Origin of the sequence: Streptomyces sp. NPDC047014 (assembly GCF_040644195.1) — a bacterium.
In the GTDB taxonomy this organism is placed as follows: Bacteria; Actinomycetota; Actinomycetes; order Streptomycetales; family Streptomycetaceae; genus Streptomyces.
This window is the reverse complement of the sequence record NZ_JBEYVX010000041.1, coordinates 1-56,033: the sequence shown is the minus strand read 5'-3', so window position 1 is coordinate 56,033 and position 56,033 is coordinate 1. Positions and strand designations below refer to the sequence as shown.

The following is a 56,033-nucleotide window of genomic DNA, read 5'->3' as shown; positions in this document are numbered from 1 at the left end:
GCTTCGGCGCCGACCGGCTCGCCGCCGCCGGCGCCTCCGTCCTGCGCGCCGACGTCGCGGGCACCGCCTGGCACACCGACCCCGCCACCGGGACCCTCGTGGTCTCCGCCGACTCCACCGTCTCCGCCGCCGCCCTCGCGCGGATCAAGCGCGAGGCCGGCGCCGACGCCGCCGCCCTGCGCATCGAACGCATCCCCGGCAAGCTCACCAAACTCGCCTCCGGCGGCGACGCCATCTACGCTTCCGGCTGGCGCTGTTCGCTCGGCTTCAACGTGCGCAGCGGCAGCACCTACTACGCTCTGACCGCCGGCCACTGCACCGACGGCGCGGGCACCTGGTGGACCAACTCCGCCCGCACCACCGTCCTCGGCTCCACCGTCGGGTCGAGCTTCCCCAACAACGACTACGGCCTCATCAAGTACGCCAGCAACACCCCGGTGCCCCCGGGCACCGTCGGCAGCCAGGACATCACCAGCGCCGTCAACGCCACCGTCAACATGTCCGTGACCCGCCGCGGCTCCACCACCGGCATCCACAGCGGCCGCGTCACCGGCCTCAACGCCACCGTCAACTACGGCGGCGGCGACGTCGTCTACGGCATGATTCGCACCAACGTCTGCGCCGAGCCCGGCGACAGCGGCGGCCCGCTCTACTCCGGCACCCGCGCCGTCGGCCTCACCTCCGGAGGCAGCGGCAACTGCTCCTCCGGCGGCACGACCTTCTTCCAGCCCGTGGTCGAAGCGCTCAACGCCTACGGGGTCAGCGTCTACTGACCGGCCGATGCCCCGTGCGCCCCTGCCGGCACCCTGGACGTCCTCCCGCCTTCTGGGAGGATGTCCAGGGCGGCCGTGTCAGCGGGGGGAAGCGGGTTCTGCATGAAACGCATCGGCGTGACCGGTCACCGGACCCTCCCCGACGCGGTGCTCGGCCCCGTGGAGAGCGGCCTGCGCGCCGTACTCGGCGGTCACGACGGGCCGTTGGAAGCCCTCTCCAGCCTCGCCGAGGGCGCCGACCAGCTCTTCGCGGCCATCGCGCTCGAATGCGGCGCCGACCTCACCGTGGTCATCCCCAGCGGCGACTACGAGGACGGCTTCGAGGGCCCCGAGGCCCTGGACCGCTACCAGCGGCTGCGGCTGCGGGCCACCCAGGAGGTCCGCATGGACTTCCCCCGCTCCACCGACGCCGCCTACTACGCCGCCGGCACCTACATCGCCGACTCCTGCGACCGGCTCGTCGCCGTCTGGGACGGCCGGCCCGCCCGCGGCCACGGCGGCACCGCCGAGATCGTGGCCTACGCGCGGGCGCTCGGCAAACCCGTCACCGTCCTGTGGCGCGAGGGCGTGGCCCGCGACTGAGCCGCGACTGAGCCACACCCTCCGCACCGGGGAAGAGCCGCCTCAACTGCTGTGCCGCGCCAGCCAGTCCGTGTGCTGCGGAGAGACGTACCGCTCCGTCTCGTACACCGACGAGGGCCACTGCGACTCCGTGATGGTCGTCTGCATCACCACCATCATCGCCGCCAGGTCCTGCTCGATCAGGCTGTGCGCCTCGATCAGCGGATGGTGCCGGCGCACCTCGTTCCACGCGATACCGGCCGCCGCCGCCGCGCTCAGCACCCCGGTCGTCCCCGGCCCCGGCCCCGAATCCAGCGCCCCGAGCAGCGAGAACAGCAGGGCCAGGCAGGTCAGCAGGACGATCGTCCACGACCACAGGTGCGTGGCCCGCCGCGAGACCTCCGTCCGCCGCCGGTACCAGTTGCGCTGCTCGATCAGCCGGTCCCGGACGTACGTCTCCCTGCGCACGTGGTAGTCCTTGCCGCGCAGCCGCCGCATCGCCCCGGTGATCTCCGCGCCCTCCGGTACCGTCCCGGTGCCCCGCGGATCCTCCCAGCCCATCTTCCGCAGCTCGCCCAGCCCGGCCTCCAGCCGCGTCCGGTACGCCTCCTCCACCGCGCCCGCCTCGCTGCCGAACGGCGCGCCGTGGACGGCGTACCGCCAGGCCAGGGACTTGATGAACTCGGCGGCGCTGCGGTTCAGCTGCCACTGCGGCCGGGCCCGGCGCCGGGTCGCCCGTACGCCGACCGCCAGCACCCCCGCGTACGCGAGCACGCTCAGCAGCCCGAAGAACCGCAGCGGGCCCAGCTTCGGCCCCGGCGGCAGCGCCGCCGCGCCCGCCGCCACGACCAGCAGCAGCAACTGCGCCCGGGTCGCCTGGGTGGACTCCCGCTGCCGCGAGACCGCCGCCCGGTCCGTGTGGTGGAAGAGGGCCGGCAGGTCCTCGTTTCGAAAGGTCATGCTGTCGGTCACAGCGCCCCCCTGAGGTCGGGTGGCGGGCGGCGGGGGCCCGCGGCCCCCGCCGTCCCCCGTCGGATCACACGGCCAGTGGCTCCAGGTCCCGGTGGACCCGCCGCTCGTCCCGGGCGTAGCGGGTCAGACTGTGGTCCTCGCCGAGCAGCCGGGACAGCTCGGACACCGCCTCCGCGCGCAGCCGGGCGGCCTCCTCCTTGCGGCCCATCGAGTCCAGGCTGATCGCCATGTTGGAACTGCTCGCCAGCGTCTCGGGATGGTGCGCCCCGAGCGCCTCGCGCAGCCGCAGCACCGACAGCCGCTCCAGCTCCAGCGCCCCCTCGGGATCGCCCAGGTCGGCCCGCGCGTTGGCCAGGTTGAGGTGCGCGAACACCGTGTGCGGATGGTTGTCGCCCAGCACGTCCCGCATCAGCCGTATCGTCTGCCGCAGCATCGCCTCGGCCGTCTCCGCCGAGCCCGTGCCCCAGTGGAAGACCGCCAGGTTGTTCACCGCCGCCAGGGTGTACGGATGCCGCTCGCCCGGCACCTTCATGTACTCGTCCACCACCTCCTGCGCCAGATCCCGCGCCCCGCCCGGATCACCGGTCGCGAACAGGTCCGAGGCCAGGTTCAGCTCGCAGGACAGCAGGTCCGGGTTGACCGAGGTGTACTTGGCCCGGTAGCGGGCCCGGGTGGCCGTCGTCAGCCGCAGCGCGTCCTCCAGCTGGCCCGCCCGGCGCAGCGACACCGCCAGGTTCTTCGCCGCCGCCAGGGTGCCCGGGAAGGCCCGCCCCAGCGTCCGCTTGTAGACCTCGTACGTCCGGCTCAGCAGCTGCACCGAGTCCTCGTAGCGGCCCACCTCGCGCAGGTCCCGGGCCAGGTTCTGCGCCGAGGACAGCGTGTACGGGTGCTCCGGGCCCAGCACCTCCGTGCGCAGGTCGTGCACCTCCTGGTCGATCTCGCGGGCTCTGGTGTACTGCCCCACCAGCCGCAGGTTCAGCGCCAGGTTGTTCGCCGCTGCCAGCGTGCGCGGGTGCGCCTCGTGGAAGATCTGGCTGAACCCCTCGTGCGCCTCCGTCGCCAGCTCCATCGCCTGCCCGTAGTCACCCAGCGCGCCCAGGGTGTTGGCCAGACCGCTCATGGTCATGTAGGTGTGCGGGTGCGAGGGGCCCAGCACCGCCTTCTGCCGCTCCAGCGTGACCTCGTCCAGCTCCTTCGCCTCCACGAACCGCCCCTGCGAACGCAGGATGTTCGACAGGTGGAAACGCAGGTACAGGTACTGGAGGTCGTTGTTGCCCAGCATCTCCTTCCAGGCGTCGCGCAGCTCCTCGCCCAGCTGGTAGGCGGCCTTGAAGTCACCGCGCTTCCACAGGTAGCGCACCCGGTCGATCAGCAGCCGGCGGGTCTCCGGCTCCTTGCAGAACCGCGCCTCCGAAGGGGCCAGGTGCGACCAGATGGTGTTGAACCGCGGCCAGGTCTCCGGATTGTCGATCGGCTCGTCGTCATCCGGCCGGGCCCCGGCCAGGATCCGGTGGACGGCGTGCCGCGCCTCCCGCTGCTCCTCCTCGCTCAGCTGCGCCCGGATCACCGCCTGCACCAGCCGGTGCACCTGGATGCTGTTGCTGACTTGGTCCACCTTGGCCAGCGCGAAGCGGCCGATCTCCCGGATCACCCGGCCCAGCACCAGCTTCTCCTGGAGGGAGGAGTCGTACGGCTTGAGGGCGTCGATCATCTCCTTGCTGTACAGCAGGTTCGCGGAGATCGGCTCGGGCGCCAGGAACGCGCACAGCTGGAGCAGCCGGACCGCCGCGGGGGAGCGGGACTGCAGGCGCTCGATGGAGATGTTCCACGTCGCCGCCACCGGCTCCGGGTAGCCCGGCGGCTGGTTCAGCGCCAGCACCCGCGCCGCCTGCTGCGCCAGCTGCTCGATGTACGCGGACACCGGCGTCGCCGTCTCCGCGATCCAGGCACCCGCCTGCTCCACGGCCAGCGGCAGGTCGCCCACCGCCACCGCCACCTGCTCGGCGTCCTCCTTGCTGAGCCCCGGGGCCCGGCGCTGGAGGTGCTCGATGGACTCCTCGCGCAGGAACACGTCCACCGGCAGCGCGTCACCGTACTGCGACCAGGACTGGTTGCGGGAGGTCACCAGCACATGGCCCGGACCGCCCGGCGGGAAGAACCGCTTGAGGGTCTCCGGATCGTCGGCGTTGTCGAAGACCAGCAGCCAGCGCGAGGAGGGCACCCCGCGCCGCAGCAGGTCGATCGCCTCCTGGGAGGCGGCCGCCATGTCCTCGCCGGTCTGCGCCCCCAGCCGTACGGCCAGCTCCGCGAGGGCCGCGACCACGTCGTCGGTCTGCTCCGAGGAGATCCACCACACCAGGTCGTAGTCGGCCATGAACCGGTGCACGTACTCCAGGGCCACCTGGGTCTTGCCGACACCGCCGAGGCCGAACAGCGTCTGCGGCTGCGGCAGCACGACGGCCATGCCGCCGCCGAGCTGGTCGCGCATCCGCTCCAGCACGATGCTGCGCCCGGTGAACCCCGGGTTCCGCGGCGGCGCGTTCCAGATCTTCGGCACCGTCCCCGGGAAGCGCGGCCCGGGCTGCGAGGCGCTGGCCACGCTGTCGGGCAGCGCCATCGGCCGCTCCACCGCGCGCAGCAGCGCGGCGGTGGCGTGCACCTCGTCCAGCCGGAACAGGTCCACCGGATTACGGTCGATGTAGGGGGTGGACAGCCGTACGTCGCCCACCCGCAGCGGCACCAGATGGCGCCGGCCCCCGGTCGGGTCCTCCGCGGCGGCCCGCTCCCACACGTCCACGGCCCGCGCGGACTTGAGGTACGCGGTGGACAGGAGCACCACCGTCCGGGCGGCGGTGTCCACGCTGATGCCCGCCCCGCCCAGGGTGTCGCCGCCCGCGTTCGTGCCGGTGGCCGCGGGATGCTCGGCGGAGACGTCCTTGGGGACCACCCGGAAACCGGCCCGGGTGAGCACGGACTCTATCCAGTCCGCCCACATCCGGTTCTCGGCGACATACGACAGGAAGAGGTCGGCGGGCAGCGCCGGACGGCGCCGGGTGAAGGCGTCCCGGATGCGCAGCCGGACCTCCTCGCCGATGGCCGGCATGGAGGTGATCGCGCCCTCGGTGACCACGGCGGTGAGCCGTTCGAACGCGGAGAGCAGCGAGTTGGTCAGCCCGGCCTCGTCCCCGAAGGTGGCCAGCGTCTCCTCGTAGGCGTAGTAGGGCCGGTACGGGATCTCCACCGCGCCCCAGTACGAGGTCAGCTCGTCCCCGACCAGCCCGCCGGGGAAGCGGTCGAACTTGAGGCGGGCCAGCGCTCGGCCCGCGTCGGCCTTCTCCTTCTCTCCCTCGTCGATGCGCATCGGGACCGGGAAGATCTTGATGCCGCGGTCGTTGAAGCGCTCGTCGATCTGCCGGGCCACCGAGGCGGCCCCGTCGATGGACTGGTCGGACAGGGTGAAGCAGTCGACGAGGACGTCCGGGAGGTGCACCGTGCAGATGTCCGCGATGTCGGACAGGCCGGTGCGGCTGTCGATCAGGACGTAGTCGTAGTTCCGCTTCATGTCGGCGCGTAAGGCGTCGAAGAACAGGCCGCCGCCCAGCCGGTCGTAGAAGTTGTCCCAGTCGAAGGTGGAGACCGTCGCCGAGTACTCGCGGTTCTGCCGGCCGGCGGAGACGAAGTCCAGGGTGCCGCCGTCCGGGAACTCCCAGCCCAGGGTCTCCGGGGTGAGGGAGACGGCGTGCGGCTCGATCCGCGCGTAGTCCTTGTGCCAGTCGTCGGCCCGCTGCACCGGACTGGTGGCGGCCCAGGCGTACTCGCTGATGAGGTCGATGACCCCGGTGGTGGCCCCCAGCGTGGACGGGTCCAGGAAGGGGTGGAAGAAGCGGTGCAGGCCGGGGGCCTCCAGGTCCCAGTCCACGGCGAGCACCCGCTTGCCGTTGGCCGCCAGGATCCAGGCGGTGTTGGCGAGCGCCATCGTGCGGCCCGTGCCGCCCTTGTACGAGTAGAAGGTGACGATGCGTCCGTCACGGGTGTCGCGGCTGTCACGACTCGCTGTCATTCGGCGTCCCCCCGGTCGGTGTCGTTGCTGTCGTTGCCGTCGTTGTGGCCGCCGTACGTATCGGGCGGGAAGGGGGCCGGAGGCGGTACGGGAGGCCCGTCCATCCCCATCGGCCCGAGCAGTCTCGGGCGCTCGGACTGGGTGCCCGCCGGCAGGTAGACCTGGGCGTGTCTGAGGTACTGCTGGGCGGCCGCCTCGACCACCTGCGGCAGGATCTGGCCCAGGGTCTCCATGTTCGCCACGCCGTTGGCGGCGGCCCGGCACGCCGCCCGGCCCTGGCTCATCTTGACCGGCAGGGTCTCCTCCAGCCGCCGCGCCAGCTCGTTCTCCTTGGCCCGGCTCTGGTGGTCGTACCGGTTCCACGGCACGACCACGTTGATCCACGGGCGGGACTCCTGGTCGAAGGCGGCCAGGCGCTGGCGGCGGTCCGGGTCCTCCACCGCCCAGCGGTCGACGATCAGGATCTCCGGGCGGGTCGGCGGCTGCTTGCTGTCGAAATGGCCGGCCTCGTCGTCGAAGGAGCCCATGCTCGTCTGGTAGTTGAGGTTCTTGACCAGCTCCTCCGCGACATAGGCCACCGGCCGCTGGGACACCGGATGGTACGGATTCCACTCCAGGGCGCTGTCCCCGTAGTACTCGGGGCTGCGCCCGTCGGGCAGGTCGTGGCGGGAGGCGGCGGCCACCGTCACGTGCAGACTGCGGGCGGGGCCGCCGGTGTGGTTCCCGGCGGGCCCGAAGGCGCTCGGCACCACGCGGTAGTCCACCGGGCGGACCGGGGTCAGCCGGACGGTCTCGGCCACCCGCACGATGCGCTTGGCCAGCTCGTACACCGCCCGCTCGTACTGCTCGGCGTACCCCCGGAGTTTGATGAGGCCGTACAGCCCGTCGGTGACGTAGCGCTCGCCGAAGGTGTTGTGGTTGAACTGCAACCGCTCCGCGGGACCGGGGAGTTGCGACGGCGGCACCGGCACCCATAAAGCGGGCACGATCGCCTCGGCGGGCCGGTTGCTCACCGCGCCCTGGTGGATCGCGCGCTGGGCGAAGGCGAACCACTCCTTCCCGCACATCTCACTGGCGAAATACCGCGGCGAGAACAGCGGGACGAAGACCCGGCAGGTGGCGAGCGCCGCACCGAGCCGTTCCGACCAGCCCTCGCCGCTGCGTATCTCCCGGTCCATGAAACCCGCTTCGGCCCCCGCGGGCAGATCCGTCAGCGCCATGACATGGCTGCACAGATCGCGGTACAGGCGCTCGACCCACATGTCGGGGTCGGGCCCCCCGGCCCCGAATCTCGGTGTATGCGCGTAGCTGAGAAAGAAATACGGCTGCACTGATGCGGGCACACGCCCCCCGTCCCGAAGATGCGAAGCGAAGAAACATCATTCCGGAGCTGCTTCGCCACATCCCCTCATCGTTCAGTCAATCAGCATCGGTTTTCGGTCATCCAGTCAAGGGCGTGATCGACCGCGTCAGGGAGGGAGAACAGCATGGCCGAAGCCCCCCCGACCCGCCCCCTGCGCACCCGGGAATCCGGGAACGCTCTGCCGATCTCCGGGAAATCGCCGTCATCCAGCGCGACATCCTCGTACGCCGTCCACTCCCCCTCCCGCCCGGGCCCCGAGCGGCCCTCCGGAAGATTCACCTTCACCACACACTCGTACATGCGCAAGGGGGGCTTCGGAATTCGATACTCCGCGAGATGGAAAGCGGTGCAGACCGAAAACCCCACATTGATCATCAGCACCTGCCCGCCCTCCCAGCACAGCTTTCCCAGCGGTGTCTCCTCACCCAGATGGCTTTCGAGCCGGTGACCGGCACAAAGGCGTTCCGCGTCCGCCCCGAGCGCCGCGAAGGAGGTCTGCGGATGGGCACTGCGCGCCGCCCCCGGAGCCGTCCGCACCGCCTCCGCCAGCGCGCCCATGCCCTGGCTCGGCGTACGCGCCGGGTCGAAGGCGGGCATCGCCTCGCGGAAGGCCCGCACCCCCGCCTCGTCCAGCCCCTCGATCCGGCTCAGGTGCGCCGAGGAGGTACGGGAGTTCTCCGGGGTGAACGCCGGCACCACCAGCGTGCCGCGCGGCCCCAGCACCCCGGTCAGCGCGTCGCGCAGCAGCTCCGCGCGCAGCCCCGTACCGCTCAGCGAGGCGTGCGCCAGCAGCCGCGCCCCGGGGCGCACCCCGAGCACCCGCAGCTGCACCGCCAGGCGGGCCGCGCCGGCGGACCGGCCACCCCGGCCCGGACCCGGCGGGGGCGCGGCGCCGCTCACGCGTCGACCGCCTTGAGCTCGTAGCGCAGCTCCGCCACCAGGCGCTTGCCCGTCACCGTCAGCTCGGCCGCCGTCGCCAGCCGGTCCAGGGCCTCGTGGATCCGGTCCGCCGCGCCCGGCTCGGAGCCCGCCGTCGCCCGCCGGTACGCCTCCACCGCCACCCGCTCGTGCACATCCGCCAGCAGCCGCGACACCGGCACCGGGCGCTCCCGCCACGGCGAGGCGTGGCTCCACTCCCCGTCCAGCGCGTACAGGTCGGCCACCTCCGTCAGCGCGCGCAGCCGGGCCCGCCGCCGGCCCGTCAGCAGCGCGAGCGCGGTCTCCCGCACCCCGGCCGCATACGGCACGCCCAGCGCCCCCGGCCCGTGCCGCCCGGCCTCGCCCCAGCCGACGGCCTGCGGGCCGCCCGCCAGCGGGGTCAGCGTGGTCAGCCCCTCGGCCGCCGCCCGCGCGAAGCCGGGCACCGCCCGGTGCAGCAGCGCCCAGGCCCGGTCCAGCCGGCCGCGCCACTCCTCGGCCTCGCCCGCGCCGAGCCGGAGCCGGGGCGGGCGCGCGAAGCAGTTGCGGTACGGGTCCAGGTCCTCCAGGGCCACCGGGGCCGCCTCCGGGCCGGGGGACCAGGTGCGTACGGGCTGCCAGCGGGCGTCCCCGGCCGCCGGGCCGAAGCGGTGCTCGGCGCGGCCGTCCCGTACCGCGTACCCCTCGCCCGTGACCCGCAGCGAGGCCGTGCCCCGGGTGCCGGGCTCCCCGAGGCGCAGCAGCCCCAGCGTCGGCAGGTACACCTCGCCGTCCCGGTAGGCCACCTCGGCCGGCAGGTCCAGCCCGCCGCGCAGCACCGCCGCGGCGGCCAGCGCGGTCAGCCTGCGCGCCGCCGCCGGGGCGTCCTGGCGGCCCTCCCGCGCGGCGTCCAGGGCCGCCAGGACCCAGGTCCGGGTGAAGGGGTGGTCCAGTACGGCGTCCAGCGCGTCCAGGCCCGCCTCCCCGGCCTCCTCCACCGCGGCCACCAGGTCCCAGGCCCGTGCCCAGCCGGGGTCCCCGGCCAGGTCGGTGTGGAGCCGGGCCAGCAGGAAACGGGTCAGCTCCTCCTGGGAGCGGGCGAGTTCGGCCGGGTCGGACAGCTCGGGGGCCGTCTCGCGGTGCGCCGTGCGGCCCTCCACCCCGTCGACGAGTTCGCGCAGGTCGGTGCAGTAGACGGAGGGGTGGTCGAAGTCGGCGGTGCCGCCCGCGCCGGTGTCCCGGTAGCGGTGGGTGTAGAGCCCGCCGCCGCACGAACGTACGACGGGGCAGGCGCGGCACGAGCCGCTGACCCCGGCCAGACCGAGCTGGCGGACGCGGACCCCGGGATGGGCGGCGACCTCGTCGAGGGCGTGGTCGAAGACGTTGAAACCGGTGGCCGCGGCCCCCTCGAAGGCGCTCTTGAGCGAGTCCACCTGCTCCAGCGTCCCGTCCGTCTCCACGACGACGAGGTCCGTGGGGGCCAGGCCCAGGGACTCGGTGAGGCTGGGGCCGCCGGCCAGGGTGGACCGCAGGGAGTCGAAGAGCCGTACGGGCACCGGGCGGCCCAGGCGCTCCCAGTGGTCGAAGACCCGCAGGAGCCAGCGCGCGTACGCGTCGGGGGCGCCGTCGGGGCGGGGCGGGGGAGTCTCCCACGTGGCGTGCGGGAGGAGGAAATCCACTCGCGGCGGCTCCAGCGCGACGAGCGCGTCCAGGACGGCCACGGGGTCGTTCGCCACGTCCACGGTGCAGAGCAGACCCTGGTAGAGGTGGCGGTAGGGCGCGGAGCGCAGGCGCTCGACGGCGGCCAGGACGAGGGGGTGGCTGGTACGGCCGTCCGCGAAGCGGCGGTGGCGGTCGTTGGCGGCGCGGTCCCCGTCGAGGGAGACGCCGACGCGCACGCCGAACTCGGCGAAGAGGTCGAGGAACCGGCTGCCGAGCTGGAGGCCGTTCGTGTGGATCCGCAGATCGAGGTCGGCCACGCCGGACAGCGCCCGGTGGAACTCCTCGCACACGAGACGGAGCCGTGCCGTGCCCGCCAACAGGGGTTCCCCTCCATGGAGAATCACCGTGACGGAGGGGAGTGCATGGTCACGGGCATGTTCGGCGAGTCGCGACGCGGTTCGTGAAATAACCTCGGGGGAGATCACTTTCGGCCGGGCCCGCCAGCTCTGATCTGCGTGTTCGTAGACGTAGCAGTGATCACAAGCAAGATCGCATCTGCTGTGAACTTTCAGGACGATCTCGCGAAATGCGATCAGGCCGGTCATTCCGCCAGTCTAGGGCTCCTGCTCCGGTGTCAGAGAGCGGAGTTGAAGATGGGCGCCTGGACGGGCCGGACGGATTCGGCCGGCATCATCCGGCCGAGCGTCGTGGCCGCGGCGGCGGTCTGGACGTCGATCTTGGTGAGCGGGATCCGGCGGGCCTTGGCCGTGCTGGTCGGGGGGGTTGCGGAAGTGTTCACGACACCGTCCTCGGGGAAGCCATGTGGAAATGGGCGGGGGAATGACAACGGCGACACGCTGCTGTCAAGCAGGGACTTTACTCGGCCGCACCCGCTTGGCAACCGTAGACATGACGCCTGGTCAACCGTTCTAAGGAATGGACGACGGCTTTATGGGTAACGGCGATTCCTCCGTTTGCCGCATATCAAGATCCTTTTCACCGGCACAGCCTGCCGCACGCCGCTGACCTCGGACGATGCGGGCGGGGGCGGCTCGGCCGGGGTGGCTGTGGCGGGGGCGGCCGGGAGTCCCGCGGGACGGGGCCTGTGGTGGCCGTGGGGCGGCGGGGGCGCGGGTGCCCGGTCCCAACTCCGGCGCTGCGCAGACAAGGTGCCGGACATCCCGGCCAACGGCGGCCGTGCCAAGGTCCCTTGGCGCCGTACCGGAATGGTCCGGTTGGGGACGGGGCCGATGCCGACGCCCTGGCCGAGGTCCTTCTCGGCCCCGGCGGGCGGCCCCGGCGTGGTGGGGGGCGCCGCTGAGCGGTGGTCGAGCGGGGTCAGGCCGGTTGCCGGGCGGTGAGGTCGGGGGTGGGGAGGTTGCGGAGGAGCCAGGTCAGGACGTCCGGGAGGGCGCGCAGGGCCGCGAAGTGGGCCGCGGCCGGGTCGATGGTGGCGGTGGCGCCCGGGATACGCCGGGCCAGCCAGCGGGAGTGGCCCACCGGGGAGAACACGTCGAGCTCCCCGTGCCAGATCAGCACCGGGCAGCGGATGTCCGCCGGGTCGAAGCCCCAGGGGCGGCTGAAGGCGAGGACGTCGTCGATCCAGCCGTACGCCGAATGGCGCAGCCCCTCGCGGTAGTTGCGCAGCAGCATCGACCGCAGGCCGGCATCGGAGACGATCATGCGGTCGTTGGCGGTCAGTTCCTGGCGCAGTTCGTCCAGCAGCCGGCCGGGGTCGCGGCGGATGCCGTCGGCGCGCGGGATCAGCCGCGCCGCCAGCTCCTCGGGGTCGGTGGAGGCGGTGGTGTACTCCTTCACGTTCGAGGCGGCCATCCCCGCGAACCAGTCCAGGTCCTCCGCGTCCCGCGGCGCCAGCCCGACCATCGCCGCCGTCCGGGTCACCCGGTCCGGGAGCAGGGCGGCGCAGGCCAGCGCGCCGGCGGCGCCGCCCGAGCGGCCGGCCACGGCGAAGGTGCGCAGCCCGAAGGCGTCGGCGACGGCGGCCACGTCATGGGCCACGTCGGCGACGGTGCGGCCCGGGTGACGGTCGGAGCCGCCGTAGCCGGGTCTGTCGTAGGCGATGAGCTGTACGCGCCGCTGGTAGAGGACCATGCCCCGGGGGGCCGGGCCCAGGCGGCTGCCGGGCATGCCGTGCAGGAGGAAGACGGGCTTGCCGTCCGGGTCCCCCCAGCGCTCCACGGTCAGAGCGCGCCCGTCGGCGGTGCGCACCTGATGGCGCACGCGCTCCCTCCCTCACATTCGGTGCGGGTCGTCACGGCGATTGTGCTCGCTGGGGGAGGAGTGCGGTAGGGCGCACTCCGGGGGAATCGGCCGGCGGGGGGCGTGCGCGGCTGTTCGCCACCGGGTCACCGCTTGGGCCAGTACCAGAGCGGCTCGTCGAGCGGCCCCTCGCGGCCGGCGACCTCCGTACGCCCGAACTCCTTCACCAGCTCCACCGTCCGCAGGTCCACCCGGTGCCGCCGCGTCCCCTCCGCCAGGGCCTCGGCCAGCGGCGCCGCGTGGGTGACGACCACGGTCTGGGTGTCCCGGGCGGCCGTCAGGACCAGGTCCGCCAGCGGCTCCAGCAGGTCCGGGTGGAGGCTGGTCTCCGGCTCGTTGAGGACCATCAGCGCCGGCGGGCGCGGGGTGAGGAGGGCCGCCACCCACAGCAGGTAGCGCAGGGTCCCGTCGGACAGCTCGGCCGCGTCCAGCGGGCGCAGCAGGCCGTGCTGGTGGAGCTCCAGGCCGAAGCGGCCGTCCCGGTCGGTGACGGACACCCGGGTGCCGGGGAAGGCGGCGTCCACGGCGGCGTCGAGCGCGGCGGCGTCACCGGTCTCGCGGATCGTCTGGAGCGCGGCGGGCAGATCGGAGCCGTCGGCGGCCAGCACGGGGGTACGGGTCCCCACGCGCGGGATCCGGGCCGGCGCGGCGGCGTCCGTGCGGAGGTGGTCGTAGAACCGCCAGGACCGGATCCGCTCGCGCAGGGCCAGCAGGTCGGGGGCGAGCTGGGGGTCGGCGAGCTCGCTGAGCATGGAGTCGTACGGGCGCAGGGCGTTCTGCGTACGGTGCCAGCCGCCGTCCGCGGTGCGGGTCCGGACGGCCGGGCCCGAGCGGTCGGAGAGGACGGCGGCGGGGCGGAGCACGGGGCCGGCCCAGGTGCACTCGCGCTTGATCTCGGGGTCGAGGGAGAACAGGGACCGGGCGACGGGGACGGGGTGGCCGAAGTCGACGGCGTAGCCGAACTCGTCGCCCGAGAAGCCGAGGCGGAGGCTGACGGGTTCGGTGCGGACGGTGCCCTGGAGGGGCTGGTGCCCTTCGCGCACGGCGCGGGAGAGGGTGTCCGGGCCGGCCCACAGCGTGGACGGCAGCCCACCCTCCCGCGCGAGCGCGGCCACGGCGCCGCCGCGGGCGGAGTCGGCGAGGAGGCGGAGGGAGCGGTAGAGGCTGGACTTGCCGGTGCCGTTCGCGCCGGTGACGACGGTGAGCCGGCCGAGGGGCAGGACGAGGCGACGAAGGGAGCGGTAGTTCTCCACGGCGAGGGTGCTGATCACCCCCTGATCATGTGCCCTGCGGTATCCCGCTGCGCGGGGCGGTGCGGTGCGGTGTCCCGGGGTGCGGGGTGTCTTGGTGCGGCTGGCCCGCGCAGGGGTGGGGCGGTGCCCCTCCGGAAGGTCTCCTCGGCTCGCGCGTGCGGGCATGGTCGTCCTGCGCGGGGTGGTTGCGCGCTCGTCCTGCGGGGACCCTCCTGCGTGTCCCCACCCCACTGCCCCGGCTCCGACCGCGCGGCCTTGTCCCCGCACGGGAACGCCTCATCACCGGGACCCGATCCGTACGGGACCCATGCCCGTACGAGTAGGGCCGAGCCGGATCCAGTACGCCGTCATTGGGGCGGTGTGGCGGATGCCGTACGGGTGGGGCCGGGCCGGGCAGTGTCGCTCTCGGCATCGGCCCGTACGGGGTGTGGCACGCGGAACCGTGCCCGTACGGGTAGGTCCGGCCGGGGAGGGTCTTTCGTGGCTTCGGCCGTACGGGGGCGGTGGGGCTGGGGGTGGTGGTGGCGGGATCGGCCCGTACAGGTGGGAGGAGCCGGGGTGGTTGGGGCTGTTCGGGGATCGGGCTCGTACTGTACGCAGCGGGGACGGGGTGGGGTGTCCCCGCAGGACGAGCGCGCAACCACCCCGTACGGGACGAACACCGCCGCACGCGCGAGCCGAGGAGATACCCCACCCCGGCACCGCGAACCGCCCGCCAGGGTGATCAATCCCGCCCAGCAGGCGAAGCAACCCCGCACCGGGACCGGGACCGGGCCCCGCCCGGCGCCGGGAAGTCCCGCGCAGCGGCCCCCCCGTCGTGAGCAGGTTCTGCTCACTGCTAGCCCCGCCGCCGGAACGCCCCGCATCGGGGCCGGAACCGCTCGCGCCCCAGGGCAGGCACTGCCCGCGCCACGACCAGATCCCGCCCCGGGAGCGGCCCCGCGCAGCGGAACGGTCCGGCCCCGGGGGCCGGATCCCGCCCGCCCCGGGAGCGCCCCGCGCAGCGGAGCCCGCAGGTCGCTAGGTCGTAGTGGGAGGGAGGCCGCTGCCTACCGGGGGGCCCGGGCGGCCCCGGCGGGATACGGCTGAGGCCAGGGTGATGGCGGCGCCGGCTACGGCCCAGGCCGAGAGGACCAGGAGGGGGCCCGTGGCGCCGTTGCCCGCGAAGTAGGTGATCGAGCGGGCGGCGTACGTGCCCGCGCCCGGCGGCAGGGCCGGGCCGATCGTGCTCCAGAACGGCGGGAGCAGCGGGTAGGGGTACGCGCCGCCCGCGCTCGGGTTGCCCAGGACCACGATCACCAGGATCGCCAGCCCGATGCCCACCACCCCCGCCAGCCCCTGGAAGGCCAGCGTGGTCGCGCCGACCGCGAAGACCACCAGCGTGCCGAGCCCCCACAGCCCCCACACGCTGCCCGGCAGCGCCCCCAGGACCGGCCCGGCGACGACCGCCCCGAGCAGCCCCGCCGCCAGGGAGTAGACGAGCAGCGCGCCGAGCCGGATCACCGCGCGGGCCCCGTTCGCCGGCCGCGCGCCGGCGCTGATCGCAAGGATCGCCGCGCACAGGTAGCCGCCCACGCACCAGCCGATGACCAGGTAGAAGGAGCTCAGGCCCCGGCTGTCGCCCTTGGCGGCCGGGGCCACGTCGGTGACCCGCACGCTCCGCCCCTGGGCCTGTTCGGCCCGCCCCACGACCTCCTCCAGCGCCTGGGACAGCGAGGCCCCCGCGCCGGAGGCGACCAGCAGCCGGTCGGTCCGGCCGCCCGGGTCGATGATCAGGGCGCCGTCCACCTCCCGGTTCTCCACCTGGGCCCGCGCGGCGGCCCCGTCCGCCACCACCCGCGGGTCGAGCGGATCCCCCGGCAGGGTGCCGAGCTGCTGCGCGGACCGCTCGGCCACCTGCGCGGCGGGCGCGGCCACGGCGATCGGGATCTCGTGGGGTTTCGGCTGGTGGAAGGCCCCGATGTACGAGGTGACGAAGGCGAGCTGGAGGACCAGCACCCCCAGGACGAGCAGCGCCGCCCGGGTGGTCACGGCGTCCTTGACCTCGGCGAGGAAGCCTGCGGGCGGGCTCGGGTCGGTGCTCTGGGTCATGTTCCACACGCTCGGGGGAGGGGAGGCGGGCCGCAGCAGGGGCGGGCCGAATGGATGACCCCCGGCTCCGCCCGAGTGATCGAACAAGTGTTTCGCACGTGTATTCGAATTGCTCTATGGTGGAAGCGGGGGTGGTCGAAGGAGTGGTGCTACGAGCGAGGCAGGAGGCCGCGGGTGCCCGGTTTTACGCATCTGCACACCGTTTCGGGGTTCTCCGTGCGCTACGGGGGCTCGCACCCGGAACGGCTGGCGGAGCGTGCCGCCGAACGGGGCATGGACGCCCTCGCGCTGACCGACCGCGACACCCTCGCGGGCGCGGTCCGGTTCGCCAAGGCGGCGGCCGGGGCGGGGATCCGGCCCCTGTTCGGCGTGGACCTGGCCGTCGCGGCCGCCCCCGGGACACCCGCCTCCGGTACGCCCGGAACACCCGCGGCCGCCCCCGGTGCACCCGCGGCGGGCCGCGCCGGGCCGGGGGGCCCGACGAACCCCGCCGCGGGCCCGGCCGCCGGCCGGGCGAATGCCACCCGCCCGCGCGCCGGCCGTACGGCCCCCGACGCCCCCGCCCAGGCTCCGTACCGCCGCCGCACCCCCGTCAAGGGCGGCGCCTTCCTCGACGAGTCCGCCGCGCGGGCCGTGTTCCTCGCCCGGGACGGGGCCGCGGGCTGGGCCGGGCTGTGCCGGCTGGTCACCGCCGCCCACGCGGGCGGGCCCGAGGTCCCGCTCGTCCCCTGGGAGGCCCTGGACGGGGAGGGCGTCCTCGTGCTCCTCGGCCCCGGCTCCGAGGTGGGCCGCGCCCTCGCCGCGGGCCGCCCCGACCGCGCCGCCCGGCTGCTGGCGCCCTGGCGGGAGGTCTACGGCGACGCGGTGCGCCTGGAGGCCGTCCACCACGGCCGCGCCGGGACCGGACCCGGCTCGCTGCGGCTGGCCGCCCGTACCGTCGGCTTCGCCGCCGAGCAGGGCGTCCGGGCCGTGCTCACCAACGCCGTCCGCTACGCCGACCCCGGCCAGGGCCCGGTCGCCGACATCCTCGACGCGGCCCGCCGCCTGGTCCCCCTCGACCCCCGGAGCCGCGCGTACCCGCTCGACAGCGGCGAGCGCTGGCTCAAGGCACCCGCCGCCATGGCCGAGGCCGCCGATCTGATCACCCGCGCCGCCGGGCTGCGGCCCGCCGACGCCCGGCGGCTGCTCGCGGAGACCCGGCGTACCGCCGAGGCGTGCTCCGTCGACCCCGAGGACGACCTCGGTATGGGCTCCGTCCACTTCCCCGAGGCCCGGCTCGTCGGCGCCGACCGCCGCAGCGCCCAGCGGGTCCTCGCCTCCCGCGCCTCCGCGGGCATGGTGCTGCGCGGCTACGCGGGCGACCGCGGCTACTGGGAGCGGATGCACCGGGAGCTCGACATCATCGCGTACCACGGTTTCGCCAGCTACTTCCTGACGGTCGCCCAGGTCGTGGACGACGTCCGGGAGATGGGCATCCGGGTGGCCGCCCGCGGCTCCGGCGCCGGCTCCCTCGTCAACCACCTGATCGGGATCGCGCACGCCGACCCCGTCGAGAACGGCCTGCTCATGGAGCGCTTCCTGTCCAAGCGGCGGCGCGTCCTGCCCGACATCGACATCGACGTGGAGTCCGCCCGCCGGCTGGAGGTCTACCGGCGGATCATCGAACGGTTCGGCGTCGAGCGCGTCGCCACCGTCTCCATGCCCGAGACCTACCGGGTCCGGCACGCCATCCGGGACGTGGGCGCCGCCCTGTCCATGGACCCGGCCGCCGTCGACCGGCTCGCCAAGGCGTTCCCGCACATCCGGGCCCGCGACGCCCGCACCGCGCTGGCGGAGCTGCCCGAGCTGCGCGGCGTACGCGAGGAGTCGCACGGGCGGCTGTGGGAGCTGGTCGAATCGCTGGACGCGCTGCCGCGCGGGGTCGCCATGCATCCGTGCGGGGTGCTGCTCTCCGACGCCTCGCTGCTCGCCCGTACGCCCGTGGTGCCCACCAGCGGCGAGGGCTTCCCCATGTCGCAGTTCGACAAGGAGGACGTGGAGGACCTGGGGCTGCTCAAACTGGACGTGCTGGGAGTACGGATGCAGTCCGCGATGGCGCACGCGGTCGCGGAGGTCCGGCGCGGTACGGGCCGCGTGCTCGACCTGGACGACCCGGCGCAGGTGCCGCCGGGCGACGGGCCCACGTACGAACTGATCCGCTCGGCCGAGACGCTGGGCTGCTTCCAGATCGAGTCGCCGGGCCAGCGGGACCTGGTGGGCCGGCTCCAGCCGGCCACTTTCCACGACCTGGTGGTCGACATCTCCCTCTTCCGGCCGGGGCCGGTGGCCGCCGACATGGTGCGGCCCTTCATCGAGGCCCGGCACGGCCGGGCCCCGGTCCGCTTCCCGCACCCGGACCTGGCCGACGCGCTGCGCGAGACGTACGGGGTGGTGGTCTTCCACGAGCAGATCATCGAGATCGTGCACGTCATGACCGGCTGCGGCCGGGACGAGGCCGACCGGGTGCGGCGCGGGCTGTCCGACCCCGGCTCGCAGGCGCGGATCAGGGTCTGGTTCGCGGCGAAGGCGGCCGAGCGCGGCTATCCGGCGGAGGTGATCGGCCGGACCTGGGAGATCGTCGCGGCCTTCGGCAGCTACGGCTTCTGCAAGGCGCACGCGGTGGCCTTCGCGGTGCCCACCTACCAGTCGGCGTGGCTCAAGGCGCACCACCCGGCGGCCTTCTATGCCGGGCTGCTGACCCACGATCCGGGCATGTACCCCAAGCGGCTGCTGCTGGCCGACGCGCGGCGGCGGGGCGTGCCGGTGCTGCCGCTGGACGTGAACCGGTCGGCGGCCGACCATCGCATCGAACTGGTGTCCGGTCCGGAGGAGGTGTGGGGGCTGCGGCTGGGCCTGTCCGACGTGCACGGCATCAGCGAGGCCGAGACGGCCCGGATCGAGTCCGGCCGGCCCTACGCCTCCCTGCGCGACTTCTGGGACCGCGCCCGGCCGGGCCGCCCGGTGGCCGAACGGCTCGCCCAGGTCGGGGCGTTGGACGCCTTCGGCGCCAACCGGCGCGACCTGCTGCTGCACCTGGCCGAACTGCACGGCGCGCAGCGGGCCGCCGGGCTGCGCGGCCCCCAGCTCCCGCTGGAGGGCGGCCGGTCCACCGCCTCCGTCGGACTGCCCGACCTGACCGACGCGGAACGGCTCAGCGCCGAGCTGGGCGTCCTCGGCATGGACACCTCGCGGCACCTGATGGGCGACTACCACGCCTTCCTGGCCGAGCTGGGGGTCGTCCCCGCCACCCGGCTGCGGGACGCCGAGCACGGCCGGACCGTCCTGGTCGCGGGGGCCAAGGCGGCCACCCAGACCCCGCCGATCCGGTCCGGGAAGCGGGTGGTCTTCACGACCCTGGACGACGGGACGGGCCTGGTCGACCTGGCCTTCTTCGAGGACAGCCACGAGCGCTGCGCGCACACCGTCTTCCACTCCTTCCTGCTGCTGGTACGGGGCGTCGTGCAGCGCCGGGGCCCGCAGAGCCTGAGCGTGGTCGGGGCGGCGGCGTGGAATCTGGCCGAGCTGGTGGAACTGCGGGCGCGGGGCGGCCTGGACGCGGTCGCGGCCCGCCTCGCCGAGCCGCCGCCCGCCCCCGCCGGGGCGGAGGAACCCGCGCGGCCCGGCCGTACGATCCGCATGTCCACGGGGTACGAGATGAACCCGTGGGCCGACCTCCAGCCGCCCGGCACCGGCCCCGCGACGGGCCGCAGGCTGTGGCACTCCAGCCCGGGGAGCGCGGGATGAGCGCCACGGGAAGCACCGCCGGAAGGGCCACGAAGAGCGCCACCGGAACCACCACCGGAAGCGCCACAGGAGGCGCCGCCGTGATGTGCCTGCGGCTGCGCCCCGCCGACGGGGGGCCGCTCGGGGCCCGGGAGTACGCCGGGGTGCTCGCGCTGCTCGGCGGGATCACCCCGGCCGTGCAGGCCCTGCCGCCCGACGCCGCCCTGGCCGATGTCCGGGGCGCGCTGCGCTACTTCGGCTGCGACGCGGTCCGGCTCGCCGCCGTGATCCGGGTCCGGGCCCTCGCCCTGCACGGGGTGGACGCCGCCGTCGGGGTGGCGGGCAATCCCATGCTGGCCCGCGCCGCCGCCCGCCGGGCCGGGCCCGGGGCCACCCTGGTCCTCCCCGAAGAGCCCGCCGCCGTACGGGAGTTCCTGGCGGACCAGCCCGTCGTCACCCTCGACGGGGTCGGGCCGAAGGCCGCCCGCGTCCTGTGCTCCTACGGCCTCGACTCCGTCGGCCGGGTCGCCGCCGCCCCGCCCGCCGCCCTGCGGCGGATCCTCGGCGCCCGGCTCGGCCGGGAGGTGCACGAGCGCGCCCTCGGGATCGACCGGACCCCCGTCCGGCCGGGCGCGGCCGCCCGTACCCTGGCCGCCGAGCGGCCTTTCGACCGGGACGAGGTGGATCCCGTACGGCATCGCCGGGCGCTGCTTTCGCTGACGGAGGAGCTCGGTGCGAAGCTTCGTACACAAGAGGGCGGGCAGGTCTGCCGTGCCCTCGCGCTCACCGTCCGGTGCGCCGACCGGACCACCCTCACGCGGACCCGCACCCTGGCCGAACCCACCGCGCACTCGGCGGTGCTGACCGCCACCGCCTACGCCCTCTACGCGGGCCTCGGCCTGCAACGGGCCAGGGTCCGGGCGCTGTCGCTGCGCGCCGAGGAGCTGTTCCCGGCGGAGCGGGCCGCGCGGCAGCTGAGCCTGGACCCCGGGGACGAGAAGGCGCGCAGGCTGGAGGCCGTCACGGACGAGGTCCGCGCGCGCTTCGGGCCGGGGGCCATCGCCCGGGGGACGCTGGCCGCCTGAGGGCCGGGCTTTCGGCCTGTCGGACGACACGTCAGTTTTTACCGACGCGTAACTTCCCTGTTTTGCTACTCGCCCGTAATTTGACGGCAGCAGCGCCCCCTTGTGATCCGGATCACGGGACGAACCCCCACGCTCATCCCCTTGAGTCGACCCGCAAGGAGATCACCCGATGCTGCCCTGGAGACGTCTGCTCCGCCCGCTGGCCGTCCTCGCCCTCACCGCCGCCGCCCTCGTCGCCCCCACCGGCACCGCCCAGGCCGCCGCCGCCCCCAGCAGCGGCTGGAACAACTGGTCCTGCAAGCCGTCCGCCGCGCACCCGCGCCCCGTCGTCCTCGTCCACGGCACCTTCGGCAACTCCTGGGACAACTGGCTCGGCCTCGCCCCCTACCTCGTCCACCGCGGGTACTGCGTCTACTCGCTCGACTACGGTCAGCTGCCCGGCGTGCCCCTCTTCAACGGGCTCGGCCCCATCGACAAGTCCGCCGAACAGCTCGACGTCTTCGTCGACCGGGTGCTCGCCGCCACCGGAGCCGCCAGGACCGACATCATCGGGCACTCGCAGGGCGGCATGATGCCGCGCTACTACCTCAAGTTCCTCGGCGGCGCCCAGAAGGTGAACGCGCTGGTCGGGCTCGCCCCCGACAACCACGGCACGACCCTCCTCGGCTTCACGAAGCTGCTGCCCTACTTCCCCGGCGCCGAGCACCTGATCAGCACCGCGACGCCGGGCCTCGCCGACCAGATCGCCGGATCGGCCTTCCTGCAGAAGCTGAACGCGGGCGGGGACACCGTGCCCGGGGTGAAGTACACGGTCATCGCGACCAAGTACGACGAGGTGGTCACGCCCTACCGCAGCGGCTTCCTGGAGGGGTCCAACGTGCGCAATGTCGTACTCCAGGACCTGTGCGCCCTGGACCTGTCCGAGCACGTGGCCATCGGGCTCACCGACCGCATCGCCTGGCACGAGGCGGTCAACGCGCTCGACCCGGCGAACGCCGAACGGACCACCTGCGCCTCGGTCTTCGACTGAGTCGAGCCGACCGGGTGGGGGGCGCGCAGGTGGTCCGGTTCATGGGGCGGGCGCGTTACGGGCGCCCGCGTCGGCCCGCCGCCGTCGCACGGCGGCGGGTGACGGCGAACAGCACCGCCGCGCCGACGGCCAGGGCGCCCGCCCCGGCGATCGCGATCGACGGGGTGGCGCTGTTGCCGCCCGTCTCGGCGAGGTTGCCGCCCGCCGGGGCGGACGGGGCTCCCTGGGCCGTGATCGGGGAGGCGTCGGCGCCGGACGCGCCGTTGGTCTTCGGGTCGTTGTCGCCGTGCCCGTTGTGCTCGACGCTGGACTTGCCGGCGCCGTCCGCGATCTGCTGGTCGGTGGGGGCGGAGGGCTTCTCGGCGGGCTGGTCGGCGGGGGACTGCTCGGAGGAGGGCTTGTCCGAGGGCTTGCCGGAGGGCTTGTCGGTGGGCTTGGTGGTGCCGCCGCCCGGCTTGGTGCCCGGAGCGGGGACCGTACCGCCGTTGCCCCCGCCGCCGCTGCCGCCGTTGTCCTTGCCGAAGACCACGTCCGAGCAGGTGTAGAAGGCTTCCGGGCTGTCGGAGCGCTGCCAGATGCTGTAGACGAGGTGGCGCCCGGACTTCTTCGGGACCGTCCCGGAGAAGACGTAGTCGCCGTTCTGCATGCCCGGGTCGGTGACCTTGGCGAAGGGGGCGGCCTCCAGGTCGGACCACTTGAGCGGCTTCGTGGGGTCGTAGCCGTCCTTCGTCATGTACAGCTCGAAGGAACCCCGGTGCGGGGCCGTCCCCTTGTAGCGGAAGGTGTGCGCGCCCGCGGTCATCGGGCTGGCGGGCCAGTCGGCGCGGGCCAGGTCCAGACCCCGGTACTTGGAGTTGCCCGCGGAGCAGAGCTTGCCGTCCGGGATCAGCGAGCGGTGCTTGCCGGCCGCGTTGGCGATGTTGACCGCGTTCCAGTCGTAGAGCGCCTGCGTGCCGCTCGCCGCGACCGCCGCCTTGCACGCGGCGGAGCGCGGGGACTCCGGGCCCTCCGCGTAACACGCGGCCACCCGGCTGACCGGGTCCGTCATCGAGCCGTGCGCGGCCGCGGGGGCGGCGGTGTACGCGGCGAGCGCGAGCGGGGCCAGCGCGACGGCGGCGACACGGGTCGGCGTCACGGTACGGCGGCGTGCGGACATGGGTGGATCTCCTTCGGGCGCGAGACAGGGGCTCACCAGCGGTCGGGGCGGTGCGGCGCCGCCCCCCGGCGGCACCGTCTCCGGCCCTCCGCTGGCTCAGCCAAGCTAGCCCGCCGCACCCCGCGTTTCGCCTCGCCGGAGCCCCCTGAGGGGATCCTTAGGCTCCGCTTAAGGAAGGGGTAAGAGGGGGATCAGGAACGGCTGTTCTACCGCAGGAGGGCGGGCAGGCCCTCCGGGGTGCGGGCCTGCTCGTCCAGGGCGTCGAGGGCCCGGACGGCCCGGGCCGCCGCCCGCGGGTCGGTCCGGTCGAGGCCGCTCGCGGCGAACTCGTCCTCGTCCAGACGTAGTACGGGGCCCCCGTCCGCGGGGACCCACAGGTCGAGGTCCAGGTCCTCCACCAGGATCTCGCCCTCGCGCACCATCGCCGGGCGCGTGACATCGCAGTACCAGCCCTTGAGGACGCCGTCGGCGGTCCGGACCTCCTTGACCGCGTACCAGCGGGTCCGCCAGAAGTACTCGACGAAGACGTCGCCCGGCTCGAAGCGCACGAAGCCGAAGTCCCTTACGCCCTCGGCCGCCCAGGGCGCGCGGACGGTGATCCGGTCGCCGTCGTCGGCGACCCGGGTGGCCGGGTAGCGGATCTTGGTGCGGCCGGCCTTGGTCAGGTGGACGGTCAGGAGGGCGCTCATGCCGTGCCCAGCTTCCTCGTGAAGCGCGTCTCGGTCGCGCAGACCGCGTAGCCGAACCATTCGTTGATGGCGAGCATCGGCCCGTTGCCCGTGTCGTTGCCGGTGAACGCCTCGGTGCAGCCGGCCGCGCGGGCCCGGTGCAGGGAGGCCGTCTTCGCGAGCTTGGCCAGCCCGCGGCCGCGGTAGGCGCGCCGGGTGCCGGTCATGGCCGAGCCGTAGCGTGCGGCGCCGTCGGTGCGGGCGGCCGAGAAGGAGGCCACCGTGCCGTCGACGAGGACGACGGCGGTCAGCTCCTTGTCGAGGGAGGGGTTGTTCCAGGTGTGCGCGAGCCAGTCCTCGTAGTCCGCCAGCTCCACCGCCAGATCGCCCGGTTCGTCGGAGGTGGACTCGGCGTCGGCCTCGAAGAGGGGCCGCGGGTCGCCGGCGAAGGCGGAGGCGGGCCGCAGCTCCACCCCCGGGGGCAGAGCGTCGGGCAGCGGCGGCAGCGTGGCCGCCGCCAGGTCCAGGCGCAGGAAGTGCGCCGAGCGGCCGGGGCGGTAGCCGTGCCGTTCGGCGAAGGCGCGGTGGGCGGGCTCGTCGAGCACCCAGGTGTACACATCGGTCGCGCCGAGGGCGGAGAGGTGGTCCTCGGCGGCGCGCAGCAGGGCCCGCCCGGCGCCGAGACCGCGGCGCGCGGGGTCGACGTACGTATTGGCATAGCCCTGTCCGGGCTCCGGGCTGTCGTGGGCGATGCCCACCCGGGTGACGCCGACGACCTCGCCGTCCGGGGTCTCGGCCACGAGGAGACGGTGGTGGCGGGCGGGATGGGCGGAGGCGACCTCGAAGGCCGTCTCCCGCGCATCGGTGATCATGAACGGCAGGGCTGCCCGGCGCACCCGTACGACGGACTCCAGGTCGCGGGGGTCGGCGGGCCGGAGGTCGCGGATCAGAACGGTCATGCGCCGGACGTTACGGGCGGCTGTGGGGCCGCGCCTCCGAATTACCGGCCGATGGGGGACAATCGGCCGCGTGAGCTCGACGAACCTGAAGGTCACCATCGACGGCTCGGCCGGATCGGCCGCCCCGTACGAACAGCTGCGCGCGCAGATCGCGGACCGGGCCCGCACGGGGCGGCTGCCCGCGGGCTTCAAACTGCCGACGGTGCGCGGCCTGGCGGAGGAGCTGGGGCTGGCCGCCAACACGGTGGCGAAGGCGTACCGGGCGCTGGAGGCGGACGGCGTGATCGAGACGCGCGGCCGGAACGGCACCTTCGTCGCGGCGGCGGGTGACGCGGCGGCCCGTGAGGCCGCGGCCGCTGCCCAGGCGTTCGCGGACCGCGCGAAGCGGCTGGGCCTCCCCCTGGCCGAGGCCCGCGCGGCAGCGGAAGCCGCCCTCCGCGCCCGGTACGCGCAGTAGCGCCGCGGCACGCCTCGCGGCCCCGATCGGCGGTGCGGCCCGCCCGCCGGTCCCGCCGGGCCGGGTGGCGGCAGCGCGGCGCCTCTCATGGTGCCGCCCCGGCAGCACGGCCGGCCGCGCCGCACGCCCCGAAGTCCCGCCGGGCGGCTACAGGTACAGCCCCGCCTCCGAGTGGGCTTGCGGCGGGAGCACCGCCGCCGGGCCCGTGCCGCGGCGGAGGGCGAACAGCTCGGCCAGGGTGGCGCCCTCGCGTGGGACGCCCTCGTCCGTGCCCAGCCACTCCACCGCCTCGCCGTGGGTCAGCCGGCCGACCTCGATACGGGCCAGGCAGCGCCCGGGCCGGACCACCGCCGGGTGCAGCCGCTCCAGGTCCTCGTTGGTGGTCACGCCGACCAGGACGTTGCGGCCCTGCCCGAGCAGCCCGTCCGTCAGGTTCAGCAGCCGCGACAGCGCCTGCCCGGCGGTGTGCCGGGCCTCGCCGCGGATCAGCTCGTCGCAGTCCTCCAGCAGCAGCAGCCGCCAGCGGCCGCGCGCCGTGCCCTCGTCCTCGCCGATCGCGATGTCCATCAGGTAGCCGACGTCGTTGAACAGCCGCTCCGGGTCCAGGACACAGTCCACCTGGCACCAGTCCCGCCAGGACCGGGCCAGCGTCCGCAGCGCCGAGGTCTTGCCCGTGCCCGGCGGCCCGTGCAGCAGCAGGAGCCGGCCCGCGATGTCGTCCGGGGTCACCTTCATCAGCCGGTCCATCGCCCCCGCCACCGGCGCGGTGTAGTTGGGCCGGACCTCCGCCCAGGTGCCGGCGGCGATCTGCCGGGTCGTCCGGTACGGCCCGCGGCGCGGAGAGACGTACCAGAAGCCCATCGTGACGTTCTCCGGCTGCGGTTCGGGCTCGTCCTGCACGTCCTGCGTGGCCTCGCCCAGCACGCTCGCGGCCAGTTCGTCGCTGACCGCCGTCACCGTGACGTCCGCGCCCCGGCTCCAGCGGGACACGAGCATCGTCCAGCCCGTGCCCTCGGCGAGCGTGGCGCTGCGGTCGCTGTCGCGCGCCGAGCGCAGCACGGTGGCCTCCGGCGGCAGGAGGGTGGCCTCCGCCTTGACCCGTTCGATCGACACGCTGTGCGAGTAGGGCTGCTCGCCGGACGCGAACCGTCCGAGGAACAGCGCGTCGACGACGTCCGAGGGTGAATCGCTGTCGTCGACGTTGAGGCGGATCGGCAGCGCGTCCTGCGGGTTGGCTGACATGGCGCCCATGATCCGGCACGCGATGGCCTCATGCACCCGTGTTTCGCCGGATCGGGTGCGCGAGTCCCCCTTCAAACGCGGCGGGGGTGAAGATTCGCCCCGCGATTCCACCCCGAACATTCTTGGCATGGACACTTCCGGGAAGCGGCGGCTGCTTGTACCACGGACTCAGGAGTAACCCCCACAAGGAGCCGCACACACATGAGCATGAGAATGTCGCGCTTCGCTGCCCTCACCTCCTCCCTCCTCCTCGCCGCGGGCGCCGCCCTGTTCGGCGCCGGCCAGGCGTCCGCCGCCCAGGCCGACTTCGGCTACGTCGCCCTCGGAGACTCGTACTCCTCGGGCGTCGGAGCCGGCAACTACGACAGCGGCAGCGGCAACTGCAAGCGCACCAGCCGCGCCTACCCCGCTCTGTGGGCCGCCGCCCACTCTCCCCAGAGCTTCGCCTTCACCGCCTGCTCGGGCGCCCGTACGGGTGATGTCCTCTCCGGCCAGCTCGCCCCGCTGAACTCCGGCACCGACCTGGTCAGCATCACCATCGGCGGCAACGACGCCGGATTCTCCGACGTCATGACGACCTGTGTGCTCCAGTCCGAGTCCACCTGCGTCAACCGCGTCAACCAGGCCAGGTCGTACGTGACCTCCACCCTCCCCGGTCTCCTCGACCAGGTGTACAACGCCATCGACAGCCGGGCCCCCAACGCCCGCGTCGTCGTCCTCGGATACCCGCGCTTCTACAAGCTGAACGGCACCTGCACCACCGGACTGACCGAGGGCGAACGCTCCGCCATCAACGGCGCCGCCGACCACCTCAACGCCGCCATCGCCAAACGAGCCGCCGACCACGGCTTCACCTTCGCCTCGGTCGCGGGCGCCTTCACCGGCCACGAGATCTGCTCCGGCAACGCGTGGCTGCACAGCGTCAACTGGCTGAACATCGGGGAGTCCTACCACCCGACCGCCGCCGGACAGTCCGGCGGCTACCTGCCCGCCTTCACCAACGCCGCCTGATCCGCGCCACCGGTAACAGCACCACCGGCATCCGCACCACCGGCATCCGCACCACCCGTGTCCGGCCCGCCGGCCACCGGGCTCTCCGCCGGGCTCTCCCCGGGGCTCGCCCCCGGGGACTCCGCGGTGCTCGGCACCGGTGAGGCGGGCGCCGGGCTCGTGCCGGGGGAGGAGGCCCCGCCCGTCGGGGTCTCCTCCACGCACGTCATGGAGGTCCCCACCCACTCGGTGGCCAGCTCCGCCGGCCCGCGCAGCTCCAGCCGGACCGCGTCGTCGAAGACCGCCCCGGGCACGTGCGTGAGCTCGGTGTGCTCCAGCTCCCGGCTCCTCGGCCCGTCCGCCGCGTACGTGACGGACTGCCAGCCGGGGCCGGACGTACGGCCGCTGCGCGTCGCCCAGCGGTACTCCAGCACCACCGGCAGCCGCTCCACCCCCACCGTCGCGGTGAAGGCGGGTGCCTGCCCGGCGGGCGGCGGACAGCTGCCGCGGTATGCCGAGCGCACCGCCACCACGTGCACGCTCAGGTACTGGCCCTCGCCCGCCGGGACCGAGGCCGAGGCGGTGGCGGCCGGGGGAGCGGACGCGGCCCCGGTGGTCCGGGTACCGGTGGCCGGCCCCGTCGGGGCGCCGCTCCCGGTCGGATCCCCGCCGCCCGGACCGCCCCTGAGGAGCAGCCAGACCACCGCGGCCACGGCGAGCAGCATCACCGCGATCCCGGCGGCGAGCAGCGGCCCGGCTCCGCTCCGGCCCGCCGCGCCCGCGGGCCTCGGCGCGAGGGGCAGCGGCGCGGGCAGGGTCGGCGTGGGCGGCGCGGGCAAGGGCCGCGTCGGCGACGGCGGCGTATGCCCTCCGTACGGGCCGCCGCCCCGCGGGTCCGGCCCAGGGCCGCCCGCGGTGGCCGCCGGGGCCGGGTCCGACGCCGGGCCGCCGGGATCCCGTACGGCACCCCCCGCGCCCACCACCCGGAGCATCCGGGCCGCCTCCGCCGCGGGCAGCCGCTCCGCCGGGTCCTTGCGCAGCAGCCCCTCCAGTACGGGCGCCAGCGCCCCCGCCCGGCGCGGCGCGGGCGGTTCCGCCTCCACCACGGCCCGCAGGGTGTCCAGCGGGGTGGCCCGCCGGAAGGGCGAGACCCCCTCGACGGCGGTGTACAGCAGCACGCCGAGCGACCACAGGTCCGCTCCGGGGCCGGGATCCCGCCCCGCCGCCCGCTCCGGCGCCAGGAACTCGGGGGAGCCCACCACCTCCCCGGTCATCGTGATCGCCGAGGAGCCCTCCAGGCTGGCGATGCCGAAGTCGGTCAGCACCACCCGACCGTCGTTGCCGATGAGCACGTTCGCCGGTTTCACGTCCCGGTGCAGCACCCCGGAGTCGTGCGCGGAGCGCAGCGCGGCCAGCACCTGGTCCCCGAGGTGCGCCGCCCGCTGCGGGGGCATCGGCCCCTCGGCCTCCAGTACGTCCGCCAGCGAGAGGCCGCGGACCAGCTCCATGACGATCCAGGGTCGGCCGCCGTCCGAGGCCACGTCGTAGACCGTGACCACCCCGCGGTGCGAGATCCGGGCGGCGGCCCACGCCTCCCGCTCCAACCGCCGGTACATGCGCTCCAGTTCGGCGGCGGCCAGTCCGGCCGGCGCGCGCACCTCCTTGACGGCCACATCACGGGCCAGGACCTCGTCGCGGGCACGCCAGACGACGCCCATTCCGCCGCGGCCGATCGGCTCCAGCAGCCGGTAGCGGTCCGAAATGACCCGATCGGGGGGCGGTCCGCCACCGGACTCCGCGCTTGTTCCCGACACGTTCCCACTCATGCGTGCGCCCCCATGTGTGTTCCTGTGCGCCCGTGCGTGATGCGGCGGTCACTTCAAGTTAGCGCAGAGTTCCCCCGGTGGCCCCTGCTGTGACCTGACGGGTGAAAGGGCCTCCCGATCCACCCCATTTGTGCGGAGAGTGACGGTCGACTCCGCTGAGTAACCGTCAACTCCCGCTCGCCACAGGGGTAATTCACACCACCGGGATACCCGAGCGCGTTGCGGGGGCGATAGGGTTAACCTGCCCGGGCCGGGTGCCCTCGTACGGGTGGGGAGAGATCATGGAACAGATAGCAATGCGCAGCAGGCCGCCCCGCGTGCCTGCCATCACCTGCGGCAGCAGTGCGACCAGCTCGCGCCTCGACCGCCATCTCGCCGTGCTGGGCGGACCCGCCGTCCCGCACCGGGAGGCCGCGGAGGCGACGTCGCTGATGCGCGAGCTCACCTCCCGCGACCACACGCACCGTCTGCGGAGCCGGAGCGCGCGCGTCTCGCTCTTCGCGCCGCTGCGCCGTCTGCGTCGCACGCTCTTCGGCAGCCGCCGCTCGTAACCTTCCCCGTACCCGCGGCCGTTCGTCTCCGCGGCCACCGGCCACCCGGCCCTACGCGATCACACCGTCCCGGCGCAGTTCCGAGATCTGCGTGCCCGCCATCCCCAGGGCACGCAGCAGCGCGTCGGTGTGCTCACCCAGCGCGGGCACCGCACCCATGTGCGGTGCCGCGCCGCCCGGCAGCACGATCGGCGGCAGCAGCGCCCGCAGCGGACCCACCGGCGAGCCGACCTCCCGCCAGCGGTCCCGCGCCGCGAGCTGCGGATGCCCGGCCAGCTGCGTCACCGAGTTCAGCCGCGCGCAGGCGATGCCCGCCGCCTCCAGCCGCCCGATCGCCTCGTCCGCGCCCAGCCCGGCCAGCGCCTCGGCCACCACGGCATCGGTCTCCTCCCGCCGCGCGGTGCGCGCCGTGTTCGTCGCGTACGCCGGATCCCCGGCCAACTCGGGCCGCTCCAGCACCTGTTCCGCGAGCCGCCGCCACTCGCGGTCGTTCTGCACCGACAGCAGCACCCGGTCCCCGTCCGCCGTCGGATAGGCGTCGTAGGGCGCGATGACCGCGTGCGCGAGGCCGGTGCGCGCCGGCTGCTGCCCGCCGTGCAGGGTGTGGTGCAGCGGATGCCCCATCCACTCCGCGAGCGCGTCCAGCATCGACACCTCCACCGGACCCCCGCGCCCGGTGGTCCCGCGGCGCAGCAGGGCGGCCAGGATCCCCGAGAAGGTGTACATGGCCGCCGCGATGTCCGCCGCCGGGATACCCGCCTTGACGGGCTCCTCCGGGGTTCCGGTCACCGACACCAGCCCCGCCTCGCACTGCACGAGCATGTCGTAGGCGCGCTTGTGGGCGTACGGTCCCTGCGCGCCGTAGCCGGAGACGTCCACGGCGACCAGCCGCGGGTAGCGCGCGCACAGCGCGGCCGCGTCGAGCCCGAGCCGGGCGGCGGCGCCCTGCGCGAGGTTCTGCACGAACACGTCGGCGCCGGCGAGCAGCCCGTGCAGGACCTCCCGGCCGCGCGGGTTCTTGAGGTCGAGCGCGATCGACTCCTTGCCGCGGTTGGCCCAGACGAAATGCGAGGCGAGGCCGTGCGCGGCGGTGTCGTAGGCCCGCGCGAAGTCCCCGCCGTCGGGCCGCTCGACCTTGATCACCCGGGCTCCGAGATCGGCGAGCTGCCGGGTGGCGAAGGGCGCCGAGACGGCCTGCTCGACGGCGACGACGGTGATCCCGTCCAGGGGAAGCGGTTCAAGACTCATGCCCCCTCCCTACCTGCTCCGACGTCCCCGTGTCATCAGCCGCAGGACAACGAACCGGGCGGAAGGCCCGTGGAGGCTGCCCGGTCAGAGCAGGGCGAACTGGCCGTCCGGGCCCTCCTCCTGGTGGTCCAGGACCGAGGCCGGGCGGCGGGTCCACGGCGGTGGGGGTAGCACCCCGGCCGCCCGGAGGGCCTCGGACGGCAGGGACGGGCCCGGGTCGAAGGCGGCGCGTTCCGGGGCCAGTTCGGCCAGCAGGGCCAGGGTGGTCACCAGGGCGAGCAGTTCCGAGGTCCAGGTCTGCGGCCACGCCGACGGGCCCAGCGCCGCCAGCCCCTCGGCCTCCGGGTCCCGGTGCGCCGTACGGGCGGCGCACCACGCCTCCAGGACCCGCACGCCCTGCACCTCGTACTCCCAGGCCCCGGCAGGCACCGGGGAGACCGTCCCGTCGCCCAGGCCCAGCGTCTCGGTCTCCGGGTCGTACGAGAGCCCGCGCGGCCAGGACCCGACCGCGGAGCGCACGTACGGCCGCCGTCCGCCGGGCAGCCGGGGCGGCTCGCCGCCGCGGGCGCCGCGCAGCTGGACGGTGAGCAGCCGGCGGCCCAGCTCCAGCCCGGCCCGCCAGCGCGCGGGGTCGGCGGTGAGGGGGACCTCGTACCCGCGGGGGCCCGGGCGGCCCGCCGCGAGGATCCAGCACAGGACGTCCTCCGGGGCGACCGGGCCGCCGTGGTGCTCGGCGAGCAGCGCGGGCAGGCCCGGGGCGAGATTGGGCTCGGCGCCGCCGGGCCGCCGGTGGAGGGGGCGGATCCGGCCGAGCCGGCCGGCCGGGAGATGGGCGGTGACCAGCGGTTCCGGTGCCTCGACCAGGTAGAGCTGGTGCGCGTCGCGGACCCGCCAGAGCTCCGGGCGGGCGGTGTCGATCAGCCGCTGGTCGGGCAGCAGCCACTGCTCGTCGAAGGGCTCGCGGAGCACCCGTACGGGCTCGGGGCAGGGGCCCGGAGCCTCGGCGAAGCGGGCCGTGGCCGCCGCGCGCTGTCCGGGCAGGGCCGCGGCCGGGGTGGTGGGCGTACGGCTCCGAGTCGGGCGGAACAGCCGGTCCCGCTCGGCCCCCTCGGAGCCGGCCAGGGCGGCCCAGCGGGTGCGGAGGGCCGCCGGATCGGGTGCGGCCACCCAGTCCCGGCCCAGGCGCAGACCGCCCACGGCCCAGGGCATCAGATCGTCCAGCAGCGGTACGTCGTCGCTCACGCCGCCGATGGTAGCGACGGCATCCGGCGGCCGGGCTGCCCCCGGGCCGAAGAGCTACGCTCCTTGTGTACGCATATGGACGGAAACGGGCGGGAGGGCTCATGAGTCAGTACGACGAATACTCGACTCCGTCGCAGGCCGAGGGCGAACGCCTCGACGAGGACATGGACGAGGCGCAGCGCAGCCAGCGCCACCCCCAGACGGCACGCACCACGCCCTCCCAGGCGGAGGGGGAGCGGACCGCCGAGGACGACGAGAAGTAGCCGGGCGCGGCCCTCGCCGGTGGTCGGCGGTGCCCGGCGGACGCCGACGGACGCCGACGGAGCCGACGGCCGTCCGTCCGTGCGTGCGCGCCGCCCGCCGTCAGTGCGCGTCGACCGTCACCGTGAAGGAGAAACGGTCGCCGCGGTAGCGGATGCGGGCGACGTCCACCACCCGGCCGTCCTCGTCGTACGTCACGCCCGTGTAGTGCAGGATCGGGCTGAGCAGCGGCACCCGCAGCAGCTCCGCCGTCTCCGGGTCGGCCAGCCGCGCCTCCACCGTGTCCGTGATCCGGCTGATCCGCACCCCCACCACGTCCCGCAGCACCTTCGTCATCGGCCAGCGCTCCAGATCGGCCAGGTCCACCGCCTCCGCGAACTCGGGCCGCAGCGCGTTCTCCGCCCAGTTCGTCGGCTCCCCGCTCTCCCGGTCCAGGCGCAGCCTGCGGTACGTCACCACCTCGGCGAGGTCCGGGTAGTGCTGGGCCAGCTCCCCGGCGACCGGGGTCCGCCCGTGGCCGAGAATCGTCGTACGGTCACCCGACTGCTGGGCCACGATCGCGTCGACCGAGCCCAGCAGCCGGACCGGGGTGCTGCGCAGCGCGCCCGGCTCGATGAAGGTGCCGCGCCGCCGGTGGCGGCTGATCAGGCCCTCGCCCTCCAGCTCCTTGAGCGCCTGCCGCATGGTGAGCACGCTCACCCCGTAGTGCTCCGCCAGCTGCTCCTCGGTGGGCAGGCGCAGCGAGGCGTCCGGGGTGCGCCCCAGTATCGAGGCGCGCAGGGACTGCGAGACCTGGTACCAGAGGGGCAGCTTCCGGTTCAGTACCAGCGAGTCGGGGGCGAAGGCGGTCACGGGTGGATCTCCGAACGGCTGGACAGGGCGGGGCGTGCGGCCTACGCAGGGTACGCAGGCGCAGGTCAGGCGCGGAAGTGGCGCCGCAGACCCTGCCACACGTCGTCGTAGCCGCGCTGGAGGTGGTCCGCGCCGGCCGCCTGGGCGGTGGCGGTGATCGGCCAGCGGGTCTCGAACATGAAGGCCAGGCCGTCGTCGATCTTCTGCGGCTTGAGCTCGGCGGCGCTGGCCCTGTCGAAGGTCTCGTGGTCGGGGCCGTGCGCGGACATCATGTTGTGGAGCGAGCCGCCGCCGGGCACGAAGCCCTCCGCCTTGGCGTCGTAGGCACCCTCGATCAGGCCCATGTACTCGCTCATCACGTTGCGGTGGAAGTACGGCGGGCGGAAGGTGTCCTCGCCGACCAGCCAGCGCGGCGCGAAGACCACGAAGTCCACGCCCGCGAGGCCCGGGGTGTCGGAGGGCGAGGTCAGGACGGTGAAGATCGACGGGTCCGGGTGGTCGTAGCTGATCGTGCCCAGGACATTGAAACGGTGCAGGTCGTAGACGTAGGGGACGTGGTTTCCGTACCACGCGACCACGTCGAGCGGGGAGTGGTCGTAGGTGGCCGACCAGAGGTTGCCGCAGAACTTGTTGACCACCTCGACCGGGCGCTCGACGTCCTCGTACGCCGCCACGGGCGCCCGGAAGTCACGCGCGGCGGCGAGGCCGTTGGCGCCGATCGGGCCCAGGTCGGGCAGGACGAAGGGCTGGCCGTAGTTCTCGCAGACGTACCCGCGGGCGTCGGCGTCCAGCAGCTCGACGCGGAAGCGCACGCCGCGCGGGATCAGGGCCACCTCGCCGGGGCGGGCGGAGAGCAGGCCGAACTCGGTGCGCAGGAGCAGGCCGCCGCGCTCGGGGACGATCAGCAGCTCGCCGTCGGAGTCGCTGAACACCCGGTCGGTCATGGAGGCGTTGGCGGAGTAGAGGTGGACGGCCATGCCGGCGCGCTGGGCCGCGTCGCCGTTGCCGCCGAGGGTCCACAGGCCGTCGAGGAAGTCGGTGCCGGGAGCCGGGTCGGGCAGCGGGTTCCAGCGCAGCCGGTTGGGGTCGGCGGGGGCGTCGGTGAAGGGGGCGGTGCGCAGGGCGCCGTTGTCGGTCCGGGTGAACGGCGGGTGGGCGGCCGAGGGGCGGATCCGGTAGAGCCAGGAGCGGCGGTTGTGGCTGCGCGGCTCGGTGAAGGCGCTGCCGCTCAGCTGCTCCGCGTAGAGGCCGAGGGGGGCGCGCTGGGGCGAGTTCCGGCCGAGCGGCAGTGCGCCGGGGACGGCCTCCGAGCTGTGTTCGTTGCCGAAGCCGGTGAGGTACTCCAGTGCCTCGGCCGTCTTCCTGGCCTGCTCGCTGCCGGCCTGCTCGCTCATGTGCTGCTCCCGCTCCGTCGAAGGAATCCTATGGCTGACAGTAGGATTCGGCGGCTTCCGCGTCAACGGTGGATCGGGGCGAGGGCCGGCCTTGGGGCGGGGGTCGTCCTCAGGGCGGGGGCCGACGGGCTCGGGGTCCGTGTGCTCGGGGGGCCGGCGGATTGCTGCGCGGGGGGATCCGAAAAGATGAACATTGCTCTACTCTCACGCGCATGTCGTGGACCCGCAGGTTCCCTGCCGTGCCGGCGGCGCTCCTCGCCGCCCTCCTCGCGCTCCTGTCCCTCTTCGCCGCCGCGCCCGCCGCCGTCGCGCACGAAGAGCGCCCGGTCACCTTCCCGGACGGCTCCGGCTCCGTACCGGAGTACCGCAAGGCCGAACCGGACCTGATCGTCTGCAAAACCGACCGGCCCGCGTTCGAGCGCCGGATATCCGCCTTCCCCGAGGAGCTGCGGGCCCGCAACCTCGCCCTGTACGAGCGCTGCGAGCGCACCGGATACCGGCACCTCCAGGAGGCCGTCGACGCCGTCGACCGGCCCGGCATGAACATCGCGATCCTCCCCGGCCTCTACGAGGAGGAGCCTTCGCTGCCGAAACCGGTGGGGGAGTGCGCCGCGCTCAAGGCCCCCGACTCCGCGCTCGGCTACCAGATCCTGTCCTACGAGCAGCAGGAGCGGTGCCGCCATAACCAGAACCTCGTCGCGATCCTCGGCAAGAAGGACCTGCAGATCGAGGGCACGGGCGCCTCACGGCTCGACGTGGTGATCGACGCCAAGTACCAGAAGCTCAACGCCCTGCGCGCCGACAAGTCCGACGGGATCTACTTCCGCAACTTCACCGCCCAGCGCACCACCTTCAACTCGCTGTACGTCCTCGCCGCCGACGGCTTCGTCATCGACGACGTCCTCACCCGCTGGAACGACGAGTACGGCTTCCTCACCTTCGCCAGCGACCACGGCCTGTACAAGAACTGCGAGTCCTACGGCAACGGCGACTCCGGCATCTACCCCGGCAGCGCCTCGGACATCAACGACGGCCGCGGCTACGACGTCCCCCGCTACTCCATCGAGATCACCGGCTGCCGCAGCCACCACAACATGGTCGGCTACTCGGGGACGGCCGGAGACTCGGTCTGGGTCCACGACAACGAGTTCGACCACAACATGGGCGGCGCCTCCATGGACAGCGCCTTCCCCGGCCACCCCGGACTCCCGCAGAACCACGCCAGGTTCGAGCGGAACCTGATCCACGACAACAACCAGGACTACTACCGCCACGTCGCCGACGGCACCTGCGCCAAGCCGCCGGTCGAGCGCGGCTACGAGCGCGGGGTGGTCTGCCCCCAGATCTCCATGCCGCCGGGCACCGGCATCATCACCGCGGGCGGCAACTGGAACCTGTACGAGAACAACTGGGTGTACGGGCACGAACGCGCGGGCTTCTTCCTGAGCGCGGTCCCGGCCTTCATCCGGGGCGAGGAGGCGTGGTCGAAGCAGACCGACACCTCGCACCACAACCGGTACGCCGGGAACACCCTCGGCAAGGACCCCTCCGGGGCCTCCCGCCCCAACGGCATGGACGTCTGGTGGGACGGCCAGGGCCGGGGCAACTGCTGGCAGGACGGCCCCGACGGCTCCACCCCGGGCACGCTCCCGCAGTGCGGGGAACGGCGCGGCGCCGTCTCGGGGGCGTCGGCCCGGCTGGTGGGCGAGCCGGTCAAACTGGTCCAGCTCCTCGTCTGCGCCGACTACAACGTCCAGGCCCGCAAGCTCCCGGCCGGCTGCGACTGGTACGGCGCGCGCGGCCTGGAACGCGTCGAGACCCAGCTCGCCCTGGCCGTCGCCGGGGTCCTGCTGCTGGTCGGCGGGGTGCTGTGGTGGCGCCGCCTGCGCAACTCCCGCCTGGGCACGGCCGCCGCCCTGCTGGGCCTGGCCGGCCTGGCCCTGGACGTGGCCGGCTCCACCCTCCCCCTCACCCCCACGGCGGCCCCCGCCCTGGCCCTGCTCCTCCTCACCCTCTGGCTGACGGGCACGGCCCTGGCCCTCCGCCCCACCCACCCCTGGCTCTCCCGCCTCACCCTCCTCCTGGCCCTCCTCACCTTCCTGGACGCCATGGACAAATCCCTCCTCCTGATCCCCTGGACCCCCATAAGCCCAGCCTGGCTCCGCACCCTCCTCACCATCCCGTGGCTCCTCTGGGCCGCCATAGCCTCCTCCCGCCCCACCCCGACACCGGTGGCCGATGCGCCGGAGCACCCGACACCCCCGGCGGGCGGAACCCCGCACCCGGCAGACGCTGCCCCGGCCACGGGCGGCGACAACCCGGCCTCTACGGGCGCCGGCCCGTACCCGACGGGTGGCAACCCAACCCCGGCGGCCACTACGCCCTCGGCAGCCACTGCCCAGGCGGGCGCCAGCCCGGCCGCCCCGCCCCCGGCAGGCGGGACCACCGCGCGGCCAACGCTCCCGAAGCACCCGGCAGGCGGGCCCACGGAGGCGCCCGAGCACCCGGAGCCTCCGGCAGGCGGGCCCACCGGGCAGCCCACGCAGCCGGAACCTCCGGCGGGCCCGGCCACGGGAGGCCGGTCGTGACGAGCCAGCCCGACACCCAGCCCCCGTCCGCCGCCCCCGGCACCCCCAACCCGAGCCACCGGACCCGCACGGCCGACACGGCCGACGCAGTCGCCAAGGCCAGCGGGCCCCCGGCGCCGCGTGCAGGCGGCGTAGCCCAGCGCACCCCCGTGGGCAGCAGGCGAGGGCGGGCCGTCCGGGGCATTGCCGTGCTCGTCGTGACCGCGGTGGCGCTGCTCGGTTGTGGGGGGCGGGCCACCACCCATCACAAGCCGGGGACCAGTCATGAGCAGGCGTCCGGTGAGGTCGGCACGCTGCTGGCCGGCACCGACGCCGCCGGGCACAAGCTCCGTGAGGTTCCGGCTGCGGGCGCGCCGGAGGTTCGGTTGGCCGTTCGGCCGGATTCCGAGGACGGGTGGAATCTGCAACTGGCCACCAAGAACTTCCGCTTCACCCCCGACAGCACCGGCGGCGCCGCCCTCACCGGCGCCGGCCACGCCCACCTGGAGCTCGACGGCCGCAAGATCGCCCGTCTCTACGGCCCCTGGTTCCACCTCCCTTCCGCACAGGTCCCCGAGGGCGAGCACACCCTCACCGTCCGCCTCTACGCGGACGACCACACCGCCTGGGCCGTCTCCGGCAAGCCCGTCGAAGGCACGGCCCAGCTGACCGCCGCCGCCCCCGGCGCGGCAGGCGGCGGCCACAGCCACGACGGCCAGCAGCCCCAGCCCGACCCGCCGGGCCAGGAGCAGGCCGACCGCACCGTCACCATCAGCGTCCGGGACGGCAAGGTCACCCCGGCCCCCGCCCGCACCGAGCTGCGGCGCGGGGAGCGGGTCGCGCTGCGCGTCACCAGCGACCGGGCGGACACCCTGCACGTCCACGGCTACGACAAGGAACTCGCCCTCCCCGCGGGCCAGGAGGCCACCCTGACCCTCACGGCCGACCGCACGGGCCTCTTCGAGGTCGAGACCCACGAGTCCCGCCTCGTCCTGACCCAGCTTCTCGTCCGATGATCCGTACCCCCACCCACAGCGGCGGCGGCTTTGGCGGCGGCGCCTACGGCCAGGGCGTGGTCCTTCACCCGGCCGAGCCCCACCCCGTCACCGCGCTCGCGCACGGCATCGGCTCGCAGCACGATCTGCCGATCTCCCCCTTCTATGCCTTCGCAGGCGCCTTCGCCGCCCTCTTCGTCTCCTTTCTCGCACTCGGCCTGCTCTGGTCCACCTCCCGCTTCCGCGGAGCGCGGGCGGGGCTCGCCCTCCCCGCCGCCCTCCAGCGGGTGGCCGACGCGCCGGCCACCCGCACCGCCCTGCGCGGCCTCGGGCTCGCCGCCGCGCTCCTCGTCCTGCTCCACCTCCTCCTCGGTCCCGACGACCCCGCCCGCAACCCCGCTCCCGGCGCCGTCTACGTCCTCTTCTGGGTCGGTCTCGTCCCCGCCTCCCTCCTCCTCGGCCCCGTCTGGCGCCTGCTCAACCCGCTGCGCACCCTGCACCGCCTCACCTTCCGCGCCCTGCGCCGCCGTTCCCCCGATCGCCCCCTTCCCGCCCGGCTGGGACTGTGGCCCGCCGCAGCCGGACTGTTCGCCTTCACCTGGCTCGAACTCGTCTCGCCCGATCCCGCATCCACCACCACCCTCCTGATCGCAGTCCCTACCTACGCCGCCGCCCAACTCCTGCTCGCCGCCCGCTTCGGCGAGCGCTGGTTCGAGGACGGTGACGCCTTCGAGGCGTACTCCACCCTGCTGGCCCGGTTCTCCCCCCTCGGCCGCCGCGCCGACGGCCGCCTCGTGCTCCGCAACCCCTTCCACGGACTCGACGCGACACCCGAGCGGCCCGGACTCGTCGCCACCGTCTGCGTCCTGCTCGGATCCACCGCCTACGACGGCTTCTCCGACAACCCCTCCTGGATCAACGCCCTCCAGACCTCCCCCCTCGGCCGCACCCCCACGGCCACGCTCGGACTGCTCGCTTCCGTCGCCCTCGTCGCCACCCTCTACTGCCTGTGCGCGGCGGCCACCCGCCTCGTCAGCGGCCCGCACCCCGGCCCGCTGACCGCCTTCGCGCACTCACTCGTCCCCATCGCCCTCGGCTATCTCATCGCCCATTACTTCTCCCTCCTGGTAGTCGAAGGACCACGCACAGTAATCATGGCACTCGGCACTGACAACGCCCCCGAACCGGCCCCGCCCCTGGGTCCCGGCGGCCTCGCCGCCCTCCAGGTCATCGCCGTCGTCACCGGCCACGTCCTCGGTGTCGTCGCAGCTCACGACCGGTCCGTGCGCCTCTTCCCGCCCGCGAGGGCCGTTGCCGGACAGCTCCCGCTGCTCGCGCTGATGATCACTTATACGATCGGTGGCCTCGGTCTGCTCCTGAACTGAGGCCGCCTCCGGACCCCGAAGCGAGGAGCGGCATGATGGACCCCGTGCCTCCCGCCCACTCCCTGCGCCGCGAGCCCGTCCAGCAGCGCAGCGCCGACCGGCTCGCCCGGATCCTGGACGCCTGCGCCCAACTCCTGGACGAGACCGGGTACGAGAACCTCAGCACCCGCACCGTCGCCCAGCGCGCCGGAGTGCCCATCGGGTCCGTCTACCGCTTCTTCGGGAACAAGCGGGCCATGGCCGTCGCCCTCGCCCACCGCAATCTCGACCGCTACGTCAACGGCATCGCGGGCCGGCTCGCCGCGCTCCCGGCCGAGGGGCACTGGCGGCCGGTGGTGGACGCGGTGCTCGACGAGTACCTGGCGATGAAGCGCAGCGTGCCCGGTTTCGCGCTGGTGGACTTCGGCGTGCCCGCGCCGCCCGCCGAGGACACCGAGGGCGATCCCAACCGGCAGGTCGCCGCCCGGCTGACCGAACTGCTCTCCACCCACCTCGGCCTGACGCCCGATCCGGCGCTGGAGCGCGCGGTCCTGGTCGCCGTCGAGGCCACGGACGCGCTGATCCAGCTCGCCTTCCGGACCGACCCGGACGGCGATCCCGGGATCGTGGGGGAGACCCGCGCGATGATGCACGCCTATCTGGCCCGCGTACTGGACTGACGCACTCCGCAGCCGCCGCCCGCACCTCTCGTCAACGTGCCTACCGGTCGGTATGCTCGGGGCGCCCGCATGCCCGTGCCGCAGCCTGCCGTCCTGGAGGGCCCATGCCCCGCACCGCCCTGCGCATCTGCCCCCTCTGCGAGGCCACCTGCGGCCTCACCCTCACCATCGAGGGGACGCAGGTCACCGGAGCCCGCGGCGACCGCGACGACGTGTTCAGCCGCGGGTTCATCTGCCCCAAGGGCGCCGCGCTCGGGCAGCTCGACGCCGACCCCGACCGGCTGCGGACCCCCCTCGTCCGCCGCTCCGGCCGACTGCGGGAGGCCACCTGGGAGGAGGCGTACGAGGCCGTCGCCGCGGCCGTCCCCGCGCTGCTGCGGGAGTACGGACCCCAGTCCACCGGCGTCGTCCTCGGCAACCCGAACGTCCACACCATGGCCGGCGCCCTCTACCCGCCGCTGCTGCTCAAGGCCCTCGGCACCCGCAACCTCTTCACCGCCAGCACCCTCGACCAGATGCCCAAGCACGTCTCCAGCGGGCTGCTCTTCGGCGACCCCTTCGCCATTCCGGTCCCCGATCTCGACCGCACCGACTTCCTGCTGCTCCTCGGTGCCAACCCGGTGGAATCCAACGGATCGCTGTGCACCGCGCCCGACTTCCCCGGGCGGCTCAAGGCCCTGCGCGCACGGGGTGGCACCCTCGTGGTCGTCGACCCGCGCCGCACCCGGACGGCCGCCCTGGCGGACCGCCACCTCGCACCGCGCCCCGGCAGTGATGCCCTGCTCCTCGCGGCCCTCGCACACACGCTGCTGAACGAGAAGCTGGCCGCGCCCGGTCCGCTGGAGGAAAGGATCCTGGGACTCGGGGAACTCGCGGACGCGCTTGGTAGTTTCACTCCTGAGGCCGTAGCACCCGCCTGCGACCTCACGGCCGACGAGATCCGCGTCCTCGCCCGCGCACTCGCCGCCGCACCCACTGCCGCCGTCTACGGGCGGATCGGCAGCTGCACCGTCGAACACGGCACACTGGCCAGCTGGCTGGTCGACGTACTGAACATCCTCACCGGCAATCTCGACCGGCCGGGCGGAGCCCTCTTCCCGCTCTCCGCCACCGACCGGGCACCTCGGCCGGCCGGGCCCGGCCGGGGATTCACGGTCGGCCGCTGGCACAGCCGGGTCAGCGGTCACCCCGAGGTCAAGAGCGAACTGCCCACCGCCGCCCTGGCCGAGGAGATCGAGACGCCGGGGGAGGGGCGGATCCGTGCCCTGATCGCCATCGCCGCCAACCCCGTCCTGTCCGCACCCGACGGCGACCGTCTCGACCGGGCGCTGGCCGGCCTCGACTTCATGGTCTCGGTCGACCCGTACCTGAACGAGACCTCCCGGCACGCCCATGTCGTCCTGCCCCCGCCGCCCCCTGCCCAGAGCCCGCACTTCGACTTCGCCTTCAACGGCTTCGCCGTGCACAACCAGGTCCGGTACTCGCCGCCCGCCGTCCCCCTGGAGGACGGGCTCATGGCCGAGTGCGAGATCCACGCGCGCCTCGTCCTCGCCGTGTCCGGGCTGCACGGAGCCCCGCCGGAAGCCGTGGATGAGCGCGTCATCACCGACACCCTCGCCCGGGCCGTCACCGACCCGCACTCGCCGCTGCACGGAGCCGACCCCGCGGCGTACGCGCGCACCCTCGCGGGCCGGGACGGGCCGGAGCGGCGGCTCGACCTGATGCTGCGCCTCGGGCCGTACGGGCTCGGCCTCGACGACCTGCGCCAGGCCCCGCACGGCATCGACCTCGGGCCGCTGCGACCCCGGCTGCCCGAGGTGCTGAGGACGCGCAGCGGCAGGATCGAGCTGCTGCCGGAGCCGATCGCGGCCGAGCTGCCCAGGCTGCGCGCGACGCTCGCCGGACGCCCCGCCGCGCTGGTGCTCGTGGGCCGCCGCCACCTGCGGTCCAACAACAGCTGGTTGCACAACGTCCCGGCCCTCACCGGAGGTTCCAACCGCTGCACCCTCCACGTCCACCCGCAGGACGCGGACCGGCTGGGTCTCACACATGGCGGGCGGGCCAGGATCACGGCCGACGGCGGCAGCGTGGAGGTGCCCGTCGAGGTCACCGACACCGTCCGCACCGGAGTGGTGAGCCTCCCGCACGGCTGGGGGCACAACCGCGCCGGAGCCCGGCTCGCGGTGGCCGGAGCCGCGCCGGGGGCCAACGTCAACCAGCTGCTCGACGGCACCCTGCTCGACCGGCTCTCCGGTACGGCCGTGCTCAACGGCTTCCCCGTCCAGCTCGCACCCCTGCCCTGAGCTGGGGTTTTGCTCGTATTGCTCACGGCCCGACACCTTGTTGGGCCCAGGAGGCGGCACCTACCTTCCCCCCATGCTGACCTTCCTCGGCTTCGCCATGATCGCGACATTCCTCGTCCTGATCATGATGAAGAAAATGTCGCCCATCGCGGCGCTCGTGCTCATTCCCGCACTCTTCTGCGTGTTCGCAGGCAAGGGGGCGCACCTCGGTGACTACGTGATCGACGGGGTCGGGAAGCTCGCACCGACCGCCGCCATGCTGATGTTCGCCATCGTCTACTTCGGCGTGATGATCGACGTCGGCCTCTTCGATCCGATCGTCCGGGGCATCCTGCGCTTCTGCAAGGCCGACCCGATGCGGGTCGTGGTCGGTACGGCCGTCCTCGCCGCGATCGTCTCGCTCGACGGCGACGGCTCGACCACCTTCATGATCACCGTTTCGGCCATGTACCCGCTCTACAAGCGACTCGGGCTGAGCCTGGTGGTGATGACCGGAGTCGCGGCCACCGCCAACGGCGTCATGAACACCCTGCCCTGGGGCGGCCCCACGGCCCGCGCCGCCACCGCCCTCAAGCTGGACGCCGCCGACATCTTCGTCCCGATGATCCCGGCCCTGGCGGCGGGACTGCTCTTCGTGTTCCTGCTGGCGTACGTCCTCGGGCTCAAGGAGCGGCGCCGCGTCGGCGTGCTCGCGCTCCCCGGGCAGGGACACCCCGAGGAGACCGCCGGGAAGGTCCCCGACGAGGTCCCCGAGGGGGACCTGGTTCCGGCCGCCGCCCCGGGTGCCACCGCGACCGCCACCACCGTGTCCACGTCCACCGTCTCGCCGTCCATCACCCCGCCGACCACCGTCTCGCCGCCCACCGCCCCGCCGTCCACCACCGCCCCCACCGGCAGCGGTGCCCCCGCCGACGGTGACACCCCCGCCCAGCCCGAAGACGGCTTCCAGGGGCTCGACCCGAACCGCTCCACCCTCCGCCCGCGCCTGTACTGGTTCAACGCCGGGCTCACCGTCGCCCTGCTCGCCGCGATGATCATGGAGTGGCTGCCGATCCTCGTGCTGTTCCTGCTCGGTGCCGCGCTCGCCCTCACCGTCAACTTCCCGCACATGCCCGACCAGAAGGCCCGGATCGCCGCCCACGCCGACAACGTCCTGAACGTCGCCGGCATGGTCTTCGCCGCCGCCGTCTTCACCGGCGTCCTCACCGGCACGGGCATGGTCAAGCACATGGCCGACTGGCTCGTCGGGGCCATCCCCGAGGGCATGGGCCCGCACATGGCGCTCGTCACCGGGCTGCTCAGCCTGCCGCTCACCTACTTCATGTCGAACGACGGCTTCTACTTCGGCGTCCTCCCCGTCCTGGCCGAGGCCGGCGCCGCCCACGGGGTCTCCTCGCTCGAAATCGCCCGCGCGGCCCTCGTCGGGCAGGCGCTGCACATGTCGAGCCCGCTGGTTCCGGCCGTGTACGTGCTCGTCGGCATGGCCAAAGTGGAGTTCGGCGACCACACCCGGTTCACCGTGAAGTGGGCCGCCCTCACCTCCCTCGTCGTCCTCGCGGCGGGGATGCTTTTCGGCATCATCTGATATCCGGCGCCCGCTGGCCGCAGAAAACTACCGCCGCTAGTTTGTAGGGTGTCGGGAGGTCGGATCCATACGCCCCGCTGCGTACTCGGGAGGAATGCCATGAAGGCCCACGACGGGATGTACATCGACGGCGCGTGGCGGCCCGCCGCCGGAGGCGAGCTGATCGACGTCGTCAACCCGGCCGACGGCCAGGTCATCGCCTCGGTCCCGGCCGGCACCGAGGGGGACGTGGACGCGGCGGTACGGGCGGCCCGCGCGGCCCTGCCCGGCTGGGCGGCCACCCCGCCCGCCGAACGCGCCGCCCTGGTGGGCGCCCTGCGCGACGTACTGGTGGCCCGGCAGGACGAGCTGGCCGACACCATCACCGCCGAGCTGGGCGCACCCCTCGCCTTCGCCAAGGCCGTGCACGTCGGCGGGGCGGCCGCCGTGACCTCATCCTTCGTCGAACTGGCCGCCTCCTACTCCTTCGAGGAGCGCATCGGGAACTCCACCGTGCTCCTGGAGCCGGTGGGTGTGGTCGCGGCCATCACGCCCTGGAACTACCCGCTGTACCAGATCGTTGCCAAGGTGGCGCCCGCTCTCGCCGCCGGCTGCACCCTCGTCCTCAAGCCGGCCGAGGACACCCCGCTGACCGCACAGCTCTTCGCCGAAGCCGTGCACGAGGCGGGTGTCCCGGCCGGGGTCTTCAACCTGGTGACCGGTACCGGTCCGGTCGCCGGGCAGGCCCTCGCCGCGCACGAAGGGGTCGACCTCGTCTCCTTCACCGGCTCCACCGCCGTCGGCCGGAAGATCGGCGCCACCGCCGGCGCCGCCGTCAAGCGGGTCGCGCTGGAGCTGGGCGGCAAATCGGCCAATGTCGTCCTGCCCGGGGCCGACCTGGCCAAGGCGGTCGCGACCGGCGTGGGCCACGTCATGGCCAACACCGGTCAGCGCTGCAACGCGCTCACCCGCATGCTCGTCCACCGCGACCAGTACGAGGAGGCCGTCTCGCTCGCGGCGGCCGCCGTCGAGAAGTACCCGTCGGGCGACCCGCGCGAGGAAGGCACCCGCCTCGGGCCGGTCGTCAACGCCCAGCAGCACGAGCGCGTCCTCGGCTACATCGCCCGCGGTATCGAGGAAGGCGCCCGGCTGGTCGCCGGCGGACCGGAAGCCCCGCACGCGCAGGGCTACTTCGTGGCGCCGACCGTGTTCGCCGACGTCACCCCCGAGATGGCGATCGCCCAGGAGGAGATCTTCGGCCCCGTGCTGTCGATCCTCCCCTACGAGGACGAGGAGGAGGCCCTGCGTATCGCCAACGGCACCGTCTACGGCCTGGGCGGCGCCGTCTGGGCGGCGGACGAGGAGACGGCCGTGGCCTTCGCGCGCCGTATGGTCACCGGCCAGGTGGACATCAACGGCGGCCGCTACAACGTGCTCGCGCCCTTCGGCGGGCACAAGCAGTCGGGCGTTGGCCGCGAGCTGGGCAGCCACGGCCTGGCCGAATACCTCCAGACCAAGTCCCTGCAGTTCTGACCGGAAAGACGAGACGACGCCCATGGTCCGCGCCGCCATCCTGCCCGCCGTCGGAGCCCCGCTGGAGATACGGGACATCGTGCTGCCCGATCCCGGCCCCGGGCAGGTCCGCGTCCGGCTCGCCGCAGCCGGGGTCTGCCACTCCGACCTGTCCCTGAGCAACGGCACCATGCGGGTCCCCGTGCCCGCCGTCCTCGGCCACGAGGGCGCGGGCACGGTCCTCGCCGTCGGGGAGGGCGTCACGCACGTCGCCCCCGGCGACGGCGTGGTGCTCAACTGGGCCCCGTCCTGCGGGCAGTGCCACCACTGCGCGCTCGGCGAGGTGTGGCTCTGCGCGAAGGCCCTGACCGGGGTCGGCGGCATCCACGCCCACGACAGCGAGGGCACCGCCCTGCACCCCGGGCTGAACGTGGCCGCCTTCGCGGAGGAGACCGTCGTCGCGGGCAACTGCGTGCTGCCCGCGCCCGCCGGGATCCCGCTCGCGGAGGCCGCGCTGCTCGGCTGCGCCGTCCTCACCGGCTACGGGGCGGTGCACCACAGCGCCCAGGTCCGCCCGGGGGAGTCGGTCGCCGTCTTCGGTGTCGGCGGGGTGGGCCTCGCCGCGCTCCAGGCCGCGCGGATCGCGCAGGCGGGCCCGGTGATCGCCGTAGACGTGTCCCCGGCCAAGGAGGAGCTGGCGCGCGCGGCCGGAGCCACCGACTTCGTACTCGCCGCCGAGGACACCGCCCGGCAGATCCGCGCGCTCACCGGAGGCCACGGCGCGGACGTCGCCGTCGAGTGCGTCGGCCGGGCCGAGACCATCCGCGGAGCCTGGGAGTCCACCCGGCGCGGCGGCCGCACCACGGTCGTCGGCATCGGCGGCAAGGAGCAGCAGGTCGGTTTCCACGCGCTGGAGATCTTCCACTTCGCCCGCACCCTGACCGGCTGCGTCTACGGCAACAGCGACCCGGCCCGCGACCTCCCGGTGATCGCCGAGCACATCCGCGCGGGCCGCTTCGACCTCGGCGCCCTGGTCACCGACCGGATCACCCTGGACGGCATCCCGGCCGCCTTCGACGCCATGCTCGCGGGCAAGGGCGGCCGCTCCCTGGTCGTCTTCTAGGGACTGATCCGCAGCCCGAAGCCCGAAGCCCGCAGCCCGAAGCCCGAAGCCCGCAGTCGGAAGCCCGAAGCCCGCGCCCCCGGCCCCGCATCCGGGGGCCGGGGCCGGGCGAGCGGGCGCCCTACCCGGAGTCTTCCGCCCCCAGCGCCTCGTACTGCAGCCCCAGCCCGTCCAGCAGCGCCGCCAGGCCCGTTTCGAACGCGCCCTCGTCCACCTCCCGCTGCCGCTCCGCCAGCAGATGCGCCTGCCCCAGGTGCGGGTAGTCCGCCGGGTCGTAGGCCGCGCGGTCGTCGACGAAGCCCCGGGCGAAGGAGCCCACCGCCGAGCCCAGGATGAAGTACCGCATCAGCGCGCCGATCCGCGTCGCCTGCGCGGGCGGCCAGCCCGCCGCCGTCATCGCCCCGAACACCGCGTCCGCCAGCCGCAGCCCCGCCGGGCGGCGGCCCGGCCCGCGCGCCAGGACCGGCACGATGTTCGGATGGTCCGACAGGGCGTCCCGGTACGAGTGCGCCCACGCGTGCAGGGCGCCCCGCCAGTCCTGGCCCCCGTCGAACATCGAGAGGTCGACCCGCGCGCTCACCGCGTCCGCCACCGCGTCCAGGATCTCGTCCTTCGTCCGGAAGTGGTTGTAGAGCGAGGGCCCGCTCACCCCGAGCGCGGCCGCCAGCCGCCGCGTCGACACCGCCTCCAGCCCCTCGGCGTCGACCAGCGCCCCGGCCGCCTCGACGATGCGGTCCCGGCTGAGCAGGGGCTTGCGCGGTCTGGCCATGCGCCACATAGTAGGCCCTGCCCGCCATAAACTACCGGTGCTAGTTAAAGCCCCGGCCGCACACCGCCCGGAGGGGGTCCCGGTGAACCTGGAGCTGAGCGAGGAGCAGGACGCCGTACGCAGGCTCGCCCGCGAGTTCGCCGAGCGCGAGGTGGTCCCGTACGCCGCCGCGTGGGACCGCGCCGAGAGCGTCGACCGGGGGATCGTGAAGAAGCTGGGCGCGCTCGGCTTCCTCGGGCTGACCGTGCCCGAGGAGTACGGCGGCTCCGGCGGCGACCACCTCGCCTACGTCCTCGTCACCGAGGAGCTGGGGCGCGGCGACTCCGCCGTGCGCGGGATCGTCTCCGTCTCCCTCGGACTCGTCGCCAAGACGATCGCCGCCTGGGGCACCGAGGAACAGAAGCGGGACTGGCTGCCCCGGCTCTGCTCCGGCGACGCGCTCGGCTGCTTCGGCCTGACCGAGCCCGGCACCGGCTCCGACGCCGCGAGCCTCACCACCCGCGCCGTGCGCGACGGGCAGGACTACGTCCTCGACGGCGCCAAGATGTTCATCACGAACGGCACCTGGGCCGATGTGATGCTCCTCTTCGCCCGTACCGGTGAGGAGCCCGGCCACCGCGGGGTCTCCGCCTTCCTCGTCCCCACCGACACCCCCGGCCTCACCCGCCGCGAGATCCACGGCAAGCTCGGCCTGCGCGGCCAGGCCACCGCCGAGATCGCCCTCGACGGGGTCCGCGTCCCCGCCTCCGCCCTGCTCGGCCCCGCCGGCAAGGGCTTCTCGGTGGCCATGTCCGCCCTGGCCAAGGGCCGGATGTCGGTCGCCGCGGGCTGCGTCGGCATCACCCAGGCGGCGCTGGAGGCGGCCGTCTCGTACGCCGGCCAGCGCGAGCAGTTCGGCCGGCCGATCGCCCACCACCAGCTGGTCCAGGAGCTCATCGCGGACATCTCCGTGGACGTGGACGCGGCCCGGCTGCTCACCTGGCGGGTGGCGGACCTCGTCGACCGCGGGCTGCCCTTCGCCACCGAGTCCTCCACCGCCAAGCTCTTCGCCTCCGAGGCGGCCGTGCGCGCCGCGAGCAACGCCCTCCAGGTGCACGGCGGTTACGGCTACATCGACGAGTACCCGGCCGGGAAGCTGCTGCGCGACGCCCGCGTGATGACCCTCTACGAGGGCACCAGCCAGATCCAGAAACTGCTCATCGGCCGGGCCCGCACGGGGGTCTCCGCCTTCTGAACCGCGGCCCCGTGCGGGCCACATGAGTACCCGACCTGAGTACCCGCGCGGATGTGCCGCCCCCGCGCCCGCCCGATGCTCGACCCATGAACGAGACACCGGTCAAGCAGCAGAACACGGGGGCGTACTACGGCCAGGCCGTCGCCTCCTTCGGTATCGCCCTCGCGGCCGTCGCCGTCGGGATCTACCAGCTGGACACGGACGGCTGGGTCCGCGCCTTCCTCGGGATCGCGGTCCTCTACCTCACCACCTCCGCCTTCACCCTCGCCAAGGTGGTCCGCGACCGCCAGGAGGTCGGCCAGATCGTGAACCGGGTGGACCAGGCCCGGATGGAGAAGATCCTGGCCGAGTACGACCCCTTCTCGCCCAAGTAGCCGGGGCGTCCGCCCAAGAGCGCTAAGCGCTTGCTCACCCTCCGGTAAGGTGTTCACTCCCACACGGCGAAGAGGTGAGTGAGCGATGGACAGCGCGGAGGACACGGTCGACGGCTACCGGCCGTGGTCCGAGGTCACCCCCGACGCCGCACGGCGGCTGCTCGTCGCCGCCGTCGACGCCTTCGCCGAACGCGGGTACCACGCCACCACCACCCGCGACATCGCGGGCCGGGCCGGGATGAGCCCGGCCGCGCTCTACATCCACTACAAGACCAAGGAAGAGCTGCTCCACCGCATCAGCCGGATCGGCCACGACAAGGCGCTGGAGATCCTGACCACCGCCGCCGAGGGCCCCGGCTGCGCCGCCGAGCGGCTCGACGCGGCCGTGCGGTCCTTCGTACGGTGGCACGCGGCGCACCACACCACCGCGCGCGTGGTCCAGTACGAGCTCGACGCGCTCGCCCCCGAGCACCGCGCCGAGATCGTGGCGCTGCGCCGCCGCAGCGATGCCGCCGTGCGCCGGATCCTGGCCGACGGGGTCGCGGCGGGGGAGTTCGACGTCCCGGACGTGGCGGGCACCACCCTCGCCGTGCTGTCGCTGTGCATCGACGTGGCGCGCTGGTTCAGCGTGTCCGGGCAGCGGGATCCGGACGAGGTCGGCGCGCTCTACTCCGACCTCGTCCTGCGCATGGTGGGGGCGCGGCCGCGCCCCGGCGCGTAGCCCGGCAGCGGTCGCGCGCGGCCCAGTAGCCGGAGCGCGGCCCCGTAGACGGCGCGCGGCCCCGCAGCCCGCGCGCGGCTCAGAAGTAGTACCGCGACACCGACTCCGCCACGCACACCGGCTTGTCCCCGCCCTCGCGCTCGACCGTGACGGTGGCCGTGACCTGCACCCCGCCGCCCGCCTCCGTGACCTCCGTGATCGCGGCGGTCGCGCGCAACCGCGAGCCGACCGGCACCGGGGCCGGGAAACGCACCTTGTTCGTGCCGTAGTTGAGGCCCATCCGCATGCCCTCCACCCGCATGATCTGCGGGACCAGGCTGGGCAGCAGCGACAGGGTCAGGTAGCCGTGCGCGATGGTGGAGCCGAAGGGTCCGCCGGCCGCGCGCTCGGGGTCCACGTGGATCCACTGGTGGTCGCCGGTGGCGTCGGCGAAGAGGTCGATCCGCTTCTGGTCCACCTCCAGCCATGCGCTGGGGCCGAGCGGTGCGCCGACCCCGGCGCGCAGCTCCTCGGCGGACGTGAAGACCCTCGGCTCGGCCATGCCCTGTTCCTGTCTCTCGCGGACGGATCACGAACGTCGTGACGGACGAATAAGCGCTTGCTCAGCATGCTGGGGCCCAGGTGCGGATGTCAACGGACCTCCGACTAGGCTCGGCCGAGTGCCGCAGATTCCCGAAAAAGTCCACGAGCTCACCGTCGGCCAGCTGTCCGCCCGCAGCGGCGCGGCCGTCTCGGCGCTCCACTTCTACGAGACCAAGGGCCTGATCAACAGCCGCCGCACGTCCGGCAACCAGCGCCGCTACACCCGTGACGCCCTGCGCCGCGTCGCCTTCGTACGCGCCGCCCAGCGCGTGGGCATCCCGCTGGCCAGCATCCGCGACGCCCTCGCGCAGCTCCCCGAGGAGCGCACCCCCAACCGCGAGGACTGGGCCCGTCTTTCGGAGGCGTGGCGCACCGAGCTCGACGAGCGCATCAGCCGTCTCGCCCGCCTGCGCGACCACCTGACGGACTGCATCGGCTGCGGCTGCCTCTCGATGGAGACCTGCGCCCTCTCCAACCCCGACGACGTCTTCGGCGACCGCTTCACCGGCTCCCGGCTCTAACCCCCGCGCGCTCTCCCGCGCCGCGGCCACGCACTCCGGGCGGGGCGGCCCTACGCTGCCCCGGCCGTCGGGGTGTCCGCCAGGGCCGGTCTGGGGACCACGATGCCGCAGCCCGCGCACACCGGGCCGTCCCAGGAGTGGATGCCCTGCCAGGGGCAGAGCGCCGGGACCTGCGGCCACTGCAGCTCGGTGTCCCCGCAGACCGGGCAGGCCGTGCCCGGCTCCGACTCCAGGGCGTGGATCAGCCGCCGCAGCACCTCCCCGAGGGTCCCCTCGGGCCGGACGCCCGGGTCCGCGCAGCGCACCACCGCGTCCCCGCTGTCGCCCCAGGCCCATTCCGGCCGCCGCAGCCCGTGGTGCTTCTCGCGCCTGCGCCGCTCCGCGAACTGGCGCTCGTACTCCAGCCAGACCCCGCGGGCGTCCTCCAGCTCCTCCAGCGCGGCCACCAGCCGCAGGGGATCAGCACCCCGGTCCTCGGGGGCGATCCCGTGCCGGTCGCACAGATGCCACCATGTCGCCCGGTGCCCGTAGGGCGCGAAACGCTCCAGGCAGCGGCGCAGTGAGTGGCGCCGCAGAGCCCGGTCGTTGCGTGCGTCCCGCACCTGGTAGGCCAGACTCCGGAATCCCGCCATCACACCATCACCTCCGCCGATGTGCCCAACATGCCCGGCCGACCCTGGGCGCATGCGGGGGCGGTCGAGGCGTACGGGTGGCACATGGCCGGATCTCAGCGCCCCATGCGCCCCGCGGCCACCACCAGCCGGGCCAGTTCCTCGTGGCAGATGTCGCTGTGCGCCCCCGAGGGGGCGCCGCCGCGCCGGACCACGGAGCCCGCGTCCACGCTGACGCAACCGGCCGCGGGCACCCCCTCGCGCAGGGCGGCGGCGAGGCCGAGCCGGGGTGCGCCGGGCACCGCCTGGACCCCGTCGTGCCCGATCGCGCCCCACCGCTCGTCGAAACCCAGCAGTCCGGCCGAATCCCCCGCCATCCGGGAGGCCAGCGGGTAGAAGACGCCGAGGGCCGAGTCGTGCGCGGAGTGGCAGGCCAGCACCGGGCCGTCGACCTTGTGCTGGAGGCCGCGCAGGGCTCCGCCGCGGGCCTTGTCGTGGGGGAGCCGGTCGGAGAAGGCGTAGTGCGAGAAGGCCCCCTGGAGCAGGGTCACGGACTTCACGTACCGGCCCCCGTCCGGCACCGCGCGCAGCGCGAAGGACACCACGCGCGCCCCGAAGCTGTGCCCGATCAGGTGGAAGCGGAGGGCGGGACGCACCCCCGCCAGCTGGGCCAGGACCGGTCCGAGCCCGCGCTCGCCGACCACCCCCGCGCGCTTCTTCATACGGTAGTACGCCGCCTGCCGCAGCAGCTCCTTGGCGCCGCCCCACAGGCCCCGCGCCGCGTCGCCGGCCGTGAGGGCGGGCCCCGCGCCGTCCGGGGCGGCCGGGCCGCCGGCCCGCTCCAGGGCGCGGGCGAGGACCCGGCACACCTCCAGCACGTCCTCGGTGAAGATCAGCGGGACCGCCGCGGGCGGCGCCGCGGCGGCGGCCACCGGGTCCCCCGGGGTCACCGCGTCCACCCCCGCCAGCTCCCGTACCAGCGCCCCGAACTCCACGAAGGCGGCGGGCGTGTCCGGCCGCTCCTCCAGCAGCCGCGCCACCCGGTCCAGCTCCGCCTCCCGCCCCGGCCACAGCTCCCCGAGCGCCCGCCGGGTGCGCGGGTCCAGCGCGCGGCCCCAGCCCGGTTCCGCGAGCCCGCCGAGGGCGCCGGGCGGGTCGAAGTCGGGTATCGGCTCGTCGGAGAAGCGCATCGAGGGCCACACCACGCCGACGTAGCCGAGCCGTACGCCCGCCCCCACCAGCGAGGGGAAGGGGGCGAAGAAGCGGTCGTAGAGACGGGTCGCCGCCGAGCGGTCGCTGTTCCAGCCGTGCGCGAAGACGAGCAGGTCCGTGGCCTCCATCCGGGCCACCGCCCCCTGTGTGGCCCGGTCCACGTCCCCCTCGGCGTCGAAGGTCAGCTCCGCGTACGGAGCCACGCCCGGCGCGAGTTCCGGCCCGAGCCCCTGCCCGCCCGCGAGGCCCGCCGCCTGCCCGAGGCCCGCCGTCCGGCCGAGGCCCGCCGTCCGGCCGAGGCCCGCCGTCCGCCCGAGCCCTCCCGTCCGCCCGAGCCCCGCCCGGCCCTCGATGTCCGTCATGACGTCCCCCTTCACACCGCGCCTCCGGTGCCGCCAGCATCCTGCCGACGCCCCCGCCCGGCCAGCCCCCCGACGCGCTCGGCTCACCGGTACAGGAGGTATTCCCCGCGTACGGCCTCGAACCGCGCCAGTCCCGCCGCCCAGTCGCCCGCCACCTCGTCCACCCCGGCCCCCGCGTCCACCAGTTCGCGCACCCGGGCCGAGCCCGTCAGCCGGTCGATCCAGTGGTCCGGCCGCCACGCGAAGCCGCTCCACACCCGGCGCGCCGTCACCAGCAGCCCGATCCCGGCCCGCACCGGGTCGAACAGCTCCCGGTCGTGCACCACCAGCCGGACCCCGCCGCACACCTTCCCCGTGAACTTGGAGAAGGACGGCGTGAAATACGCCTCCCGGAACCACACCCCGGGCAGCCCCAGCCCGTTCGCCGCCTCCGCCCAGCGCCGGTCCAGGCCCTCGGCCCCCACCACCTCGAAGGGCGTGGTCGTCCCGCGCCCCTCCGAGAGGTTGGTCCCCTCGAACAGGCAGGTCCCGGCGTACGCGAGGGCCGTGTCCGGGGTCGGCATGTTCGGGCTCGGCGGCACCCAGGGCAGCCCGGTCTCCCCGAAGAAGGAGCCCCGGTGCCAGCCGGACATCGCCACCGTGGTCAGCCGCACCGGGGCGTCGGCCAGGAACTCGCCGCGGAAGAGCCGCGCCAGCTCCGCCGCCGTCATCCCGTGCGCGAGCGCGATCGGCTCCCGGCCCACGAAGCTCGCGTACGGCCGCTCCAGCACGGGCCCGGCGGCCCGGCGGCCGCCCACCGGGTTCGGCCGGTCCAGCACCACCACCGCCTTGCCGGCGAGGGCGGCCGCGCGCATGCAGTCGTAGAGGGTCCAGACATAGGTGTAGAAGCGCGCCCCGACGTCCTGGATGTCGAAGACGACCGTGTCCACCCCCGCCGCCGTGAACACCTCGGCCAGCCGCTGCCCGCTCCTGCCGTACGTGTCGTACACCGGCAGGCCGGTCGCCGGATCCCTCGCGGCGGCCTCGGAGCCCCCGGCCTGCGCGGTACCGCGGAAGCCGTGCTCGGGGCCGAACACCGCCACCAGGTCCACCCGCTCGTCCGCGTGGAGTACGTCGACCAGGTGCCGGGCGTCGGCGGTGATCCCGGTGGGGTTGGTGACCACCCCGATCCGCTGCCCGGCCAGCGCCCGGTAGCCGTCCGCCGCGAGCCGTTCGAAGCCGGTGCGCACCCGGCCCGGCCGCCCGGCGGCGCTCGCGGCCTCCGCCGCCGAGGCCGGTGCCGCCGCTGCCGAGGCCGGTGCCGCCGCGCCCGGGGTGCCCGCCGCGCCCGCCGTTCCCGCGGCCGCCCCCGCCAGTCCCAGCACCCCGCGTCGTGTCAGCGTCATCCGGTCACGCTAGGGGCCGGGCCCCTTCCGCCCCGACATACCGACCGGTTAGTCTGCCGCTCGTCCGGACCGGCATCCGGCCGCCGGCCCCAGGAGAGGTGGACCCCCGTGAGCGCGTACCAGGACCAGCGAGTCGTCGTCACCGGCGCGGGCGGCGGTATCGGCGCCGCCCTCGCCCACCGCTTCGCGGCCGAGGGCGCCCGGGTCGTCGTCAACGACCTCGACCCCGCGCGGGCCGCCGCCGTCGCCGGGGCGATCGGCTCCCGGGCGGTCGCGGTGCCGGGGGACGCCTCGCGGATCGTGGCCGAGGCCCGCGAAGCGCTCGGCGGGAGCGTGGACGTGTACTGCGCCAACGCCGGGCTGGGCTCGGGCGGCGGCGCCGACGCGGAGGAGGAGGTCTGGGAGGCCGCCTGGGACGTCAACGTCATGGCCCACGTGCGCGCCGCCCGGCTGCTGCTGCCCGACTGGCTGGAGCGGGGGAGCGGCCGGTTCGTCTCCACCGTCTCGGCCGCGGGACTGCTCACCATGATCGGAGCGGCCCCGTACAGTGTCACCAAGCACGGGGCGCTCGCCTTCGCGGAATGGCTCTCGCTGACCTACCGGCACCGCGGTGTCCAGGTCCACGCCATCTGCCCGCAGGGGGTGCGCACCGACATGCTGACCGCCGCGGGCACGGCGGGCGAACTCGTCCTCGCGCCGACCGCGATCGAGCCGGAAGCGGTCGCGGACGCGCTGTTCGACGGCATGGAGAAGGGCCGCTTCTTGATCCTCCCGCACCCCGAGGTCGCCGGGTACTACGCGGTCCGCGCCACCGACCCGGACCGCTGGCTGACCGGCATGAACCACCTCCAGCGGACCTGGGAGACCGGGTGACCCCGGCCGATGAAGGGGCGTACCCGGAGGGGTCGGCGTACGCGGCGCAGCCCTGGCTCGGTCTGCTCGCGCCCGTCCAGCGGGCGCCCGTCGCGCCGCCGCCCACCGTGCTGCACGCCTTCCGGGAGGCGGCCGCCCGCGCCCCCGGGCACACCGCCCTCGCCTACTTCGACGGCCGCATCGGCTACGCCGAGGCCGACGCGCTCTCCGGCTCCCTCGCCGGGTACCTCGCCGCGCGGGGCGTCCGGCGCGGCGACCGGGTCGCAGTGATGCTCCAGAACACCCCGCACTTCGTCCTGGCCGTGCTCGCGGCCTGGAAGGCGGGGGCCGTGGTCGTCCCGCTCAACCCCATGTACCGGGCCGGGGAGGCCGGGCACGTCCTGCGCGACTCCGGGGCCGCCGCGCTGGTCTGCGAGGCCGGCGCCTGGGCGGCGTACCTGCGCGAGGCGGTGCGCGACAGCGCCGTACGGTGCGTGCTCACCGCCTCGGAGCGGGAGTTCCAGACCCGCGACGACCCGCGGGTCTTCCCGGGCGCGGCCCCAGAGGCCCAGGGCCGTGTGGAGGGAGCTGTGCGGCGGGAAGGTCAGCGCCTCATCGCCGCCGTGGGGTGGGCTACCGGACCGGTTCCGTCCCGTGGGGCTGGCAG

General features: G+C 74.2%; 46 protein-coding genes. 23 read left to right on the top strand and 23 right to left on the bottom strand.

The window, feature by feature from the left end:
- Nucleotides 1-773, top strand: a 773-nt coding sequence (locus tag ABZ873_RS21685) for a S1 family peptidase (RefSeq protein WP_360874444.1), incomplete at its 5' end; no start/stop codon positions are given.
- Between the two features lie 102 nt (nucleotides 774-875).
- Nucleotides 876-1,355: a hypothetical protein gene (locus ABZ873_RS21680; protein WP_360874441.1), complete on the top strand. Its 480-nt coding sequence runs from the start codon at nucleotides 876-878 to the stop codon at nucleotides 1,353-1,355.
- A gap of 42 nt (nucleotides 1,356-1,397) precedes the next feature.
- Here the strand turns inward: ABZ873_RS21680 and ABZ873_RS21675 are convergent, their stop codons facing one another.
- From ABZ873_RS21675 to ABZ873_RS21635, 9 genes are all read right to left on the bottom strand, one after another.
- A complete protein-coding gene (locus ABZ873_RS21675; RefSeq protein ID WP_360874438.1) occupies nucleotides 1,398-2,294 on the bottom strand; it encodes a DUF4231 domain-containing protein in 897 nt (298 codons plus the stop codon).
- 76 nt (nucleotides 2,295-2,370) lie between these two features.
- Nucleotides 2,371-6,366, bottom strand: coding sequence for an FxSxx-COOH system tetratricopeptide repeat protein (gene fxsT, locus ABZ873_RS21670; protein ID WP_360874435.1), 3,996 nt, complete (start codon nucleotides 6,364-6,366; stop codon nucleotides 2,371-2,373).
- Entirely contained in the window at nucleotides 6,363-7,709 is a 1,347-nt protein-coding gene (locus tag ABZ873_RS21665) for a TIR-like protein FxsC (RefSeq protein WP_360874432.1), read from the bottom strand. The genes fxsT and ABZ873_RS21665 overlap by 4 nt, the downstream gene beginning before the upstream one ends.
- 80 nt (nucleotides 7,710-7,789) lie before the next feature.
- Nucleotides 7,790-8,566, bottom strand: coding sequence for an AAC(3) family N-acetyltransferase (locus ABZ873_RS21660; protein ID WP_360874465.1), 777 nt, complete (start codon nucleotides 8,564-8,566; stop codon nucleotides 7,790-7,792).
- Between the two features lie 59 nt (nucleotides 8,567-8,625).
- A complete protein-coding gene (gene fxsB, locus ABZ873_RS21655) occupies nucleotides 8,626-10,893 on the bottom strand; it encodes a radical SAM/SPASM protein FxsB, inactivated metallohydrolase extension form (protein ID WP_360874430.1) in 2,268 nt (755 codons plus the stop codon).
- A 29-nt stretch (nucleotides 10,894-10,922) separates the two neighbouring features.
- Nucleotides 10,923-11,087 (bottom strand): hypothetical protein, encoded by a 165-nt coding sequence (locus ABZ873_RS21650; RefSeq protein WP_360874427.1) that lies wholly within the window; start codon nucleotides 11,085-11,087, stop codon nucleotides 10,923-10,925.
- Between the two features lie 539 nt (nucleotides 11,088-11,626).
- Nucleotides 11,627-12,529, bottom strand: a complete 903-nt coding sequence (locus ABZ873_RS21645) for an alpha/beta hydrolase (protein ID WP_360874424.1) — start codon at nucleotides 12,527-12,529, stop codon at nucleotides 11,627-11,629.
- Nucleotides 12,530-12,654: 125 nt separating this feature from the next.
- Complete coding sequence (locus tag ABZ873_RS21640) at nucleotides 12,655-13,839, bottom strand: AAA family ATPase (RefSeq protein ID WP_360874421.1); 1,185 nt, start codon at nucleotides 13,837-13,839, stop codon at nucleotides 12,655-12,657.
- Between the two features lie 1,002 nt (nucleotides 13,840-14,841).
- Nucleotides 14,842-15,912 (bottom strand): DUF3533 domain-containing protein, encoded by a 1,071-nt coding sequence (locus tag ABZ873_RS21635; protein WP_360874418.1) that lies wholly within the window; start codon nucleotides 15,910-15,912, stop codon nucleotides 14,842-14,844.
- Nucleotides 15,913-16,086: 174 nt separating this feature from the next.
- On the opposite strand from ABZ873_RS21635, the gene dnaE reads away from it, so the two are divergent.
- From dnaE to ABZ873_RS21620, 3 genes are all read left to right on the top strand, one after another.
- The gene (dnaE, locus tag ABZ873_RS21630) at nucleotides 16,087-19,695 is read left to right on the top strand and encodes a DNA polymerase III subunit alpha (RefSeq protein ID WP_360874415.1); all 3,609 of its coding nucleotides are present in this window, start codon (nucleotides 16,087-16,089) and stop codon (nucleotides 19,693-19,695) included.
- A gap of 83 nt (nucleotides 19,696-19,778) precedes the next feature.
- Nucleotides 19,779-20,759 (top strand): hypothetical protein, encoded by a 981-nt coding sequence (locus ABZ873_RS21625; protein WP_360874462.1) that lies wholly within the window; start codon nucleotides 19,779-19,781, stop codon nucleotides 20,757-20,759.
- A gap of 169 nt (nucleotides 20,760-20,928) precedes the next feature.
- The gene (locus ABZ873_RS21620; RefSeq protein ID WP_360874412.1) at nucleotides 20,929-21,789 is read left to right on the top strand and encodes an alpha/beta fold hydrolase; all 861 of its coding nucleotides are present in this window, start codon (nucleotides 20,929-20,931) and stop codon (nucleotides 21,787-21,789) included.
- Between the two features lie 55 nt (nucleotides 21,790-21,844).
- Here the strand turns inward: ABZ873_RS21620 and ABZ873_RS21615 are convergent, their stop codons facing one another.
- From ABZ873_RS21615 to ABZ873_RS21605, 3 genes are all read right to left on the bottom strand, one after another.
- A complete protein-coding gene (locus ABZ873_RS21615; protein ID WP_360874409.1) occupies nucleotides 21,845-22,945 on the bottom strand; it encodes a lytic polysaccharide monooxygenase in 1,101 nt (366 codons plus the stop codon).
- Nucleotides 22,946-23,151: 206 nt separating this feature from the next.
- On the bottom strand, nucleotides 23,152-23,634 hold the full coding sequence (locus tag ABZ873_RS21610) for a DUF402 domain-containing protein (RefSeq protein ID WP_360874407.1): 483 nt from the start codon (nucleotides 23,632-23,634) through the stop codon (nucleotides 23,152-23,154).
- A complete protein-coding gene (locus ABZ873_RS21605; protein ID WP_360874404.1) occupies nucleotides 23,631-24,572 on the bottom strand; it encodes a GNAT family N-acetyltransferase in 942 nt (313 codons plus the stop codon). The genes ABZ873_RS21610 and ABZ873_RS21605 overlap by 4 nt, the downstream gene beginning before the upstream one ends.
- 70 nt (nucleotides 24,573-24,642) lie before the next feature.
- On the opposite strand from ABZ873_RS21605, the gene ABZ873_RS21600 reads away from it, so the two are divergent.
- Nucleotides 24,643-25,029, top strand: a complete 387-nt coding sequence (locus ABZ873_RS21600; RefSeq protein ID WP_360874401.1) for a GntR family transcriptional regulator — start codon at nucleotides 24,643-24,645, stop codon at nucleotides 25,027-25,029.
- Between the two features lie 147 nt (nucleotides 25,030-25,176).
- Here the strand turns inward: ABZ873_RS21600 and ABZ873_RS21595 are convergent, their stop codons facing one another.
- Nucleotides 25,177-26,271, bottom strand: coding sequence for a DUF5925 domain-containing protein (locus ABZ873_RS21595; RefSeq protein WP_360874398.1), 1,095 nt, complete (start codon nucleotides 26,269-26,271; stop codon nucleotides 25,177-25,179).
- Nucleotides 26,272-26,478: 207 nt separating this feature from the next.
- Between ABZ873_RS21595 and ABZ873_RS21590 the strand changes: the two genes are divergently transcribed.
- A complete protein-coding gene (locus ABZ873_RS21590) occupies nucleotides 26,479-27,282 on the top strand; it encodes an SGNH/GDSL hydrolase family protein (protein WP_360874459.1) in 804 nt (267 codons plus the stop codon).
- Here the strand turns inward: ABZ873_RS21590 and ABZ873_RS21585 are convergent.
- A complete protein-coding gene (locus tag ABZ873_RS21585; RefSeq protein WP_360874456.1) occupies nucleotides 27,252-28,979 on the bottom strand; it encodes a serine/threonine-protein kinase in 1,728 nt (575 codons plus the stop codon). The genes ABZ873_RS21590 and ABZ873_RS21585 overlap by 31 nt on opposite strands.
- Before the next feature lie 389 nt (nucleotides 28,980-29,368).
- Between ABZ873_RS21585 and ABZ873_RS21580 the strand changes: the two genes are divergently transcribed.
- Nucleotides 29,369-29,638, top strand: a complete 270-nt coding sequence (locus ABZ873_RS21580) for a hypothetical protein (RefSeq protein ID WP_360874394.1) — start codon at nucleotides 29,369-29,371, stop codon at nucleotides 29,636-29,638.
- 51 nt (nucleotides 29,639-29,689) lie between these two features.
- Here ABZ873_RS21580 and ABZ873_RS21575 read toward each other — a convergent pair whose 3' ends face one another.
- Both ABZ873_RS21575 and ABZ873_RS21570 read right to left on the bottom strand, forming a co-directional pair.
- The gene (locus ABZ873_RS21575; protein ID WP_360874391.1) at nucleotides 29,690-30,886 is read right to left on the bottom strand and encodes a CaiB/BaiF CoA-transferase family protein; all 1,197 of its coding nucleotides are present in this window, start codon (nucleotides 30,884-30,886) and stop codon (nucleotides 29,690-29,692) included.
- An 84-nt stretch (nucleotides 30,887-30,970) separates the two neighbouring features.
- Entirely contained in the window at nucleotides 30,971-32,095 is a 1,125-nt protein-coding gene (locus ABZ873_RS21570; RefSeq protein ID WP_360874453.1) for a type ISP restriction/modification enzyme, read from the bottom strand.
- Nucleotides 32,096-32,229: 134 nt separating this feature from the next.
- Between ABZ873_RS21570 and ABZ873_RS21565 the strand changes: the two genes are divergently transcribed.
- Nucleotides 32,230-32,391, top strand: coding sequence for a hypothetical protein (locus ABZ873_RS21565; protein WP_360874388.1), 162 nt, complete (start codon nucleotides 32,230-32,232; stop codon nucleotides 32,389-32,391).
- A 100-nt stretch (nucleotides 32,392-32,491) separates the two neighbouring features.
- Here ABZ873_RS21565 and ABZ873_RS21560 read toward each other — a convergent pair whose 3' ends face one another.
- Nucleotides 32,492-33,241 carry a GntR family transcriptional regulator gene (locus ABZ873_RS21560; protein WP_360874385.1) on the bottom strand — a complete coding sequence of 250 codons (750 nt, stop codon included), beginning with the start codon at nucleotides 33,239-33,241 and terminating at the stop codon, nucleotides 32,492-32,494.
- A gap of 65 nt (nucleotides 33,242-33,306) precedes the next feature.
- Nucleotides 33,307-34,635, bottom strand: coding sequence for a homogentisate 1,2-dioxygenase (hmgA, locus tag ABZ873_RS21555; protein ID WP_360874382.1), 1,329 nt, complete (start codon nucleotides 34,633-34,635; stop codon nucleotides 33,307-33,309).
- Nucleotides 34,636-34,847: 212 nt separating this feature from the next.
- Between hmgA and ABZ873_RS21550 the strand changes: the two genes are divergently transcribed.
- The 8 genes from ABZ873_RS21550 (at nucleotide 34,848) to ABZ873_RS21515 (ending at nucleotide 46,743) form a co-directional block, all read left to right on the top strand.
- Entirely contained in the window at nucleotides 34,848-37,223 is a 2,376-nt protein-coding gene (locus tag ABZ873_RS21550; protein ID WP_360874379.1) for a right-handed parallel beta-helix repeat-containing protein, read from the top strand.
- A 182-nt stretch (nucleotides 37,224-37,405) separates the two neighbouring features.
- Nucleotides 37,406-38,218 carry a hypothetical protein gene (locus ABZ873_RS21545; RefSeq protein ID WP_360874450.1) on the top strand — a complete coding sequence of 271 codons (813 nt, stop codon included), beginning with the start codon at nucleotides 37,406-37,408 and terminating at the stop codon, nucleotides 38,216-38,218.
- Entirely contained in the window at nucleotides 38,215-39,582 is a 1,368-nt protein-coding gene (locus tag ABZ873_RS21540; protein WP_360874376.1) for a hypothetical protein, read from the top strand. The genes ABZ873_RS21545 and ABZ873_RS21540 overlap by 4 nt, the downstream gene beginning before the upstream one ends.
- Before the next feature lie 35 nt (nucleotides 39,583-39,617).
- Complete coding sequence (locus ABZ873_RS21535) at nucleotides 39,618-40,241, top strand: TetR/AcrR family transcriptional regulator (RefSeq protein WP_360874447.1); 624 nt, start codon at nucleotides 39,618-39,620, stop codon at nucleotides 40,239-40,241.
- Between the two features lie 104 nt (nucleotides 40,242-40,345).
- Nucleotides 40,346-42,544, top strand: a complete 2,199-nt coding sequence (locus ABZ873_RS21530; protein WP_360874374.1) for a molybdopterin-dependent oxidoreductase — start codon at nucleotides 40,346-40,348, stop codon at nucleotides 42,542-42,544.
- 73 nt (nucleotides 42,545-42,617) lie between these two features.
- Nucleotides 42,618-44,129 (top strand): citrate:proton symporter, encoded by a 1,512-nt coding sequence (locus tag ABZ873_RS21525; protein WP_360874371.1) that lies wholly within the window; start codon nucleotides 42,618-42,620, stop codon nucleotides 44,127-44,129.
- Nucleotides 44,130-44,228: 99 nt separating this feature from the next.
- Nucleotides 44,229-45,641: an aldehyde dehydrogenase family protein gene (locus ABZ873_RS21520; protein WP_360874368.1), complete on the top strand. Its 1,413-nt coding sequence runs from the start codon at nucleotides 44,229-44,231 to the stop codon at nucleotides 45,639-45,641.
- A gap of 22 nt (nucleotides 45,642-45,663) precedes the next feature.
- Nucleotides 45,664-46,743 carry a Zn-dependent alcohol dehydrogenase gene (locus ABZ873_RS21515; RefSeq protein ID WP_360874365.1) on the top strand — a complete coding sequence of 360 codons (1,080 nt, stop codon included), beginning with the start codon at nucleotides 45,664-45,666 and terminating at the stop codon, nucleotides 46,741-46,743.
- Nucleotides 46,744-46,864: 121 nt separating this feature from the next.
- Here the strand turns inward: ABZ873_RS21515 and ABZ873_RS21510 are convergent, their stop codons facing one another.
- Nucleotides 46,865-47,512, bottom strand: coding sequence for a TetR/AcrR family transcriptional regulator C-terminal domain-containing protein (locus tag ABZ873_RS21510; RefSeq protein ID WP_360874363.1), 648 nt, complete (start codon nucleotides 47,510-47,512; stop codon nucleotides 46,865-46,867).
- Between the two features lie 82 nt (nucleotides 47,513-47,594).
- Here ABZ873_RS21510 and ABZ873_RS21505 point away from each other — a divergent pair, with 82 nt between their 5' ends.
- The 3 genes from ABZ873_RS21505 (at nucleotide 47,595) to ABZ873_RS21495 (ending at nucleotide 49,841) form a co-directional block, all read left to right on the top strand.
- A complete protein-coding gene (locus ABZ873_RS21505) occupies nucleotides 47,595-48,746 on the top strand; it encodes an acyl-CoA dehydrogenase family protein (RefSeq protein WP_360874360.1) in 1,152 nt (383 codons plus the stop codon).
- A gap of 86 nt (nucleotides 48,747-48,832) precedes the next feature.
- The gene (locus ABZ873_RS21500; protein WP_360874357.1) at nucleotides 48,833-49,120 is read left to right on the top strand and encodes a YiaA/YiaB family inner membrane protein; all 288 of its coding nucleotides are present in this window, start codon (nucleotides 48,833-48,835) and stop codon (nucleotides 49,118-49,120) included.
- A gap of 85 nt (nucleotides 49,121-49,205) precedes the next feature.
- Nucleotides 49,206-49,841, top strand: coding sequence for a TetR/AcrR family transcriptional regulator (locus tag ABZ873_RS21495; RefSeq protein WP_360874354.1), 636 nt, complete (start codon nucleotides 49,206-49,208; stop codon nucleotides 49,839-49,841).
- Between the two features lie 79 nt (nucleotides 49,842-49,920).
- Here ABZ873_RS21495 and ABZ873_RS21490 read toward each other — a convergent pair whose 3' ends face one another.
- Complete coding sequence (locus tag ABZ873_RS21490; RefSeq protein WP_360874351.1) at nucleotides 49,921-50,382, bottom strand: MaoC family dehydratase; 462 nt, start codon at nucleotides 50,380-50,382, stop codon at nucleotides 49,921-49,923.
- 118 nt (nucleotides 50,383-50,500) lie between these two features.
- Between ABZ873_RS21490 and soxR the strand changes: the two genes are divergently transcribed.
- Complete coding sequence (gene soxR / locus ABZ873_RS21485) at nucleotides 50,501-50,944, top strand: redox-sensitive transcriptional activator SoxR (protein WP_360874348.1); 444 nt, start codon at nucleotides 50,501-50,503, stop codon at nucleotides 50,942-50,944.
- A 50-nt stretch (nucleotides 50,945-50,994) separates the two neighbouring features.
- On the opposite strand, the gene ABZ873_RS21480 is transcribed toward soxR, so the two are convergent.
- The 3 genes from ABZ873_RS21480 to ABZ873_RS21470 all read right to left on the bottom strand — a co-directional run bounded on the left by ABZ873_RS21480 (nucleotide 50,995) and on the right by ABZ873_RS21470 (nucleotide 54,514).
- Entirely contained in the window at nucleotides 50,995-51,576 is a 582-nt protein-coding gene (locus ABZ873_RS21480) for a hypothetical protein (protein ID WP_360874345.1), read from the bottom strand.
- 95 nt (nucleotides 51,577-51,671) lie between these two features.
- Nucleotides 51,672-53,129, bottom strand: coding sequence for a serine-threonine protein kinase (locus ABZ873_RS21475; protein WP_360874342.1), 1,458 nt, complete (start codon nucleotides 53,127-53,129; stop codon nucleotides 51,672-51,674).
- 83 nt (nucleotides 53,130-53,212) lie between these two features.
- The gene (locus ABZ873_RS21470) at nucleotides 53,213-54,514 is read right to left on the bottom strand and encodes a DUF1343 domain-containing protein (RefSeq protein WP_360874339.1); all 1,302 of its coding nucleotides are present in this window, start codon (nucleotides 54,512-54,514) and stop codon (nucleotides 53,213-53,215) included.
- 108 nt (nucleotides 54,515-54,622) lie between these two features.
- On the opposite strand from ABZ873_RS21470, the gene ABZ873_RS21465 reads away from it, so the two are divergent.
- Together ABZ873_RS21465 and ABZ873_RS21460 are read left to right on the top strand one after the other, a co-directional pair.
- The gene (locus ABZ873_RS21465) at nucleotides 54,623-55,387 is read left to right on the top strand and encodes an SDR family oxidoreductase (RefSeq protein ID WP_360874336.1); all 765 of its coding nucleotides are present in this window, start codon (nucleotides 54,623-54,625) and stop codon (nucleotides 55,385-55,387) included.
- Nucleotides 55,384-56,033, top strand: a 650-nt coding sequence (locus ABZ873_RS21460) for an AMP-binding protein (protein WP_360874333.1), incomplete at its 3' end; no start/stop codon positions are given. The genes ABZ873_RS21465 and ABZ873_RS21460, both read left to right, overlap by 4 nt.

Coding starts and splice junctions, on each gene's coding strand:
- ABZ873_RS21530 (WP_360874374.1), top strand. CDS start 40,346: ATGCCCCGCACCGCCCTGCGCATCTGCCCCCTCTGCGAGGCCACCTGC.
- ABZ873_RS21680 (WP_360874441.1), top strand. CDS start 876: ATGAAACGCATCGGCGTGACCGGTCACCGGACCCTCCCCGACGCGGTG.
- ABZ873_RS21490 (WP_360874351.1), bottom strand. CDS start 50,382: ATGGCCGAGCCGAGGGTCTTCACGTCCGCCGAGGAGCTGCGCGCCGGG.
- ABZ873_RS21570 (WP_360874453.1), bottom strand. CDS start 32,095: ATGCCCTGGGCCGTGGGCGGTCTGCGCCTGGGCCGGGACTGGGTGGCC.
- ABZ873_RS21475 (WP_360874342.1), bottom strand. CDS start 53,129: ATGACGGACATCGAGGGCCGGGCGGGGCTCGGGCGGACGGGAGGGCTC.
- ABZ873_RS21620 (WP_360874412.1), top strand. CDS start 20,929: ATGCTGCCCTGGAGACGTCTGCTCCGCCCGCTGGCCGTCCTCGCCCTC.
- ABZ873_RS21520 (WP_360874368.1), top strand. CDS start 44,229: ATGAAGGCCCACGACGGGATGTACATCGACGGCGCGTGGCGGCCCGCC.
- ABZ873_RS21580 (WP_360874394.1), top strand. CDS start 29,369: ATGGAACAGATAGCAATGCGCAGCAGGCCGCCCCGCGTGCCTGCCATC.
- ABZ873_RS21540 (WP_360874376.1), top strand. CDS start 38,215: ATGATCCGTACCCCCACCCACAGCGGCGGCGGCTTTGGCGGCGGCGCC.
- ABZ873_RS21525 (WP_360874371.1), top strand. CDS start 42,618: ATGCTGACCTTCCTCGGCTTCGCCATGATCGCGACATTCCTCGTCCTG.
- ABZ873_RS21590 (WP_360874459.1), top strand. CDS start 26,479: ATGAGAATGTCGCGCTTCGCTGCCCTCACCTCCTCCCTCCTCCTCGCC.
- ABZ873_RS21565 (WP_360874388.1), top strand. CDS start 32,230: ATGAGTCAGTACGACGAATACTCGACTCCGTCGCAGGCCGAGGGCGAA.
- ABZ873_RS21470 (WP_360874339.1), bottom strand. CDS start 54,514: ATGACGCTGACACGACGCGGGGTGCTGGGACTGGCGGGGGCGGCCGCG.
- ABZ873_RS21575 (WP_360874391.1), bottom strand. CDS start 30,886: ATGAGTCTTGAACCGCTTCCCCTGGACGGGATCACCGTCGTCGCCGTC.
- ABZ873_RS21550 (WP_360874379.1), top strand. CDS start 34,848: ATGTCGTGGACCCGCAGGTTCCCTGCCGTGCCGGCGGCGCTCCTCGCC.
- ABZ873_RS21610 (WP_360874407.1), bottom strand. CDS start 23,634: ATGAGCGCCCTCCTGACCGTCCACCTGACCAAGGCCGGCCGCACCAAG.
- ABZ873_RS21675 (WP_360874438.1), bottom strand. CDS start 2,294: ATGACCTTTCGAAACGAGGACCTGCCGGCCCTCTTCCACCACACGGAC.
- ABZ873_RS21595 (WP_360874398.1), bottom strand. CDS start 26,271: ATGTCAGCCAACCCGCAGGACGCGCTGCCGATCCGCCTCAACGTCGAC.
- fxsT (WP_360874435.1), bottom strand. CDS start 6,366: ATGACAGCGAGTCGTGACAGCCGCGACACCCGTGACGGACGCATCGTC.
- ABZ873_RS21515 (WP_360874365.1), top strand. CDS start 45,664: ATGGTCCGCGCCGCCATCCTGCCCGCCGTCGGAGCCCCGCTGGAGATA.
- hmgA (WP_360874382.1), bottom strand. CDS start 34,635: ATGAGCGAGCAGGCCGGCAGCGAGCAGGCCAGGAAGACGGCCGAGGCA.
- fxsB (WP_360874430.1), bottom strand. CDS start 10,893: ATGACCGGCCTGATCGCATTTCGCGAGATCGTCCTGAAAGTTCACAGC.
- ABZ873_RS21495 (WP_360874354.1), top strand. CDS start 49,206: ATGGACAGCGCGGAGGACACGGTCGACGGCTACCGGCCGTGGTCCGAG.
- ABZ873_RS21585 (WP_360874456.1), bottom strand. CDS start 28,979: ATGGGCGTCGTCTGGCGTGCCCGCGACGAGGTCCTGGCCCGTGATGTG.
- ABZ873_RS21500 (WP_360874357.1), top strand. CDS start 48,833: ATGAACGAGACACCGGTCAAGCAGCAGAACACGGGGGCGTACTACGGC.
- ABZ873_RS21535 (WP_360874447.1), top strand. CDS start 39,618: ATGGACCCCGTGCCTCCCGCCCACTCCCTGCGCCGCGAGCCCGTCCAG.
- ABZ873_RS21615 (WP_360874409.1), bottom strand. CDS start 22,945: ATGTCCGCACGCCGCCGTACCGTGACGCCGACCCGTGTCGCCGCCGTC.
- ABZ873_RS21510 (WP_360874363.1), bottom strand. CDS start 47,512: ATGGCCAGACCGCGCAAGCCCCTGCTCAGCCGGGACCGCATCGTCGAG.
- ABZ873_RS21480 (WP_360874345.1), bottom strand. CDS start 51,576: ATGGCGGGATTCCGGAGTCTGGCCTACCAGGTGCGGGACGCACGCAAC.
- ABZ873_RS21625 (WP_360874462.1), top strand. CDS start 19,779: ATGTGCCTGCGGCTGCGCCCCGCCGACGGGGGGCCGCTCGGGGCCCGG.
- ABZ873_RS21635 (WP_360874418.1), bottom strand. CDS start 15,912: ATGACCCAGAGCACCGACCCGAGCCCGCCCGCAGGCTTCCTCGCCGAG.
- ABZ873_RS21605 (WP_360874404.1), bottom strand. CDS start 24,572: ATGACCGTTCTGATCCGCGACCTCCGGCCCGCCGACCCCCGCGACCTG.